The sequence below is a fragment of the Oceanobacillus aidingensis genome, assembly GCF_042654105.1.
Lineage (GTDB): Bacteria > Bacillota > Bacilli > Bacillales > Amphibacillaceae > Oceanobacillus > Oceanobacillus oncorhynchi.
This window is the reverse complement of sequence record NZ_JBHSFT010000018.1, coordinates 1-57,671: the sequence shown is the minus strand read 5'-3', so window position 1 is coordinate 57,671 and position 57,671 is coordinate 1. Positions and strand designations below refer to the sequence as shown.

Below are 57,671 nucleotides of genomic sequence, written 5' to 3'. Positions count from 1 at the left end.
ATTTTGACAGGGAGCCGAACCATTTTAGCGGATGATCCCAAGCTATTACCAAATGTAATCACTGATTTTCCGCCGGTTCGCATTATTTTAGACCGGAGAGGACAAGCACTGGATTTTGAAAAGTACCAGATTTATCAAGAAGCTGTTCCAGTCTGGGTGTTTACAAAAAACGATTCCATCGCGAATACGCCGGAGCATGTCCGGTTAATACCAGACCAGTACTGGACCATCCCAAAAGTAGTTGATTACCTGCAGAAAGAAGGGATTCAATCGGTTTATGTGGAAGGCGGAAGCAAAATTCATGATGCATTCCTGGCAGAAAATAAATTTGAAGAAGTGATTACGTACATCTCGCCTAAGCTGATTGGCGGCAATGGAGTGCCCGCTTTTTACAGTGATAGAAAGGTTTCGTCAGTAATGCCTTTAGCTTTACAGAGTGTGGAAGCCGTTGGTGAAGATATACGAATCGTAAGCAGGAGGGGGAAGAAGGATGTTTACAGGGTTGATTCAGGAAGTAGGGACAGTCAAGAAAATCAGAAAAGCAAGCCGGCATATTGAATTGACATGCACGGCCTCCAGCGAACTTCTGCAGGATTATCAAATTGGAGACAGTATGGCAATCAATGGAGTGTGCTTAACTGCCATCGAAGTGACCGATTCAGATTTTACCGTAGACATTATGCCGGAAACATTTCATAAAACAACATTCTCTGATGTGCATGTACATGCGGCGGTGAATCTGGAACGGGCGATGCCTGCGAACGGACGCTTAGAGGGGCATATTGTTTCAGGTCATGCAGATATCACCGCACGATTGATTAAAAAAGTAAAAAAGGAGAATTCCATTGTTCTCACGTTCTATTATCCACCGGAAATACAAGGAGAAATCGTGGCCCAAGGTTCGGTTGCGGTTAATGGGACAAGCTTGACTGTGTCAGCTGTCACACCAGGATCATTTAGTATTTCACTCATTCCTTATTCGATGAATCACACCAATCTGGGACAGTTAAAACAAGGTGAATTCGTGAATATAGAGACGGATATACTTGGAAAATATATCAAAGCCATGATAGGCACAGAAAAGAATCAAATGTTAAGTAAATACGCTGGAGAATAGAGGGGAAATAAAGATGATAAACCATATCGAAGCTGCAGTTACTGCATTGAAACAAGGACGGCTGATTATAGTTGCAGATGATGAGGACAGGGAAGCAGAGGGCGATTTAGTTGGGCTTTCCAGCAAAGCAACTGCGGAAACAATCAATTTTATGACAAAGCATGCCCGGGGATTAATTTGTGCGCCAGTTTCCGAAAACATTGCCAAGAACTTAAATTTATGGGAAATGACCAGTGAAAATACAGACGAGTATCAAACAGCATTTACTATCAGCGTGGACCATAAAGAAACAACCACAGGGATATCTGCATTTGAACGGGCAAAGACAATTCAGGAATTGGCAAATAGAAGTAGCCAAGCGGCTGATTTCAACAGACCAGGTCATATTTTTCCGTTAATAGCAAAGAATGGCGGAGTACTGGAACGCAGGGGACATACAGAGGCTGCGGTTGATTTAGCAAAACTGGCAGGAGACTGCGAAGCAGCCTATATTTGCGAGATTTTAAAGGAAGACGGAGACATGGCACGACTGCAGGATTTAAGACAGCTTGCGACAGAATGGAATATGCCGCTGGTTACCATCGAAGAGCTTGCAGATTATTTGGCTTATTCCAGTATCCACGCAAATGCTAAAGTGAAGCTTCCGACCAAGCATGGAGACTTTGACTTGTCCCTTTATCAGGACAAAGATGGCAAAGACCAGCTCGTCTTATCGATGGGAGAAATCAAGGATATCGATGAGCCTATCTTAGTCAGAGTACATTCGGAATGCTTAACCGGAGATATTTTTGGTTCCCATCGCTGTGATTGCGGGGAACAGCTGGAGAGAGCCATGCAAATGATTGCCGATGCAGGGCGTGGCGCCATTCTATATCTAAGGCAGGAAGGAAGAGGAATTGGACTGCTCAATAAATTAAAGACGTATGAATTACAGGAGCAGGGAGCAGATACCTATGAAGCGAATGTTTCTCTCGGCTTTCTTCCGGATGAGCGCCATTATGATATCGCCGCATGGCTGTTGAAAAAGGAAGGAATATCAAAAATCCGTTTGCTGACGAATAATCCGGATAAAGTAAGTGAATTACAGCAATACGGTATTGAGGTGGCTCAAAGGGTACCATTAGAAACAACTGTTTATCATGAAAATAAACACTATTTAAAAATAAAAAAAGATAAATTTCATCACCTATTATCTGTAGAAGGAGAATGATTATGACTGTATATGAAGGAATGTTCCAAGGAGAGCAATTGAAAGTAGCAATCACGGTTTCAAGATTTAATGAGCTGATCACTTCTAAATTATTGGAAGGTGCCAAGGACATTTTGAAAAGGCACGGGGTAAACGAAGAGGATATCGATATCTTCTGGGTACCGGGTGCGTTTGAGCTTCCGTATGTGACAAAGCAGGTAGAAAAGACAAAAAAGTACGATGGAATTATTACACTGGGAGCAGTTATTCGCGGCGCAACCACACATTATGAACTTGTCAGTAATGAAGCAGCCAAAGGTATCGCGCAAATCGGCTTGAACGCAGAAATTCCAGTAATGTTTGGTGTGCTGACAACAGAAACGATTGAGCAGGCATTGGAGAGAGCTGGTACAAAAGCAGGGAATAAGGGTGGAGAAGCTGCGTTAGGTTTATTGGAAATGGTTTCGTTGAATAAACGGATTCATGCTTAATGTACATGAAAGGAAGGTTATCCATATCAAGGGTAGCCTTCTTTTAATACGAAAAAATATCTTTAATTAAATATATTTTTGTTGCATTATTATCACTTGAGTAGTAAAATGAAGATATAGAAAGGATATGAGGCGAATGAAAAAGAATACCCTTGGTTCCTTGATTTGGCTTCGGATTGTCCGCTTCATGCATCAGAGCAATCTGCTGTCCAATGACTTTCTAAAGCAATTTGATATTACCGTAGCCCAATTTGATGTATTAAACCAGATTTGGTCCTATCAGCCTCTCACGCAGAGTGAACTTGCTGCCCGGGTGACCGTGTCAGAGGGAGGTATTTCACGAATGCTTGCCCGCCTGGAGCAGGATGGATATATCAAGCGTAAGCAGGATTGGAAAACGAAATGGATAAGTTTGACGTCAAAGGGAGAAACCAAGATAGATGAAGTTTTTGAACATCAGCTGGCTTTTCAAACTTCTGTGATCGATGACTGTTTAACAGAAGAAGAGCAGCGGACATTATATATGCTGATGTCGAAGCTGCAGAAGCATACAGAAAGCAAATTAAAAAAATAATACGTCTATTATTTTTTTTATTATAACTTGACTAGTAAACTGATAAAGGAGGAATCGGTTATGTATACCATTCCAGGACACCATCATATTTCGATGGTTACAAAAAATGCAAATGAAAATAATCGTTTTTATCGTGATGTATTAGGTTTACGTCGTGTGAAAATGACAGTGAACCAAGATGATCCTTCCATGTATCACTTATTTTATGGGGATAAAACAGGCAGTCCAGGCACGGAGTTAACCTTTTTCGAAATCCCGATGGTTGGACACACACATCGGGGGACGAATGCTATTACTCGGATTGGTCTCTTAGTTCCATCGGAAGAGAGTCTGCGTTATTGGGAAGAACGCTTTGATACGTACAATGTTTTACACGGCGGGATAACAACCTATGCCAATCGAACTGCAATGAAATTCGAAGACCCGGAAGGACTGCAGATGGTATTGCTTGTTGCCAATGGAGAAAAAGCAGACCATTGGGAAACCTGGGAAAAATCAGAAGTACCTGCTGAACATCAAATCCAAGGTATGGGATCCGTGGAGATAACCGTAAAAAGAATGGATAAGCTGGCGTCCACATTGACAGATATGTTTGGTTATACAGAGGTCAGCCGCAGCGAGCGGGAAGCTATTTTTCAATCTGTTCCGGGCCAGGCTTTTGGAGAAATCGTTGTGAAATATTTAGACGGTCCTGCGGAAAGACCAGGTCGCGGCAGCGTTCATCATGTAGCGATTCGTGTAAAAAGCCATGAAGAGCTTCAATATTGGGAAGAACAAGTCAAGGAACGCGGATTCCGTTCATCGGGCATCGTGGACCGTTTTTACTTTAAAAGCTTATATTTCCGCGAATCCAATGGTATTTTATTTGAAATCGCGACAGATGGTCCAGGATTCACTGTTGATGGGGATGTGGAGCATTTGGGGGAAAAACTTGATTTACCGCCATTCTTAGAAGAAAAGCGTGCTGAAATTGAAGCAAATCTAGCTCCGATTGAATAGAAAAAAACAGCAAAGAAGGAAGGTTTCATACGGAACCTTCCTTCTTTGGCTATCCATCATTTAGCAATCGGAATAAGCTCTGTTAAATGATTGATTTCATATGTAGGCTCCATTCCTGTCAAGTTTCCCTTATGGTCGGGATTAAACCAGCATGTATCAATTCCATAGTTTATACCGCCCTGCATATCAGAGGTTAAGGAATCTCCGACCATTAATGCGTTTGCTTTATCGGTGAGTCCAAGCTTGGAAAAAGCATAATCAAATATGCGATAATCCGGTTTTTGAAAACCTGTTTCCTCTGAAATAATTACCGCTTCAAACGTGTTATGAAGCGGTGAGTTTCCAATCTTAGGTAATTGCACATGCTTAAACCCGTTCGTGATAATCGCGGAACGCTGTTCAGGAAGCGAATCAAATAAGATGTCAGCACCATCCACCAGGTATATTTCTTTGCTTAAATTTTCAAGGTAAGCATGGTTAAATGCTGTTCCATCCAAAGAAAGACCATGCTTTTCAAATAATCTTCTAAAGCGTTCTGTCCCTAATTTTGTTATCGACAGCTTTCCTTGCTCCAATTCGCCCCAGAGCACATTGCTGATTTCCCGGTAGCTGCTCCGATAGTCTATAAGTCCATTCGGCAATCCAAAGGCTTCAAATGTTTTTTGTAAAGCCCCTTTCTCTGATTTGCCAAAGTCAAATAATGTATCATCCAAATCAAAAAATATTACATCGTATTTCATTGCTTTGTTCCTCTCCCTTTTAAGCATCTTACTTGTTCATTATAGCAATTATGGAGAAAAGTTACAGAGTTTGGCGAGAACAGGAGCGGAAATTAAAAATAAACAAAAACAGCCGAGCCGGTGGTTACCCCTAAAAGTTAGAGTTGTGTTATGCAGCTGATTGGCTGGATTGAGTTCGGTATTCGACTGGACTCAGCCCAGCCAATTTCTCTTTTGCTCGTTCATGATTATACCAGTAGATATATTCTTCAATCTGTTTTTTAATTCTTCATAACTTACCAATTCTTCTCCATGGTACATTTCTTGCTTTAAAATACCGAAGAAATTCTCCATCGAAGCGTTATCTGCACAGGTTGCTTTGCGTGACATGCTTTGGAATACTTTATTTTCTTTTAAAGTCTTCACCCATTGGTTGTGTTGATAATGCCAGCCTTGATCGGAATGAAGCGTGGTACGGCAGGTTGCCCGATTCTTTAGGATCTCCATCGTTTCTTTTAAAGGTTCCATGACAAGATCTAACGTTGGTCACTTCTTGATTTCATACGCAATAATTTCTCCGTTGTAAAGGTCAAGAATCGGATTTAAATATAATTTCTCTTCTCCAAGACATTTGAATTCTGTAATATCTGTTACTAGTTTTTGAAGAGGAATAGGTGTGTCAAAACAGCGGGATATTCGATTTTTCGTCACTTTACCAACCTTTCCCTTATAGGAATTATATTTGCGGGATTTCCGCATAAATTTCACACATTTTAAACCTAATTCTCGCATAATGCGATACACTTTTTTATGATTAATTTCATGCCCTAATTTCTTTAATTCTTTCGTGATACGTTTATAACCATAGCGTTCATGAAACTTTTTAAACAGGAATGTAATGCGTTCTTTTATTGCTGTATCCGTGTCTTCTCTGCCAAAATGCTTTACGTGATAATGGTAGGTTGCTTCAGGAATACCTACAACACAAAGTATATCTTTTAATCGGAATCCTTCTTCTTTGAGTTCGAATGCCACCTTTGCTTGTGCTTTTCGTAGAAGGCATTCGGATCCTCCCGAAAAGCTCTCAACTTTTTTAGGTATGCATTTTCTAGTCGCAATAATTCATTCTCACGTTCTAATTCTTCTTCGCGTGTTAACTTCTTTTCTTCCTTTTTCTTCTGTTTATTCGGTTTTTTAGACATAGAAGGTCGCCCTTTTGGTCTTGGTTTCAGGCCTTCTATTCCTTGTTCACGCAATGCTTTCATCCAGCGTACAATTAAGGAATGGTTGTTCAAATGAAATCGAACAGCAGTTTCTTGATAAGAAGCACCTGTTTCTAACATAAATTGTACCGCATCTAATTTAAATTGAACAGAATACTCCTCCTTCGTCTTTCTTCGTTTCAATCCACCCATTCCCTGTGATTTATAGGAGCTTACCCAATTTTTTATTGGACTAGGGCTAGACATATTATATTTTTTTGCCAACGATATATATCCAAGGTTCCCATACAAATACTCAGTGACCAATTTTATTTTAAATTCTTCATTATATTTGGCCATAAAAACACCCCCAAAAATTAGATTTTTCTACTCTAACTTTCGGGGGTCGGTACCGCCTCTTACATGTTAAAAGGAAGCACGGCCGTTTTTAAAAAATTTTTCACTGAGTTTATCGCAGTAATGGGCTCTGTTTGGATTGCCCCTGCAGAACACAGGTCCTCAAGACGTCTGAGACAACGTTTTTCGATAGGACGATTCCTCGCTCCATCGAAAATGTTTATGCGTCAAAAAATGCCCGCTAAAGGAAATTTCCCTTCATTTAAAAGGCTGTAATGCCAAAAAATGGCCGGTCTATACATATTCGTGATATTCGTTGGGATCCTGTCCTTCTACACGGCCGTCTTCCCCTTTATCCAACGAATCAATTGTTTTCATATCCTCAGGAGATAATTCAAAGTTGGTGCTATTGATATTATCTTTTTGATGCATTGGATTGCTTGATTTTGGAATAGTAAATACGCCAGCCTGATAGTTCCAATTCACAATAATTTGTGCCGGAGTTTTATCGTATCTATCCGCAATTTCTTTTATTGTGGCATTTTCCAGCACGTCATTCAGATAACCCCGGCCAAAAGGACTCCAGGCTTCCGTAAGAATGCCCCGTTTTTCATTTTCTTCAACCATGCGGTTATTATGAAAATACGGATGACGTTCTACCTGATTTGTAGCAGGCGTCACACCTGTTTCTTCGATAATGTTATCTAAATGTTCGGGTTCAAAGTTAGAAACACCGATGGTTCTGATTAATCCTTGTTTCTGAGCATCGACTAAAGCCTTCCAAGCGTCTACATATTTGCCGTCTTTAGGGTTAGGCCAATGAATTAAATACTTGTCAAAATATTCTAGTCCCATGCGGCGTAAAGATTCCTGAATAAAGATAAATGCCTTATCGTATTCATGGTGCGAGCCGGGCAATTTCGCACTGATTAAAATTTCTTCTCTTGGGAGTGCAGATCGACGCACGGCTTCCCCGACAATACCTTCATTGTTATAGTTTGTAGAAGTATCGATTAAACGGTATCCCAGGTTCAAGGCGTTTAAAATTTCAAATGTACCCTGATTCCCGTCAATACCAATCGTGCCTAGTCCTACGAAGGGAAGTACGGAACCATCATTTAGAATAAAACCGTTATGACTAACAGTCACAATCTCATCTCCTTTACAAACTTTGTAATGTAAGCTGAGAATGATAGATGTCTGCCATTATGAAAACAACAAGCTGCCTTCAGCAACAGAGCTTCCGGTCAATCATCAAACTCAGGTCACATTACCCGTATTTCATGTTTACATCTCTTGCTAGGATGTCCATAATTACTATACCCAATTTAAAAAAATCCTACACTAATTCGGTACAGATTGTTGGAATGAGGAGATCTTCGTAATCAATCATTATTGTCACTTAGCAAAAATAACAGCCTTCAGTTTTTCCGGATCATCTGACTTAATAGCGACCTTGGAATATTCCTTTTGAATCCCCATAAATAAAGTTGCTTTAACTGGATTTTTCATTTTTAAAATCATATCTGGATAAACCTGCTCAAAATCCTTTGCGATAAAATCAATGGTATCCTTTTCTAATTTACTTTTCAAAACAACAGGATCCTCTACTATGCTCTCAATATCCTGAAAATTAATTTTGACCCGTTTTAATATTCCGAATGATACATAGAGAGCCTTTTCATCTGTATATATTGGATTCAGGCGGATGGATTGAATACTCGCTATCAAAAAAATCACCGAATAGATATTGAGAATCAATAAAATTATAGAAATAACAATAGACTTTTCGTGAAGCCACCAATGAATAGCGAGCGTTTCCACAATAATTGCATGAATCATCATAATCTGAAAGGCGATAAAGTTTGATTTTTTATGGAGTGTTATCCCGTTTGGCGGTGTCTTTTTCCAAGTGAAAAGCGCATAGTAAAAAACCAAAAACTCCGAGCAAATCACATGGATAATCGGGTTATTCTTTACATAATGGTCCACTGCTTTTGGGAATGAAAAAATAACTGGCAATGCGCTTGTTTTCACTTTTTGTATGATGTTAGGAAGGTATCGGAAAAAAGCGATAACAAATAAAAGCTCAAAAAGCACCAATGCTGCTTCTGCACCTATCCCGACCCAAGTAATTGTTGCATAAGGGCCTAACAAGTGAGAGGGAATAAGAAGTCTTGCTATTATACAGCCTGCTGCTGCGAATAAAACAGCTGTCTTGATAGAGAATTTCTTTCTATACAGCATGAAAAATAGTGGCCCGATAATAACTAAATCAATTAACGAGCCTAAAACAACCGGATTAGTCTCCGGCGGTAAAACCTCAGCTCCGACCGCTGTTTGATACAGCATATAATTACTGACCAAAATGAGACTGAGTATCAGCAGCCACAGATACTTACCTTTTTGAATCACATTCATCAACTACACCTCTTCTACAATGGTATTTAAATGGCTAAGTATTCGATCTAAATGTTGCAAATCCTCTAAAGGAAGCTGCCCATAAACATGATAATTGATGTCATCGTTAAGCTCTTGCAGTTTATCAAAATACAATTCTGCCTTCGGTGCCAAATTTAAAATGATTTCACGACGGTTCTCTTTATTAATATGACGCGTGATATATTCCTTCGCTTCCAATTTATTCAGCAGCTGGCTAACGGCGCTCATAGAAGTGTTTAAATGCTGGGATAAATCTTTGGTGGAAGCAATTCCGTTTTGAATCAATTCTAATAGTAACACTTGTTTTGCGGTAAGCTGGTTATCGAGTTCATGCTCATATCTGCTGGCGAGTTGGATATTCAGCTGATTTTGTGAAGCATTGATTTTTTGAATAAGATTTATTTTTGAGTCCACTATAAAACACCTCGCTTTATAATTAAGTTATCTTAACTATAAAGCAATTTAAATAAAAAGTATTTTTAATTTAAGGGCTCATGTGTAATGAAAATAATTTTGAAATTTCATGTAATATATTCTATACTTTGTTAAGTGACTAAATGTGTAGAATACTAATTAGATTAATATATATGTTAGAAATGCTTCACAAAGATATTGGAGGAATAGAAATGATTTTTGGTGTGTTAAAGGATAATAAAATAGGAGAATACCGTGTGGTGTTAACTCCTGTTGAGGCGGCTGCCATTAAAGAAGATGGACATACCGTTTTAGTTCAAAAGGATGCTGGTTTTTCAGCCGGCTTTACGAATGAACAGTATGAGCAAGAAGGTGCGGAGATGGTAGATACAATAGAAGAAATGTACAAGCGCTGTGATTTTCTTGCCAAAGTAAAAGAAATAGAAGAAAGTGAGTATGGATTATTAAGAGAAAACCAGATTGTTTATACATGTATTCATCCGGCGGCGCATCCGGAGCAAGTACAGGCTATTCTCGACAGCAAGAGTGTTGCGTTTACTGCAGAGGATTCCCATCGTTTTGGCTCCGTCAATTGTGAAGCAGCTGGAAAGCAGGGTGCGTTGATGGGGTTAAATGCGATGCTGACAATCAATGGCGGAAAAGGAAAATTTGTCAGCGGTCTAGCTGGCGCTCCCGGCATGAAGGTACTTATCCTGGGAGGCGGACTAGTTGGAAGGTCTTCCCTGCAGGTTCTGCAATCTTTAGGCGCCTGGTGTACAGTGATGGATGTAAATTACGGGGTACTTAGAGATATCGGCAGGACATATAACGAAAAGGTAAATACGCAGCTATCCACAAAGCAGAATATTAAAAAACTGCTCCCAGAAATTGATATGGTGATTAACTGTGTGAAGTGGCCGAAAGAAAATAAAGATTATTTAATTGACCGGGAGATGCTTCACTTAATGGAAAAGGGTTCTGTTATTGTAGATATTAGTAATGATGAAGATGGTGCCATTGAATCCTTCCGCGAAACAACACATGAAGATCCGATGTATGTTGAAAATGGTGTGGTGCATTATTGTGTAAGTAATATTCCGGGAGCGATTGCGAATTCTACCTCAGTAGCTTATGCAGCTTCCGTGCTTCCGCATATTCGTTCTATTTTAAACCATGGCGTGAAGGAGGCCTGCATTCGTGACGGCTTTTTGAGAAGAAGCTTAACAGCCTATAAAGGCTACTTAACACATGAAGAAACAAGTGCTATTCAAAATCGGCCATGGGCACGTCCGGAAGATGTACTCCAGCTGCAGGAGGAAGAAATAGACTTTGCGCCGCCGGCAACGCGGACAAGATCAACTAACTTTTTAAAGATTTAATACAACCAAGAAAAGGGGAGACTAGATGACGATAAACACATTATTAGTAGATTTTGCGTGTGCAAGTATTCTTATTTTATTAGGAATGTTTCTGCGCGCAAAATTGAAATTTATTCAACGAAGTTTTATTCCTGCAAGTTTGCTGGCGGGATTTCTGGGTCTGGCATTGGGACCCAGTTTTTTAAATATTTTGCCGCTTTCCGAACATATTGGTTCTTATGCGGGCGTTATTACGATATTAGTATTTGCGGCAGTAGGGATTAATGGTTTTTCCTTTTCACCGGGCAATATGAAAAAGGATCTTAACCGGATGGGCGCCTATGCGATTTATAAGATTTTGGGGATTGCTCTGCAAATCGTTATCCCAATTGTTTTTGCCATTATCGTTATTTCAAAATTTATTCCAGAGATCAATTACGGGTTTGGATTACTATTAGCAGCCGGGTTCTATGGAGGTCATGGAACAGCTGCAGCAATCGGAACAACCTTTGAGAACCTAGGCTGGGAAAATGCAACGGATTTAGGCATGACAGCGGCCACCGGCGGGATGCTTATTGGTATTTTGGGCGGGCTCATTTTTATCAAATGGGCAACACGAAAAGGCTATACGCAATATGTAAAGGATTTCTCTGAAATTTCGGAGGATTTAAAAACAGGATTAGTAAAGCCTGAAAACCGCACCTCGATGGGGAAGGATACCGTATCGCCTATCGCACTTGACCCATTGGCTTTTCATGTCGCGTTATTGGTGGTTCCTGCCGGATTAGGATATTTATTAAATAACTATATTGCAGAGACCTGGAATTTAGAATTTCCGACATTTACGATTGCATTTATTATTGCGTTATTGATGTATCTTGTTTTGGGAAGAGGTAAAAAAGGGATTTATAAATATGTAGACAGTAAAATAGTAGATAGAATCGGAAGCTCTGCAACAGATTATCTTGTATTTTTTGGCGTGGCATCGATTCAGCTTCCGGTTGTGAGAGAGTACTGGCTGCCGTTGACGTTACTAATGCTTTCAGGACTGGTTGTCGTTGTATTGACCCTCGTCGTAATCGGGCCTGGTATGAACTACGAAAGCTGGTTTGAACGATCTATCTTTGTATATGGCTATTCCACCGGTGTTTTTGCTATTGGGCTAACACTGCTACGAGTTATTGATCCAAACAATAAGTCAAAAACATTAACTGATACTGCGATCGTTGGACCGTTAAATACGCCGTTGGAGCTATTTGCCTGGTCGGCGGGTCCGATTATGCTGATGACCGGACAGCATTGGACGTTTGTTGGTATTTATGTAGCTATTTCGATAGCATGTTTTGTTATTGCGAGGATATTTAAATGGTGGTATTGGAAGATTCCGTTGGGAGAAAGGCCGGCTGTTCCTTTGGATAGGGAGGAATGATGTGTTCTGAAATAGAGTAATAAGAGAAGAAGACTGGCTTCGTGAAAGATTCCGGTCTTCTTCTTTAATTGCTTATACCTATTTTATTTCGTGTTAAAAAATAAAATTTAAAAGCAATTCTGCTAAATAAACATTTATCATAATGGTGCTCTCAACTTTTCTTATGAGACAGCACGCTGCTAATTGAAATAATGTAATTTCTAACCTAGTTTCCTAGGGATAAAATGGGAAGAAAATAGGGAGCAATAACATGGAAACAATGATGCCGACTAAAATCATTGGAGAGCCAGCCTTAACGTAATCCATGAATTTATAGCCGCCTACACTGTAAACCATTGTATTTGCAGGCATGCCAATTGGCGTAGCAAATGCTAAAGAGCCTCCGATTACTGTTGCCATCAGTACAGCTCTTGGATCTGCTCCAATAGAAGTTGCAATGGATAAACTTATCGGTACTAATAGAGCAGTGGTTGCTGTGTTGGACATGAAATTTGTCATCACAGCAGAGAGTGCTAAAATCACAAATAATAATAAATAAGGTGATGGTGTATCTCCCAAAAAGTCTACAATAGAATGTGCAATTAATGCTCCCGCTCCGGTAACATCAATAGCTTTTGCCATTGCTAAAGAACCGACAAATAAAAGGATGGTATTCATATCAATCGATTTCATTGCGTCTTTTTCTGAGATAACTCTTGTTGCTACTAAAATTAATGCCCCAGTCCAAGCGGAAACATGCAGCGGTACACCTATGACATCTTCGAGAATCATCGCCGCTACAGTTAATATTAGAACAATAAGAGATAAATATTGTTTCCATTTGGGAACATTTGAATAATCTATTTGTTGATTGAAAATGGAGTCTTCATTCAATGCTTGTTCTTTATTATTTGGTAAAAATCGGTATCCGAAAAAACAAAAATATAAGATACCAATAATTAATATAGGTAATCCAACTTTTGCATACTCAAAAAAACCAAAAGATAAACCTATATCTTGTAAAGCTGATTGGGCAATCATATTCCCTGGGGCGCCAATCAGACTCAAATTTCCTCCCATCGCCGCTGCGAAAATTAGAGGGAGAAGTAATCTGGATCTGGAAAACCCGGATTTAGCTGCTATGCCAATGATAACAGGTATGAATACAGCTGCTGTGCCTGTGTTTGATAATAGACCTGACATAAGGCCAGTAATTACCATGATAACGGCAATTAACATCCGCTCCGTTTTTGCAAATTTGGTTATGATACTCCCAAAGTTTTGTGCCATACCTGTCTCAAAAAATGCTCCACCAACAATAAACATGGCGATAAATAATAAGACATTCGTATTGACGAACCCNTAATAGATAAAGGGATTTTTTCCCAAGCGAACATTATGATAGCAAATATTAAAAATAGTAACGTAATTATTTCAGGACTCATTTTATTCCCCCTAAAGTTATAACGTTTAAAAGCTAAAACACAAAGACTGCTAAACTACTTTTTTGGCCATGATAGAAAAGTGGCTATTTGCTGTGATATATAGCTTATATTATTCTGAACTTGTGACCTCTCCATTGCTTGTTCTAGTGTTTGAACGCCGGGAATAACGGATAAGCAAACGTTGATACCGCTTTCGTAAAAACGTGTTAATAAAGAACTGTCGATACTGCCGGCGATAGCAATTACGGGTTTATTTAAGCTGCGTGCGTAATTTGCAATACTAATAGGAGCTTTACCTGACAATGTTTGAGAATCTAATTTTCCTTCCCCTGTAATAACAACATCCACTTGATGAATGACTTCTTTTACTTGAAGCGTTTCCATAAACCAGTCAGCACCATCAAATATTTGAGCATCAAGTGCTAAGCATGCAGCACCTAAACCACCTGCTGCACCTGCCCCTGGAGTATCTTGATACTTTTCTAAAATAGGGGTAATGGTACATAAGCGCTGTATTTGTTCCTCGATTTCAACAGCGTCTTCTGGTGTGATTCCTTTTTGCGAGCCGAAAATAAATGTAGCGCCATTCTGACCAAAAAGCGGATTTTGCACATCTGTTATAACAGATAATGTAATATTTTTAATCGCTGTAAAGCATGTTGAAAAATCTATATGTGTAATGTCTTTTAAAGCAGCAGCTCCCAAAGGAACAGGTTGATCAGATTCGTCTGTAATTGTTACGCCAAGGGCTTGAAGCATCCCTATTCCCAAATCATTTGTAGCACTTCCGCCAAGCGTAATGACCACATTATCTGCCCCATGGTTTATTGCATGCATAATCGCTTCGCCTACACCATATGTAGTCGTATGCAACGGATTCCTTTTATTTTCAGGAATCATTGGCAAGCCACAAATTTGAGCAATTTCAATTACCGCCGTGCCATTATTCATCAGAGCATAATAGCTTTGTATTTTTTCTCCCAGACTGCCAATAACCATACAATCTATTTTTTTCGCAACACCCGAATCAATCAATGCATCAATTGTTCCTTCACCACCATCAGCTAAAGGTTTTTGAATAACTTCTAAATTTTTAATCTCTAATTCTTTAGCTATAATGCCATTAATTTCTGAAGAACTGATACTTCCTTTAAATGAGTCTACAGCAGCTAATATCTTCATTTGTCTCCTCCTTATGAAAAAGTAAGGTACTCAGATAAGCCTATCTCAGTACCTTTTATCATTGCACTTTAAAAGAGCATAAAGAACTTTCAGGAATAAAGTATAAGCGCGCGGTTTTGGTAGGGCTGGTAATCGCGGTACCAGTCCCAACTAAGGAAATCCGCGCCTTTCAGGTTTGCCTTGCCAAGTTTTCTTTAAATATTAGAAAAATGTGAAAATAAAGGGTGCGTTAAAGTGTTAGATTTTTGATAATTGCATTTGTAATTTCTTCTGTATTACTAGTTCCCCCAATATCACGAGTGATAATACCTTGTGCAGTTGTTCGGCGGATAGCCTCATGTACTTTATTGGCTTCTTCCTGCAGTCCGAGGTCTTCTAGCATTAATGCAGCACTGGCAATCGTGCCAATTGGATTTGCGACTCCTTTACCAGCAATGTCTGGAGCAGATCCATGGACAGATTCGAACATACTAGGAAACCGCTTGTCGATTTGTAAATTAGCGCTAGAAGCAATACCAAGGCTGCCAGCAAGGGCGCTTCCTAAATCAGATAAAATATCAGCAAATAAGTTAGATGCAACCACTACCTCTAAATCATCTGGATTAAGTACAAATTGGGCAGCCATAGCATCTACTAACCATTGGTCTGTTTCTACGTCTGGATATTCTTTGCTGACACGTTCAAATACTTCATCCCATAAAACCATTCCGTATTGTTGTGCATTACTTTTTGTAACACTAGTTACCTTCTTTCTTTTTCGAGTACGTGCAAGGTCAAACGCAAAACGGATAATACGTTCACAGCCATGTTCTGTAAAAATAGAAGATTGAATGGCTACTTCTCTTTCATCTGGACGAGCGCTAAAGTTTCTTCCGCCAATTCCAGAGTATTCTCCTTCTGAATTTTCACGTACCAATATCCAATTTAAGCTTTCTGGATCTGGATGAGCGATACGATGATTGATACCAGGAAGAAACTCCACAGGTCTGATATTTGCCCACTGATCTAGCCCTTGGCAAATTGCTATACGAAGTCCCCATAAGCTGACATGGTCGGGTACGCGAGGATCACCCACAGCTCCGAAATAAATGGCATCATAATCTTTCAAAGTTTCTACACCATTTTTTGGAATCATACTTCCGTGCTCTAAGTAATAATCACTTCCCCAATTGAAGTAATCGCTTTCAAATTTAAATTTACCGTCTGATTGTTCCTCCAAGTAAGTTAATACTTTCATACCGGCTGCAATTACTTCTTTTCCGATACCGTCTCCTGGAATTACTGCAAGTTTAAACGCTTTTGTCATAACGCTTCCTCCCTTTATTAAGTTATTTATATCTTAAACAACGTATACGTTAAAGTCAATATTTATTTTATTTATTTATTTTTTGTTCATTAAACCCTTTTAATGTATTCATTAAAAAACTAGCAGATAAGATTTTAAGATCTTGTCTGCTAGTTTTCCTTGCGTAGAACATTTAAAATTTCGGTATGAGATCTGTTTCGATGCTCTTGCATAACATACTTTGCAGCTTGCTTATTTTTAGCAATCATACAGGCGATGATAGCTTTGTGTTCTTGAATGGATTGTTTTGGTAAGGGCCTTTCGTGAATCGTAAAGAGTCTTGCTCGATGACACTGATCATCAAATGTTTCATAAGTATTTGATAAACGATGATTATCAGCTAAATCTAAAATTTGGCGGTGGAATAAATCATCCAGCTTGGACCATCGTTCTAAATCTTCATTTCCTAATGCCTCTAGTTGTTCATCAATCATGTTTTGCAGTTGTTGAATATCTTTATCTGAGGCGTTCTGAGTAGCTGCTTCTGCGGCAATTCCATCAAGTGCCACGATAACACTATAAATTTCTTTTAAATCTTCTGGACGTATCGGTTCTACAACAAACCCTTTACGAGGAACTAAACGAATTAAACCTTCCGTTTCCAGGCGTACAAATGCTTCTCTTACGGGTGTTCTGCTCATTTCTAGAAATGCTGTTATTTCACGTTCTAAAAACATACTTCCTGGCGATAAAATTAGTTCGCGAACGGCAGATTTAAGTATCAAATAAGCTTGTTGAGGTAACTTATAATCTTCAATGTGATCAATGTTTTCTTTTATTTTATGTAATGGAAAATCCATAAAAAACCGCTCCTTCTTAAATATCTGATAAAATAAATGGCAGTTGCATTTGTGAAGCATAGATGTTTTTCGTGATCTATTCATATTATACTAAAGATGTTGAAATAAACAGAAGTAAGAGTATATTCTCGGAATTTCCTTTAATGTTTTATTGATTTCTCATAAGCTTAATTATGTGGAGAAATAACTAACAGATTAAGTCTGGTGCTCATATTAAAAAGAAAACTGGCACCTTCGCCAAATAAAATGTGAAAGTGTCAGCTATTTCTTTTTTAAATAAATTATTTCTTCTTTCGCAAATTCCTTTTCTCTTCCCGGCTAAGTCCGACAGTTAACTGTTCAAATAAAGTATCCCATTGATTCTGAAATGATTTATAAATAAGCGGATATTTTTTCTTCAACTGCAGAATTCCTGCCGCATAGCTTTGGTTGTCATTTTCCAGTTGCTGTTTCTGGTAGACAGGTAATTCATTCATTACCGCAATCATTTTTGCAGCAGATACTTTGCCGGTGTAGAACCATTCATATGCTTTGTAGTAAAGCAGCGCATGAGCATGCATATCACGAGACAATCTGCTGATTTCTTTTTGCAAACGTGCCTGCTTTTTGGTTTCATTATGTGCTTTTTTTATGTCACTATTATTCCGGGTAATAGCATCTGCTAAACCGATGTAAATCTCAGCCTCTTGAAATAGTGCTGCTTTATGAAAATACATATATTGCTCCATCAGTTCATCCTGCAGCTCTTTTACATCATCCGTTTCCGAAACATGCTTTAGATGCTTTTTAAATTTGGAGATGATTTTAGATAGCATAGACCAATTTTCTGTCGTAATGATAATATTAATCCAGGATAGATAGAATGCGGTAGTTGTTTTGGTATCCTCATCTTCTGCTGGTTGAGATTGTTCCATGACTTGCATGGATTTATCATACTGATTTATCTGAGTGTGAAGATGTGCAAGCGCTGGGGCAAACATGGATGTTTGCTCTGGGAACCTCTCCAATAAATCCTCGTAGGTTTCGATAGCCTTGTCAGGATAGCCATTATCTTGGTAGATATCAGCCTTTAACGTATAGATGACCTGCAACTCTTCGTTGCTTGTCGTCAGCGGGATGATTTCTGAAAATATCTTTTCCATCTCATCAACATCGTCATTAAAACTAGCTAGTTTTAATAGCTTAAATTTAATTTCGCCGCTATCTGGTACGAGCTGATTTAATTTTTTATAGATTTTAAAGGCTTTTTGGTTATCTCCACTGTCCATGGCTTTTTTTGCATCAGCAATTAATTGTTCTGCTTCATCAAGCGGTCTGACTTCTCCTGCTTTTGTATTTTCTTCGGGTGTATGCTGTTGGTCAGCCTTCCCGGTTGAAGCAGCGTCTGTTTTTTTCTTGCCGTGTTTACGATTATTATCGTAAGCTGCTCTTTTCTCAGGATCTCTTAAAACCTCAAAAGCTTCCTGTACTTTGGCATAGCCTTCTGGGTCTGTTTCCTGCGGATGTTTTTCCAAAGCCTGCAGATATTTTTCTTCGATTCTTGCTTGACCAATATTAGCAGTGGTGCCAAGAATCTTATAATAGCTTTCATTCTTTATTTTACTCATAGTGATAACTCCTCATTATTTACGGTCGAAAAAGGATAAAGTTTCTGGCTCTATCCTTGTCGTTATATAGACTAATAAAATCCTTCTATTCATGATAGAAGGAGCTTGTTGTTTTATTTAAATAGGCGGAACATAATAATAATGCCAGCCTGAATCTTGTTATATTCCGTTTTTTATTGTAGCTTTTCTTTTCGAATCTCGCAAGGAAAGGGCGAAATTAAGAGGCAGGAATAAATAGAAATACAAAAGCTGGAAAGTTTCTTTAATCTCATGAAGATGCCCTTGACTGCAGGATGCCGGGTTTCTGCAAGGTTTGAGTACCTTATTTAAAAATGGTATATTTAAGTAAGCATTTAAATAAAACAAAAAGCGGAAAGTGGCTGAACAAGTCACTTTTTAATAGTTAAAGAAAGTAAGGAAGTACATATGCACACAGCTGGTGTAACATCGTTAAAAACAAACGGGACATTCTTCCCCCCATTAATTCAGAAAAATAATTATAAAACCGAAGAAATACAGGTGATGCAGAACACTGTTTCAAAGCTATTGGACACTTCTACCACATCAAAAAAGCCGGGCATGCTTTTAGGACATATCCAATCAGGGAAAACACGCTCCTTTCTCGGATCGATGGGGCTAGGCTTTGATAATGGCTTTGAAGTGGTGATTATTCTGACCAAAAATTCGAATGCCCTTGTCAAACAAACCTTTGAAAGGGTGGAGAGTGAATTTACGGGGTGTATTGAAGAAGATGAATTAGCTATTTACGATATTATGAAAATACCCGTAAAGCTGCGTAAATTTGAATTGAAGAAAAAGCTTGTGATTGTTCTGAAAAAAGAAAAGAAAAATATGCAGCGTTTAGAAAGACTGCTATTTGACATGTACCCGGTTTTGACTGCTAGGAAAATGTTATTTATTGATGATGAAGCAGATTTTGCTTCTGTCGCGTATGACAATGTCAAAGATAAAAATATAATTGATCTCAAAGTGATTGCCGGACAAATTGATCAGATTCGCGCTCGATTAGAGAATGCTGCTTATCTGCAGGTAACGGCGACTCCATATTCCTTATATCTTCAGCCTGATGATATGAATATTCATGAGCATAAAACCTTTCAGCCGAAGCGGCCGGCTTTTACCGAATTAGTGCCGGTGCATGATAAATATGTCGGCGGGGAAATGTATTTCGAAAAATCCAATGAAGAAGGGCACATGGCGAGTTGCCTCTACCATGAAATTCAAGAGGAAGAGCTTGAAATCTTAAGGAAAAGTGATAAACGTAAGGTAAAGGTGAACCATCTGCTTAACGGGGAACGGTATGAAGGAATTCGCAGTGCGCTGATTCATTTTATTGTCGGCAGTAAAATCCGCAATATACAACAGCAAAAAGAAGGAGAGCGCCTTGAAAAGTATGCTTTTATCATGCATACCATCACCACAAAGGCGGCGCATCAGTGGCAGGAAGAGGTTATGCTGCATCTGGAGGAGCAGCTCCGCGAAGCAATGGAGAAAGAAGACCCTATCTTTGATCAGTTAATTCGTACGGCTTACCAGGATTTTGCGCGCTCACAAAGGAAGGATATGTATTTTCCTGCCTTTGATGAAGTGCTTTCTAACGTCCGAGATGCTTTGATAGAGGAAGAGCTGTTAATTGAAATTGTAAACTCAGAGCAGGATGTCGATCATTTATTAGATAAATCAGGAGAGCTAAAATTGCGGACGCCGCTTAACTTCTTTATCGGCGGGCAAATCCTTGACCGGGGGATTACAATAAAAAATTTAATTGGCTTCTATTATGGAAGAAATCCGCAAAAATTCCAGCAGGACACGGTCTTACAGCATTCGCGAATGTATGGAGCACGTCCGCTTGCTGACATGGCAGTTACCCGCTTTTATACGACCAGACGAATTTATGATGTTATGGAGCAGATGCATGAATTTGATACAGAGCTGCGCCGGGCTTTTGAATCTGGAGCAAACAGCGGTGAAGTTACTTTTATTCAAAAGGATAGCGATAATACGATATTGCCATGCAATCCAAATAAAATTCTATTATCAAGCGTACAGATGTTAAAGCCGGGAAAACGGATGCTGCCATCTGGTTTTCAAACGATTGCGAAAAGCTACCTGGAGAGGGAAATGAAAAAGATAGCTAAGCATGTGGCGACAATGAAGCAGACAGCAAAAGCAATACATCCCAAAGATGACCGCTGCTTTTTGGTTGAAAAGGAAAAAGTCCAAGAGCTATTAGAAATGATTTATCAAACCTACGTATTCAAAGAGGGCTACGAGTGGGATTTAGAAACGTATGGTGCTGTGATGAATTATTTATCCGAGGACACGGACACGAATCGAAAAGGGCATGTCTGGGTCGTTTTGCGTCAGAACCGTAATATGGCGCGTATTCGAAAAAGCACTGGCAGGTTTGAAGATGCACCAGATACCAAACAGGATGAACTGAAAATAGCACGAAACTTAGCGCGAATTATTCCATCACTGATCTTGATAAGACAAAATGGTGCAGAGGAGCAGGGGTGGCGCGGTGGAGCTTTTTATTGGCCGGTGCTGGTTACACCGGAGGAGACGAAAACAACGGTGTTTGCCGGGAGAGGGGTTAAGGAGAGGTAAAAAGAAGGGAAAAAATAGCAAGGTGAGTATATTTTATGTTTAGTAGATTGGGTATAAAATATCCTGTGCTGTTCAAAATATAAAACAGCACAGGCAATATTTTAATAACAATCCCAATTAAAGAGTACTTTACTAAAATCTTTATTTTTCAAATCCTCTTCAGAGATAAAAAAATTCCCGACACCGGAATCTCCCCATACAATCTTATCTCCGGAACTATCCATTTGCAGCAGCAATATATCTGCATCTTGATAATCTCCATAGGCACGCGGGTCTTCCTGTGTAAAGAAGGGGTAGCCGCCAAGTTTATGACCTGTCCCATTAAATAGCTGGAAGAATGCTTCCTCTAGCTTTTCATCATGGTTTATTTCATCGAAAATAGCTGCATACATTTCATCACTGCGATAATCGCCTCCTGTGAGAGCTTCCAAGTCTGTCTCAAAAGCTAATCCCATTTCCTGCTCGACAGGGAAAAATAGCTCATCATCTGGCAGTGTTACAAATGAAAAGTCTTGGATTAATTGGGATTCATCTTGAATTACTTTTTCATGATAGATTACTCGAAACCCAGATTGATTTTGTCCATCATCAAAATCTACTCCCAGCAAATCATCATTGCCATCAATATAAAATTGCAAAATCCCTTTATGGGGAAAATGCGGTAAATGAACAGGAACTTCTTCAAAATTAATTTGCGTCAATAGTTTTAGAGGAATTCCCTCTTCATTTTCAGGGTACTCCATTGAAGCAGGGAAATAAGGGTCACCTGCAAACTTGCTTTCGAATAAAGATGTTTTCCGCTCTGTAGTAGAAACCTTTACAACTGGTATCAGCGTATCTTGAATGATAGAGCGGTATTGCTCGAATGCTTCAGGTAATTGTAATGATGTTTTGTTTGGCATAATAAACCTCCTGAAATTCAGTTTATTCTGTATAGTAGTTACTATAGCAAATGAGGATAATCAAAGAAAATATGAAAGCAAATAATTCATATATTGAAGGTACTTAGGGTTGTAGTAGAGGAACTTGTTGATGAGTGAAATATATTACTGGGGATTTCAGTGATTAGAGTAGAATATATTGGCATATTTTTAGAGAGATTATAGATCATTTTAAAAGGTAACTGCAATTATCATGCATATCCAAAAAGAAGTTAACCGTCCTGTATCTTCCGAATATCAGGAAAGCTAACTTCGTAAATCAGATATTTTTTCTTTAATCAGCCGTCTACTACATTATAAACAGTATGTATGTCACTTTATTTGTAATACACAAAATTATCGTTAAGCATTTACCGATATATATATAGCATAGTGAATTTTATCGGGATCTTTCCCAAATCGTTCTTCATTTTAGAGACAAATTAGAGCAGGGAAAGTAAATCAAGTAATTCCTAATTTATTAATGTAAGAAATCATCGCCCAAAATGATATATTTACTACCTTTTTAACCCATCCAAGATAGTAGATGTGAATTTATTCATTTCCTCCACGATATCAAATTGTTCTCCGAAAATAATCCAATCATAGATAGTGCCTCGCATACACCTCGTAATTAATACAGATACTTCTTCCGTCGTTAATCCTTTCTTAAATTCTTTATTCTTAATTCCTTCCTGAACAAAAGAGTTAATTACTTGATAAAGATTCCTGTTTGGGTCAGATAAATAATGATTTTTGTTAATGGTTAGCGACATTGCATTCATGTATACAGTTCTGATTAAATCTTTCCCTAACTCGTCACGTAAATAAATCATTTGAGCTTCAAAAAATATAAGAATTTTTTCACTTGCTTTAATGTCATTTGATATTCCTTTCTGAAATTCGGAATAGAAATTATCAATATCTTTAAATTTTTCATTGAAAATATCATATTTACTATTGAAATGCACATAAAAAGCCCCTTTAGATACATTACAGGTTTTTACAATTTCATCCACCGTTACATTATCAAACCCTTTTTTATCAAAAAGTTCTAGCCCAGTTTCCAAGAGTGCTTTTTTGGTCTCTAGGGCTTTTAGCTTTCTTGCTGTTATATGTGTCATAATATAGCCCCCTTTCATTTAGAATAGCATAATATTTTTGAAATGTAGAATCAATCTTTTGAAAAGTCTTGACTATTTTTAATTTTACATTTATTATGTTGTTAATGCATTTCGGTGACCGCGGTATTTGACTTTAGTATGTGAAATATAAATATAGAAGAAGAATGGAGGTTTAACAATTATCAAACAGTAAAATGACAGCGTTTCCATTCGTGAAAATTATTTGAAGGAGGGGTTTGATGGACACAAAGAAAGTTGGTTTTATTGGGTTAGGGAATATGGGTTATCCAATGGCAAGCAATTTACTAAAAGCGGGTTATACCGTTTATGGAGTAGATGTAAACAAAATGAATGAAAAGAGGTTCGCTGAAATTGGTGGAAATATTGGATTCACATCCGCCACACTGCCAAGTGAAGTAAATCTTATATTTACTAGCTTGCCAACGCCACCCATTGTAGAAAGTGTTTATTTAGGTAACGAGGGCCTTGTAGAGAATGGAAAAACATCATTAACATTGGTTGACCTAAGCACAGTTTCTCCAGAATTAAATAAAACGATTGCAAAAGCTGCCTTACAAAACGGGACTCAATACTTAGGCGCACCAGTAAGTGGAAGTGTAACTGGCGCAGAAGCAGCCAGCTTAAGTGTGATGGTTGGAGGTAACAAAGAAACATATGATTTCGCATTACCATACCTAAAAGCAATCGGCAAAAACATCTTTCATGTAGGAGAAGACCATGGAGTGGGAACTGTTGTTAAATTAATTAATAATTTAATGGCTGGTATTCATACACAGGCCGTTGCAGAAGCTCTATCTATCGCAGATGCAGCAGGGTTAGATCATAATATCGTTTATGAAATCGTAAATGTAAGCTCAGGACAAAGTGATGTATTTAGACGAAACTATAAAAATTTTATAGCTAAAGATGAGTATTATAAAGGAGCATTCACTACGGAGCTACTATTAAAAGATTTAAGGCTGGCAAATTATGTTTCCAATTCATTTAAAACAAAATTGCCTTTAGGTGAAGCGTTAGTAGACTACTTTGAATCTAATATAAAAGGTTACGAAGATAAAGATATGTCGACAGCATATCTCATGTTAACAGAACAAAAGGTTGAACCTGCTAAGTAGTTTTTAATAATTAATAAGATACTATTGATTTTATGAAAAAATACTAAATGGGAGGAATTGACGATATGGCTACGGTAACGTTAGATACAGTAACACATTATATCAATGGAGAGAAAGTGAAAGGACAGAATGATAAGTTTGGTTATGTATACACCCCGTCAACTGGTCAGAAAATAGCTGCTGTTCCTTATGCTTCCGATGAAGAAGTAGATGAGACGATACAATTAGCCAAAAAGGCTGCGGCAAAATGGGCAAAAGTTTCTGTGGGTAAAAGAGTTGAAGTTCTTTTTAAGTTCCGTCAATTATTAGTTGAAAATACAGAGGAATTAGCACAGTTAATAGGGAAAGAAAACGGAAAAACAATTTCTGATGCAAAAGGAGAGATAAGCAGGGGGATAGAGTCAGTTGACCTGGCAATTGGAGCGCCGCAAATACTTAAAGGGGAATATTCTGTTAATGTTGGCGGGGAAATAAATGCTTATTCCATGAAACAGCCGCTTGGCGTTGTAACATGTATTTCTCCTTTTAATTTCCCAGTTATGGTACCGCTTGCAATGAGCGTGATGGCGGTAGCAGTAGGAAATGCAATGATATTAAAACCATCCGAAAAAGTTCCATACTCTGCTATATTACTCTCGGAGCTATGGGAAAAGGCTGGTTTACCTGCTGGTGTTTGGAATGTTGTAAATGGGGATAAAAATACGGTCAATGCCATTATTACACATCAAGATATTCAGGCGATAAGCTTTGTAGGGTCTACAAAAGTAGCTGAATTTATTTATGAAACAGGTACGAAGCACCATAAACGTGTCAATGCTTTTGGCGGTGGGAAAAACCATATGGTTATTATGCCAGATGCCGATATTGATAAAGCAGTCGATTCCTTTCTAGGTGCTGCTTACGGTTCAGCATCGCAACGCTGTATGGCCATATCCGTAGCGATGCCAGTAGGGCGAAAGACGGCAGAAGTATTTACAGGGAAGCTAAAAGAAAAAGTGGAGAAGCTGAAAGCTGGATCTTATGATGATGAGACAGCTGACTTTGGTGCAGTAATAAGCGCCGAAGCAAAACAAAGCATTTTAAGTGCTATTGATGAAGCAGTAAAAGAAGGAGCTAATATTGTTGTAGATGGAAGGAACCCTGATGTGGAGAACAAGGAAGGATTTTATCTCGATGCTACGTTATTAGATAATGTTACTTCTGATATGAATATATACAAAGAAGAAGTATTTGGTCCGGTACGTACAATCACTGCAGTCGATTCAATTGATGAAGCCATACAGTTAATCAATAATCATCAATATGGTAATGGTGTGACCGTATTCACCAATAGTGGCCGTGATGCCCGTGAATTTACTCAAGAAATTGAAGTGGGAATGGTTGGCGTAAATGTACCGATTCCAATTCCTGTAGGTTATCATAATTTTGGAGGGTGGAAAGATTCACGATTTGGGGAAGGGCAAATGTTTGGTCCAGATACTGCTCGATTCTTCACTAAAACTAAAACGGTCTCCGAAAGATGGTTTGACCAATCCGCCTCGGATGAAACTAATTTTGATTTTCCTAGCAGTTAATTGAAGGGGCCATTAAAACTGGCCCCTAATCTTTTTAACAAGAAAGCACAGAGTCTCTAATCTGTATTAAGTTTCCTGACAGATAGATTAGTACTTTCATCAACTTTATACGAACAGTAAAATGTAAACCCTTACAAAAGGATGGGGATCAAATGGTAGGGATATTATTAGGCTTAGTCTTGTTAATTGTTCTAGCCTATCGCGGGTGGTCAATTATCTGGATTGCACCGATTTGTGCTGGAGTTGTGGCGGTATTTGGTGGGCTGGATTTGCTTGATGCATATACAAATACATATATGCAAGGGTTTGTCGACTTTACGAAGAATTGGTTTCCTGTGTTTATGTTAGGTGCAATCTTCGGTAAGTTAATGGAATTTAGTGGCATGGCCCAGTCGGTGGCGGAAGGTATAATTAAAGTTTTTGGTGAAAAGCAAGCAATTATTGGTGTAATTATGGCTTCAGCAGTTTTGGCATATGGTGGTATTAGTGTGTTCGTTGTTGTGTTTGCTGTCTATCCACTTGCGGTAAGTATGTTTAGGCAAGCAGATATTCCTAGAAAGCTGATGCCAGCTACAATTATAACTGGGATGATGACATTTGCTATGACGGCACTTCCCGGGACGCCGCAAATTCAGAATTTGATTCCAACTGCTTATTTTAATACAACAGCGGCAGCTGCACCTGTTATGGGACTTGCTGCTTCATTAGTTATGGGCGGAGTCGCTTATTTCTATTTAAAGAAAAGAGAAAAGAATTTAAAAAAGGCTGGCTACGGATTCCATGAATTAGAAAAAGATTCTGAAGCAAAAGGAAAGTTAATTGATAAACCGCCACACATTCTTTTGTCTTTACTGCCTCTAGTGTCAGTAATCATTACGCTTAATATTTTATATTGGGATATTGTTGTTTGTTTATTAGTTGGTATCTTATTAATTATTTTATTCTCATTAAACCAAATTAAAGGTCTGATTCCTTCATTAAATCAAGGAGCTACGGATTCGGTAATGGCGATGATTAATACTTCAGCAGCGGTTGGGTTTGGAACGGTGGTAGGAGTAGTGCCGGGATTCCAAAAATTAAGTGATTATATCTTGGGGATTGAGGCAAATCCGCTTATTTCAATGGCTGTTGCATCCAATTTGATGTCTGGAGCGACTGGTTCAGCTTCTGGAGGCTTAGGTATTACGATGGAAGCTTTAGGTCAAAAATATAATGAAATCGCTGCGACATCTGGTATTGCACCAGAAGCATTTCACCGTATCGCATCCATCGCTTCAGGCGGTTTAGATGCGCTGCCACACAATGGAGCGGTAATAACGATATTGATTGTAACAGGACTAACACATAAAGAGTCATACAAAGATATTGCAGTAGTAGCAATTGTTTTCCCGATATTAGCGCTTATACCAGCTATTTTATTAGCAAGTGTGGGTATTTATTAATGTTTATAAATAGCTCAGCATGATGAAGAATAGTACTTGACTTTCAAGTAATTAATTCCGAATCCTGCATTTTGAACTATGGGTAATCTCTACTCTACCCATAATTCAAAATGCAGGATAAGTTTTTATCATCTTTCTTTATGAGCAAAGGCTGCTATGAGAGGGGACTTTAATTTCGCATTTTTGATATAAAGAAAATGGCAGCAATATATACCTATTCAAACCGAACCCCCTCAGAAATCTCCTCCACCTTATCCCATTGCAAAATTCGTATTTCATCCTTCTCTCGTTCTGCAATTTCTTGATCCGTCCATTGTTTCAAAATCCGGTTGATATGCCTTTTCGTGGTTCCAATTAAAGCAGCAGTTTCTTCCATATTATTTGTTAAAAGATAGGACGCTCTCGAATCTGAATCAGAAGCAATTGTACACAAAAAAGCAGCCAATCGGACATTTGTAGGGGATAGGGCATTTACTCTGGATGAAATAGTGCATGTCCGAAGTTTATAGGCCAGCTCTTTTAATAATATTTGCATAAAGACTGCATCATACTTTAACTCTTTTTCATATATCCATTTCGGAACAAAGACAAATGTACATGGTTCTGCGGCGATGCAATTTGATTGAATCAGACCGCCTTCCAGAATTTCAATATCTCCCATAACAGCAGGGGGCTGGCAATAACGGAGCAGCAGTTCCTTACCCGTGATTTCTTGACTGGAAACAAAGTATCTTCCGTTTATTAAAAAATAAAATCCGTCGATTTCTTCTCCGGCGGTTAATATGTATTCTTGTGATTTATACGTTCGAATGCGGATTTCCTTTCCCAGGTTATTTGAAATGGAATAATTGTAAATGACGGTAAATTGGTTTAATTCCATGTTATTTCCTCCTCGGGACATCTGTCCTTTCGTAATTTTTTATCCATAGTATACTTGAAAAAGAGGTGATTCACATGAATTTTGTTTTTGATATAGACGGAACGATTTGCTTTGATGGGAAAACAATTGATTCCTCCATTATACAAGCGCTGGAAGAAATAAAGGCAGCAGGGCATCAAGTGATTTTTGCGTCGGCAAGACCAATCCGTGATTTATTGCCAGTCTTGCCGAAATCTTTGCAGCAAGAAAAACTGGTTGGAGGGAATGGAGCATATACTTCAAACGGGAAGAAGATGGATGTTATCCATTTTCAAGATAGCCTGCTTACAAAACTGATTATGCTGGTAGAAGATCATCAAATAACTTATTTAGCAGATAGTGACTGGGATTATGCGTTTACTGGAGAGAAGACACATCCTATTTATAAGAATATTAATCAGTCTTCCGCACAGAACAGAGAGTTAAGAAGTCTGCCTAAGCTGTGCAAGCTGGTTTTGTTTCAGCCGCCGCAACGTGTGATAGATGAGCTCGCCGAATTGCCTGTAAATATAACCTATTATAAAGGGGAAAATGCGATAGATATCAGCCCGCTTGGAATTAATAAAGTAAGAGGATTACATAGCTTGCATGTTCAGGAGTTTATTGCATTTGGAAATGACAGTAATGATCAATGCTTGTTCGAAAATGCCTTGTACAGTGTCTGTGTTGGTGAACATGAAGTAGAACAATATGCATCTATATCGGTAGAGAAGGAAAAGGTAGCAGCAATGATAACCAAAGCATTGCATATGTATGGGAATCAAGAAATGCAAGGAGTATATATTTAACTAAGTCTCTGAACAAAGGGAGATGTCTAAATGCAAAATGAAAAATTTTCTATTTTTTTAACCATTGCAAAACAGCTTAATCAGAAAGAAATTACTCCTCTATTAATGGGGTCTGTAGGTTTAGAAATAGTTACAGGGAAGAACTGGGATACACAGGATCTGGATATACATGTTCCCGGTGATAAAAGAGGATGGGAGATTCCGCCAGAACAAGCTATCTATGATTGGGACGACATTATGAAGGCCATGCTATCTCTGGGATACAGCTTTGTTGATTTGCATGAGCATGAATTTGAAAAGGATGGGCTGGCTGTCGGATTCGGTATTATGGACACATTGCCGGACTTTGCGGGGATATCGCTTGAGGAATTAGAACTCCATCAGCAGGGAGATGCGACGTATTATCTTTTAACATCTGAGCAATATTTGAAAGTATATGAGGCTTCCTTTAAGGACAGCTATCGTGCGAACAAAAATAACCAGAAAGATAAAAAGAAAATCGCTTATCTGCGCGACTTGATTTGAAGAGGATTGCTGTTTCTATTAAAATATAGCTCTATCCCTAGCTATATTTTAGGGCCACAAAAAATAAACCCTCGCATGCTTTAGCGGGCGTTTGAGGGATTATTTCAATAACTCAGCGCTACTCATTATGATGAAGCAGTCTATTGTAAAAACCGTTCGGTGTGAATGCACCGGGCGATTTTTAATAGTATATTCATTTATATTTTAAGAATACACTATAAATATAAAAATGGAAAGATTAGGAGATGTGTATCTTTCAACTCTTTTACATACATTTATGAACGTTCTGTTCATAATAGCCCTTCCTCTTCCTATAAAGTTAACTATATTGTGTCAGTTATCATGCGAATATAGGAAAAAGCATCGCCGTCCCGTATAATACAAGACAAGAAACCCTATTTGGAGTGTGAATTTCATGGAGAAGAAAATAATCCTGGTCTTGTTTGGATTGTTGGTTTTATTAACTGCCTGCAGTAGTGAAGAGGACAATCAGGAAGGAAATGCATTGGACGAAACCGTAGATATCAAGGAATTAGTCCATCATTATAGTACAGAAGAAATTGTTGACGAGAATGCATCCATTACTTCCGAGCAGCTGATTGTAACAAATGATGAGGGAGAGGAGGAAGCAGTATATGATTTGCCGGAGGATGAATTTTTTGTTTCGATAGCTCCCTTTGAACAGCAGACGCATCCCTGTGAAATTCATAGTCTAACAGGATGTCAGGGAGAAATGGTTCAAGAAGAATTTGAGGTTTACATTGAAAATGCAGCGGGCGATGTGATTATAGATGAAACCATACAAACCGGAGAGAATGGCTTTATTGATTTATGGCTTCCTCGGGATGAAACTTATACGGTTGAAATCAAACAGGATGGAAAAGAAGTAACATCAGAAATCAGTACATTTCAGGATGATTTCACCTGTATCACAACGATGCAATTAATATAAGTTATTGAGATGAAGGCTGTCTGGAGTATCCAGGCAGCCTGTTTTGATGACAAGGCAAAATGAGTTTGCGGGCTATTCCACTTTGTTTTTTGTTTTTAAATAATGTTTTTGACAATAGCTGATGACAAAGCTGCGAAATGCGCTGGTTGCTGGGGACAGGTAATCGTTTTTCCTGGCAGCCATATAGATAAAGCGGTGATAAACAGGTTTTTTTATGTTAATGACTTTAACCGGAAAATGAGAAAGCGCCCCTATATTCGGGATCACGGCAATCCCATAATTGGCTGCGACCAGCCCGGCCATGGCATTATCTTCTTCCACTTCACAAATAATTTCAGGAGTTAAATTTACTTTATGAAATAATTCATCAACGATGGGACGCAGCCCGCTGTTTTGGTTGAAATAAACATAGGGGTAGCTGGCTGTCTCCTCTAAGTCAATGCTTTCTCTGTCTGCTAAAGGGTGATTTTCCGAAACAATTAATACAAGCTCCTGCTCTGCAACGGGTGTAAATTCAATGTCAGGTTCATTATATTTCATCGAACAGAAGGCAATATCGTACATATTTTCTTTTAGATTTTGAATTATATTTTTGGTGGTTCCCTGATAAAAAGAAAAAGAGATATTTTTATAGGCGCCTTGTTCAGAAAAGTTCTTAATTATTTCTGGAATGAAATAAGGTCCAAGCGTATAAATAAACGCCAGATCAATGACTCCGTGTGACGGACTGGTCAGTTCACGCAGTTTTTTTTCTCCTCTTTCCAGTTCAGCCAGTGACCTTTCTGCATACTCAAGAAAAAAGTGTCCATATTTTGTTAATCTAATATTTCTGCCCTGCTTTTCAAATAGATAGACTCCAAGATGCTTTTCCAGCTCAGTAATGGCGTAACTTAATGTCGGCTGAGAAATGGAAAGTTTATTCGCTGTGTTGGTAAGGTGTTCACTGTGCGCCAGTTCTCTGAAATATTGAAGATGTTTTAAATTCATTTTTATACCTCCATTCGCTTCGGAGCGTCCTGTATATTTATTATGCTATGATTCATAGATAAAATCTATTGATTTGTTGAAAAAACCTATTAGATTTATGAATCAGTATCAAATATAATAAAGGTGTAAAGGAAATTAAGGAATAAAAAGCAGCTTCAAATTTTTTTAAAACTAATTGTGAAATATTTCACGAAATAATAAAGTGGAGGTATTATAATGAGTGTATATGAACATATTTTCCAACCGTTAACTGTCAGAAGGATGACGATACCCAACCGAATCATTATGCCGCCTATGGGAACAAATTTCGCCGAAGTAGACGGATCGATGAATGATGAGCATATAATGTATTACGAGCAGAGAGCAAAGGGAGGGACTGGATTAATTATAGTCGAAAATGCTTGTGTATCTTTTCCAATGGGATCGAACGGAACAACACAGCTTCGTATTGACCATGACCAATTTATTCCCAGGTTATATAAATTAACAGAAAAGCTGCATAAACACGGGACACAAGCAGCTATTCAAATCAATCATGCAGGAGCATCTGCTGTGCCGGAAAGAATTGGACATCAGCCGGTATCTGCTTCCAATGTTCCTTCGAAAGCGGGAGGGGCTGTTCCAAGACCGTTGGAAAAAGAAGAAATCCTTGAAATTGTTGAAGACTATGGTAAATCAGCTAAACGTGTGGTTGCTGCCGGATTTGATGCAATTGAAATCCATGCCGGACATTCCTATCTTCTGAATCAATTCTTATCACCAATCTATAATAAACGGACCGATGAATTTGGAGGAAGCTATGAAAATAGAGCACGATTCCCGCGGATGGTCATCGACCGTATTCGTCAGGAGGTCGGTCCGCATTTTCCAATCAGTCTCCGGGTAAGTGCCGATGAATTTGTAGAGGGCGGCAATACATTAGAAGATATCCTGCATATCCTGGAATATTTAGATGATGAAGTAGATATCTTTAACGTATCAGCTGCAGTAAATGATACCATCCAATATCAAATCGACGAAATGAATTTAGCGGATGGCTGGCGTTCTTATATGGCAAAAGCAGTGCGGGAAAAATTCCATAAAACGACGATTACAACAGGAAATGTCCGTCAGCCGCTGACAGCAGAAAAAATTCTGGCAGAAGGCGATGCAGATTTAATTGGAATGGGACGCGGCTTGATTGCAGATCCGAACTGGGTCAATAAAGTAAGAGATAGCCAGGAAGATATGCTTCGAAAATGTATTTCATGTAATATCGGCTGTGCCGGTCATCGTATCGCTCTGAACCGTCCAATAAGATGTACGGTGAACTCGGATTTATTTGGCGGCGATGCGTATAAGGATAGAAAAGTGAAGAAGGACGTAACGGTTGTTGTGATTGGCGGCGGAACAACGGGGCTGGAAGCAGCATGTACAGCAGCGGAAGTGGGATGTAAGACATTTCTTATCGAAGAAAAAGCAGAACTAGGCGGTTTAGCCAGAGAGATTTCGAAGCTTCCTGATAAGAAGCGGATTTTAGATTTTCCTGTATATCTGGAAAAAAGAGCAGAGCAATTAGATAATTTGACAATTTTAACAAATTCAAGAGCAACCATTGCGTTAGTGGAAAGCCTAAACCCCGATATTATTGTTAATGCTACAGGGTCTAAGCCGTTGTTGCCGCCGATTGAAGGTCTCCATGATCGTATTGATAAGGAAAACAGCAGTATTTATTCTATTGCTAAACTGCTTCAGCAGATTGATGAATTTGAAGCGCAGTATTTAGAAGGAAAGAAAATCGCTGTAGTAGGCGGCGGTGCTGTCGGTCTGGATGTGGTAGAATTCTTCAGCAAACGTGGCAGCGATGTCAGCATGATAGAAATGATGCCGGCAGTTGGCGCAGGCTTAGACCATATTACAAAAATTTCAATGATGACCATGCTGAAGGATTATGAGGTCGATGTTCGAACCGAAACAGCATTGACGAAAGTAGAAGACAATTCTTTCCAAATCAAACATCAAGACGAAGAAGAACAAATGGCATTTGATTATGGATTTATCTGTCTGGGAATGCGTCCTGAAAATAAAGAAGTTCCAGAATTACAGCAATATTTCCAGGCAAACCATGTGGAAGTCGTAAATATCGGAGACAGCTGGGGCGCCAGAAAAATTATGGACGGCACACGTGAAGGAAGAAATATTCTTACAACATTAGAGAAAATAGGTGCCTTTGAAGAACCAGAGAAGAAAGAAGCGATTCCTTTTTAAAGGATTCCTAATTATTCATCCCAAGGAGGAGAAAAAATGATCAAAGCCGTGGAAGTAAAAAATATTCGTATCGGTGAAGGGATGCCAAAGATTTGCATCCCGATGGTTGGCAAAACGGTTGACCAGTTGATAGAAGAAGCAGATTTTCTAAAAAGCCTGGAATGTGATGTAGTCGAATGGCGTGTTGATTTTTTTGAACAGGTTGAGGATATCGAAAAAGTAAAAGAAGCCCTTACGGAGATACGCAAGGTGCTTCCGGAGATGCCTCTGATATTTACTTTCCGCAGCTTCAATGAAGGAGGAGAAAAAGAGGTTTCTGTTAATTATTATTTACAACTGAACCGTGAAATATCCGCAACAGGGCAGGTTGATATCGTTGATGTCGAACTTTTCAATCAACCCGAAGATGTAAAACAAATCATCGAAACCGCGCATGAACATGGTGTATTTGTTATCATATCAAACCATGATTTTAACAAGACGCCAGATAAGAAAGAAATCATAACCAGACTTTGCCGGGCTCAAGAGCTGGACGGCGATTTACCGAAGATTGCTGTTATGCCGGAAACAACGGCAGACGTACTGACATTATTGGATGCTACGAGAGAAATGAAGGAGAAATTTGCTGACAGGCCGATTATTACAATGTCGATGGCAGGAAAGGGCGTTATTAGCCGTCTCGCTGGGGAAGTATTTGGCTCTGCATTAACATTTGGTGCGGCAAATAAAGCATCAGCGCCCGGACAGGTTGCAGCGGCGGAATTAAAACAGACGTTGCATCTGCTGCATCAGAGTTTATAAAATAAAAACCCAGTTAACCAGGATAAGATGCTTCCTAATAAAAAAATGGGATTATTGCAGTTATTCATGTGAAATATTTCACAAATGTAGTGGGGCATTAGAGTGTAGTGTATAGGTAAAATAGAAAAAATCAATGGTATGTTATCAAAAATTCAGGAGGGAATTAACATGACAGATCAAGGCAGAATCGACGGAAGAACAAAATTGATTGGACTGACAGCAACACCTATTGGACATTCTTTATCTCCGGCAATGCATAATATGTCATTTCGGGAACTGGGACTAAATTATGTCTATATGGCATTTGAGGTAGATAACAAGCAGCTGGAGGATGTTGTCACCGGGTTCCGGGCCTTAAACCTGCGTGGATTTAATGTTTCCATGCCGAACAAAACAAAAATACTTCCATTACTGGATGAATTAACAGATGGAGCGCGTTTTGCTGGTGCTGTGAATACCGTATTAAATGATAATGGCAAATTAATAGGTTATAACACAGATGGGATCGGCTATTTTCGCAGCTTGAAAGAAAATCATATCGATGTAAAAGGAAAGAAAATCACCCTTTTGGGAGCCGGTGGGGCGGCAACGGCAATTGCTATCCAGGCAGCTCTGGAAGGAGTAAAAGAAATTTCCATTTTTAATCGAGACGATGAATATTTTAACCGGGCGGAAAATAATACGGTGATTATCAATGAAAAAATGGAAGGGGACTGTATAGCAAATGTGTATCGGTTAGAAGATAAAAAAACGTTGAAAGAAGAAATTGCAGCAAGCGATATTTTAACAAATGCAACAGGTGTTGGAATGAAACCGCTTGAAGGGCAAGCCTTAGTTCCCGACCCTTCTTGGCTGCGTCCGGAATTGATTGTTTCCGATGTGGTCTATATCCCTAGAAAAACAAAGCTGTTGGAGATGGCAGAGACCGTTGGCTGCCAGGCAATCAATGGTCTTGGGATGATGCTTTGGCAGGGCGCTGCCGCATTCGAATTGTGGACAGGTCAGGAAATGCCAGTGGAATATGTGAAAAATCAGATGTTTTGATTACGCTGTACTGATTTGGAAGGGTAAGTCATCGAAATGCCGTATTAATCCTATTCTGTGAGAGGAGAGCGTAAACCAATGTTGTCAGGTTAATGAATTTTCTTAAATATGATGTTTGTTACAACTAGATAGCAAAAAACTATTTAGCGTAGTGTTTTTCGCAGCAGTCACACTAACCTGAAAACATTGGAGCGTAAACTCCCACAGAATGATGAATCATTTTATATCCAGTAGAAAATAAAAAGTCCTTCAAATGAGAGGAGAAAAAAATCATGAATACGAAAAGATATTATCCAGCTGCATTGGCACTCTATATTACTTTTATTATCCATGGTATTGGAGTATCTATTCTGGCACAATATAAAGATGAGCTGGCAGAGCTGTGGGGAGCAGCAACCTTGCCCAATGGCGCGTTGGATGTAAGTATCGTTTTTACCGTTATTGCTGCATTAGGGCTGGGGCGTCTGATTACGCTGCCAATCTCAGGACCTGTTTCCGATAAATTTGGCAGAAGAGTTTCCAGTCTGATTGGTGTCGGTTTATATGTATTATTCTTTGTTGGAATCATTTTTGCTCCGAATTTCTATGTTGCTTTTGTCTTTGCCTTATTAGGAGGAGCTGCCAATTCCTTTTTGGATACCGGGGTTATTCCATCCCTTATGGAGATTTTCGGTAAAAAGGGCAGTATAGCGAATATGTTCACTAAGTTCTCTATATCTATCGGACAGTTTGCATTACCTTTTATGATAGGGTTTGTGGCTGCCAGCCAAATGTCATTCCAAACCGTTTTTTACTTTGTAGCGATTCTGCTCGCTATAGACGGTGTGTTGCTGGCTTTTGTGCCATTACCGCCAAATAGCAGTACCCAAAAGACTGATAAGAACCAGAAGAAAGAAAAAATGAAATTCACAGCGACAAGCGTGGTCATTATTCTTATTGCATTTACATGTACTTCTACATTCCAGCTCTGGCTGAATGCCAACCAGGAATTAGGAACATTATATGGTATGGAAAATCCAAGCACCATTCAGTCCTATTATGCCATCGGATCTATTGTTGCTGTATTATTAACGGCTGTTTTCATCAATAAAAAATGGCTCAAACCAGTTCAAGTGCTTATTTTATATCCAGCGATATCAGCGGTTATGCTGCTTATTATTTACTTTATAGAAACGCCGGCTATTTTACTGATTGGCGGGTTTATTCTCGGATTCGCTGCAGCTGGCGGAGTATTACAGTTAGTAACATCCACAGCAAATGAACTGTTTCCAAAGCATAAAGGAAAAATCACGTCCATTGTTATGATTTCATCCAGTCTGGCTAACTATATTATTTTAAGTGCAGCTGGTGTGATTACAAGAGTTGGCGGTGTAGACGGACCAAAATATGTTTTATTGTTTAACTTTGCCATAACAGCTATAGGTGTGTTGCTTGCAATTTACGTTAATAAAAGATATAAGAAAGAGAATGAAGGTATGGTAGAAGCCGCGTAAAGCGTGTTACAGTGATTTAAGCACGGTTCTATTTCAAATCGAATGGAATGGCATAGGAAGCACCATACAGTGGGAGAGGGCAGTCTCTCCCGTTGGTAAAATGACAGACCCCCAGGGTTGTTCCAGAGGGGATAATTACTTTGATGGTGAATGAATGGATACTAGCTGAAAAAGGTGATGCAAAATGAAAGAGAAGAAAAAATTCCATTACGCTTGGGTGGTCTTAATTGTCTGCTGTATGATCAATTTTGCCGGCTTAGGTACAATTTTCAACACATCGGGTATATTCTTTCCTTCTGTTACAAAGGAATTGGGGATTGGCACAGGAGATATGTCTTTATACATGACTTTTCTATGCTTGGCAATGTTTGTGGCTTCTCCTTTAGTGGCAAAATTATTACCTAAAATCGATGTCCGCATTACATTATCTGTTGCCTTTGTGGTAGCTCTTTCGGCTATTGCTGCCATGTCGTTATATACAGAAATATGGCAATGGTACCTTTCTGGTATCGTTATCGGATTTGTCGGAGCATTTATTTTTTATATTCCTATTCCGGTTATTGTTCAAAATTGGTTTCACAAAAAAACGGGAATGGCTTTGGGAATCATCGGTGCTTTTACAGGTATTGGAGGAGCAATTATGAATCCGGTGATTGCTTCTTTCATCGACAGCTTTGGCTGGAGAACTGCATATGTGATCACCGCGATTATTATCGGAGTGATTGTCCTGCCTTTCACCATTTTTGTTTTACGCTTTAAACCGGAGGATAAAGGGTACAAACCATATGGCTATGCAGAAACCTTAGAAGATCAAGAAACCTTTAAAAAAGAAAATGAAAAGGGCGTACCTGTGAAAGTTGCGATAACGAGTTTAGCTTTTTTCTGTGTAATTATCATTGCTTCATTTTCCGGGTTGATCAGCGGATTAAACCAGCTGTTAACCTCCTACGGTGATACTGTCGGATTAACCACTACAGCCGCTGCCACATTAGTTTCGGCTTCGATGATATCGAACCTGCTTACCAAATTTCTCTTTGGAGCAGCCAGTGATAAATTTGGTGTGAAAATGACGTTGATTGTCAGTGTGCTGTTGATTGCATTTGGCTTCAGTCTATTTTTCATATCTCATGGAACCTATGCTACCGTGTTTACTGCTTCCCTTCTGTACGGTATTCATGCATCGGTTATTATCGTCGGGCTGCCATTGATTACAAAAGAATTATTTGGAAAGAAACATTTTGTTGAAATTTTCTCTTATGTAACGATGGGACAGGCGTTAGTAAAGTCTTTCGGATTTGCGGTCTTCGGTTATATGTATGACCTTTCCAACAGCTATGAACCAGCTTTCATGTTAGGAATCATTATCTGTGTGCTGATGGCTGTGTTGACAGTCGGGGCGTTTCGGAGCAGGAGAAAAATGGAGATTGTTATGAAGAAAGAGATTGGGGAAAGTATGCAGTGAAATGCTTTTCTAAAAATCACGTACAAGGATATTAGTGTAATTATAAAAACAGTATATTGAGCGGAGTTTGTCTGCTTTCTCTCAGGAGACTGAGATTCCTTGTAAGCAGGCTTTTAGACGGTGGGAAAATAGCATCGAAAAAAGAAGTTTTCACCGTGGAACTGACAGTATGTTGCAATCATCTTTAATTTGTAATTAAATTCCTTCCAGCTTTCATAATTGACTCACCTTGTACATACGCTAAAGCAAGGAGGATGATAAGATGGATAAAACTGATGAGCCAATGAAAAGAATGGCTAATTTGCGATTATCACATGCGGGATTTGCTCAGTATTATAAGGAATTATTAAGCAGAAATCATCATCTTTTTAAGGGAAGCCGAAAAAATAAATCTCACCAGCATTTTTTTCAGAAGGTTCATCGGGCGAATTATTTTGATATTACATAGAATTTGCTTGATGCAAATATAAAACGAAAATTCATTTTTTCGTGATAGATCAGCTTCAACATTGTTCTAACCGTTTGGTATACTTAGATATCAAGCGGTTTTTTATGATGGTTAAGAACGGTTTTAATCTACATTTGAAAACAGGAAATGCGTTTGCGTTATCGATAAAGGGTAAATACGTAACGATAAAGACATCTTCTCTTTTTATCGTGCGGGAAACAATGCTACAATAATATAATGTCATACATTCTGCTGAAGCGGAATGTAATTTTGAATAGAGATGAGGCAGCTGGTAAAAAAAATTGCTGTCTGTGATCGATAAAAAAGACAATTTTACATGTTTGATATAGAGCAGCAGGAGGAGAAATCATGGTACGGACGAAACAGGACGTAGAACGGTTAGAAGCGGAGCTGAACCGGATATACGACAGCATCGATATGAACTCGGAGGAGTTATTTAACAATCGAATCAAAGGAATATGGCAGAGGCTGAAAACAAGCTCAGGAAATGAACAATTAAAGACGATGCCTTTAGATACAATGTTAACAGTGAATAAAGAGCTCCCTGTAAACACTTTGAAGCATAATGGGCTGAAAACAATGAAAGATATAGCGGATAAACCAGCTCAGGACCTGGCGCAGCTGGATGGAATGGATGAAAAAACGGCAGAGCACATTTATCAGGCAGTTTCTAAAATAAAAGAAGCAGTATATAAACAGGCAACGCCGCGTGTGAATCCGGATGATATTTCTGATGAAGATGTTCATTTGCTGGAATCGATTTATAAAAAATGGCATTTGTTAAACATTCTTGAAGAGATGCAGGAGAAATTTCAGGAGTATTATGATGAAACGATATCTGATATTGAAATGGCCAAGAAACAGAAAGGATTTTTTGGCGGTTTATTTCAGCCGAAAGAGGAGAAGGAAAAAATACGGTCTGCTTTTGCCAATCTAAATAAAAACAAGCATCAAAAGGAATTAAAACAGATAAAGAAAAGATTAGATTATATGCTTGATTTTGAAGTGAGTAAAGAAGAGCTCAAAAAGCATTTTGAAAGAGAAAATGCCTTTTACTATACAGAAATTGAAAAAGCAACGGACTTTGACTCGAAGAATATTTCCGAAAGTCTGCCAGAAGAAGTGGTAGGAGCAGTAAATAACCATCCGCTTGATACGAATGGACTGCATATTACCTTAAGAAATTATCAAATTTTTGGTGCGAAGTATGCTTTGCTTTATAAAAAGACGCTGCTGGGGGATGAGATGGGCTTAGGAAAGACGGTTCAAGCGCTTGCTATTCTCAATCATCTCAGGCAAAACCATCAGGGACATGCTGTCATTGTTTGTCCACTAAGCGTAATCGCCCACTGGAAAAGAGAGATGGAACAGCGGTCTGCTTTACAGGCATTTATCTTTCACGGCAGCAATCGTGAAGAACAATTTCAGGCCTGGCAAGAAGGTACGGGTATTTTAATAACCACTTTTGAATTGGCGGGAACTCTGCCATTGGAAGGCAGTCATCATTTTGATGCGTTGGTTGTTGATGAGGCGCATTATGTGAAGAATCCGAATACAAAGCGCTCGCAAAATGTTTATCATTTGGCAGACGAAGCGGAGTATGTCTTATTTATGAGCGGAACTCCACTCGAGAACACGGTAGAGGAAATGATGCAATTGGTCTCTGTCCTGCAGCCGGGAATTGCGGATGACTTATCAGAAGAGATGCTGTTGCGTAATCCGCAAGCATTCCGTGAAGCCATTGCTCCAGTTTATTTAAGGAGGAATCGGAAGGACGTATTACATGAGCTTCCGGATTTGGAGATTATTCCAGAATGGGTTCCGTTTGGTGAAGAAGAGAAGAAGTTCTATCAGCAGGCAGTGAAAGAGGAACAGGTTATGGCCATGCGCCGTGCAGGCTGGCAGGGCGAATCTCAGAGTAAGTCACCGAAGCTTGAGAAGCTGCTTGAAATCTGTGAAAATGCAAAAGAAAACGGTCATAAAGTGCTGGTATTTTCTTATTTTAAAGATGTTATCCAGACAATCAGCAGTAATTTAGAAAAAGAGGCACATCGCGTCATTACTGGGGATGTTTCCAATCATAAAAGACAGGAAATCATTGATGCCTTTACAGCGGATGAAGCTGGTTCCGTTCTGGTCAGCCAGATTACTGCCGGCGGTGTCGGGGTGAATATTCAGGCTGCCAATGTGGTTGTTTTATGCGAACCGCAATGGAAGCCGACAATGGAAGAACAGGCGATCAGCCGTGCTTATCGAATGGGACAATCTCGAAACGTTGTCGTTTATCGCTTATTAACGGAAGAGAGTATTGATGTGGCAATGCTTGACGTATTAGGAGAGAAAGCGAATCTTTTTAACCTGTTTGTAAAAGAATCTGACACAGCATCACGCATTTTAGATGAGCAGGAGCAGGAAGAGGAAGAAGCTTCTATTCAGAAAAAAGTATTGAAGCTGGAGAAAGAGCGGTTTATGGAGACTGTGCGTTAAAAGACTTTTTGAATTGCATACACGGAAGAATTATCATATTTCTTATGTGATGTATTATGGAGCATGTTTCACCTGCAAGAAAGCCGGGAAAACCTTCTATAACGAAAAAGGAGGATGCCATGACATCATTTAAAGAAAGAGCCAGATATGCACGTTTTAAAAAGGTTCTGGGAGCTATTCTTGTCATGCCTATCATTGCTGTACTTGGATTTTTAGATGTCATTTCGGTATCCAATGCAGTTTCATGGTTGGCCTTAGCAGCTTTTATTGTGAGTTTAATTGTATTTTTCGTTTCATTTAAAGGAAAGAAGCCGCAAGTTCAAGGGGAGAATAATGAAAAAGATTAGTTTAGCAGTTCTTATAAGGGAGAGGAGAGCATGGTCTGTGACGATGCTCTTTTCTTATAGGGAAGTAGTATTAGTTTTTTCGAAGCAGGAATGAAAAAACTATAATTGTTTTATTTCAGAATAATTGCTAAAATAAATATAATTTAAAAGAAAGGAAGTGCTCTATTGTTTACAGTCCCCGTTATACTAGAAGAAAAAGCAGATTACATGAAACATGATCGGCTGACGAAAAAGCTGATACAAGAGTTTTTCGAGGAATTTATCGAAGGCTTCTTCCCCGACCTTCATCCCTACATTGATTTCTCCAACGTCACATTTCTTGAACAGGAAGTCTACCTGGATTATCTTGAAGGCTCCAAAAAGGAAATTGACGTGCTCGTCGAAGTAAAGTTGCATCACGAGGATAAAATTCTCCATATCCACACCGAAGCACAATCCACCCATGAGGCAGATTTCCCCGAAAGAATGTTTCTCTACTTCAGTTATCTTTACGCTAAACACCGCAAACCAATTCAACCTATCGCCGTTTTGAGTTATAATAGGAAACAAGAAGAACCCACGAAATTCAAAGTCGATACACCTACCCAAGAAGTACTTCAATTTAACTTTTTACAATTACAATTAAGAAAGAAAAACTGGAAAGAATATATTCAATCAGACAACCCGGCCGCAGCCGCATTGCTTAGTCAGATGGGCTATGAAGAACATGAGCGTGTCCAAGTAAAGTTGGAATTTCTGCGTATGATTACCCGGATGAAAATCAATCCGGCGCAAATGGAGTTTCTTTATGGTTATTTCGAAACTTATTTAAAACTAAATAAAGAGGAGGAAGAACAGATGATGGAGAAAATGGAAAACTTGCCGGAAGAGGAAAAAGAAATAGTCATGCAGCTGCCGAATTCTTATTTTGAGAGAGGAAAGCAAGAAGGAATAGAAGAAGGGATAAAAAAGCGGAACCAGGAATTAGCTTTGAAACTGATAGCAAGAGATATGTCAATCAGTGACATTGCAGAGATCACAGACTTAAGTGAAGCAGAAATTAAAAGGCTTGCTAGTGAGTAAATAAAATAGATTATCTGTTTCTATAAACAAACAAAGTGAGCTGGCTTCATTGTAAATTGGCTCACTTTGTTTATATGAAGCAAAACTTATTTAAAACTAAATAAAGAGGAGTAAGCGCAAATGATGGAGAAAATGGAAAACTTGCCGGTAAATGATGTTGTGGGAAAAGTAATTTTATATCAGTAGCCTAAAAGGGAGCGGTTATGAAACCTGCCCCTTGTCATGTGGAAGTTACGATTGAATCCAAATAAACATATAGAAGAAAACATAAATTAGTAAAAGAATGCTAACAAATAGAATCGTTTGCCACCTGGCAAAAAGAAAAGCAGCGCTCGTGTCACCAAAGGGAGTTTGTTTCCAAATAGAAAATAAAGCATCTCCGAAAATATATACAGCATTGAAAAATAAAAAAGATGCTCGCTGCCAGGCTGAAAAAAATAACTGTTTGAAAAATAAAACCCGCCATTATGTATAAAAAAGACCATTTACCCTGCGGATCATATTTTAAATAGCTCTCTATATAATTTCCGTCTTTGTCATTCGGCCCCACCCATTGCTCATCTTTCCCTTTCAACGCAACATGAAGGGGTATTCAAAAGTTTTATCTGGATATTGTCTTTATGGATTTCTACAATAAAACGGCCGGCAAGGTAATGCCCCAGCTCATGAAACCATACATGTAAGAGAAGGAGAAGGTATCCAAAGATAAGTCAAGATACTACCTGCATGAATTTACGAACCTCCCATTATTCCAGGTTATAAAACCATCTCCTAATCTAGAATCTGTAAAACTGTAGTTAAGGAAGTTGGGCAGAATTTAGTAATAGAAAGTTGCTTTACTCGCATTTTATTGTTTACATATGAATCCATAATTGAATTACACTCATCCCAACCCCTAAAGCTAAAGGAACCATTCTTGTTAAATTCAACCCGGTTAAGGTGACGGTTGCTTTTTCTAAAGGATCTTTGGCAGGGGAAGCTAAATAATGGATAAATCGCTGCCAGGCTGTTTGTTTTTGCCTGCGTTTCTGCTCAGGGACGATTACCTGAAATCGGTCCAGCTCTTCCTTTAGTTTATCTTCTTCATTAAATTCATCTTTCAGCATGAAAATCCTCCTCCAGGTTGTTTTTTAATGTATTCATTGCCGTATGTAGCCTCGATTTAACGGTACCTATCGGAATATCTAATATCGATGCAATTTCATTTTGCGGCAGGTCTTCATAATAAACCAGTAAAATAATCGCCCGCTGCTTATCAGGCAAGTCGGCAATGGCCTGCTGAACCCATAATTTTTCATCCATGCTTATCGAGTGATTAGACTGTGGTGCTAAAAAAGGCAGCAGAGAGCGCCATTTCTTTCTTCGATTTAATTTATTTATTAGTAAGCGGTAAGCAATTTGAAATAAATAAGCTTTGACTGTTCCTTTCGCAGGATTGAATGCCTGCTTTTTCTTCTGCAGGATTTCAAACGTATCATGAACAATATCGATACTGAGCTGTTCTTCTTGCGTGTAACGGTAGAGAAAACAGTAAAGCGGTTCGTACAGGCGTTCATATAATTGTGTGAAGCCTGCTTTGTCCCCATTTTTGTAAATTTCCATCCACTCTTCGTTACGCTTCATCTTCTTTATCCCCTAGGTGGGCTTTGATGGATTTTAATGTCATCGAAATACGGGAAACAAAATAACTCACAATAACAATAACCCAAGTTTGCGTTTGATTGGATAGAAATTGCACCCATGCATTTTCAACGGTTTTTCCAGCTGCAATGAAGAAAAATAAGGCTTGTGCACAGAGAATGACATAAATGGCAAGGCATAACGTGACTGTATCAAACACGTTCCACCTTAAATAAATCGTTGTTTTTTTATAATTTATTTTTCCATTTTCTTTAACAACATATTTATGATTAAATGATCTGATGATAGCAGGAATCAATATTGATAATACCCCTGCCACAATTAAAGAAATAATATATCCTTTCCCCATAATTCCCTTCCTATCTATTATATATTTTCTTTGATCAAATTCCGAGTATGACATGATGGCCAGCCAAATAAACGGACATGGATAAGGTTTGAACTATATCTCGTCAATAAGAGTTACTGTACAGGCATTATATCAAAGAAGTAAAAACATTGGATTTTATATTTTATTTTACAAGTTTCTTTTTTTCAGCATGTTTCTGATTAAATTTTTGTATATGCTTATTGTTTTTAGCGGTAAATGCAAACATGATATTAATGAATACAGAGTATAAGCTTCCTAAAAAGAATCTCCAATCATTTGTGATGAAAGAAATGATTGCGAAGAAAATAAGTACACCAGTTGTAATATAAATGGTTCGTTTTTGATATGCATTGATTTTCATTCCCTCCCCCTTGTTTACTGACTATACAAACAAACAAAGCAAAAAGTTCATAAAAAATAAAAGAAATATCATAAACTCTGTTAGGATAAAGAGAATAAATTAAATTTTTCAAAAAGAGAGGATTATTGAAGAAGATGAATAAAATAATTTACATCATCCGGCATTGTGAAGCAACAGGTCAAGCTCCTGATGCCTCCTTGACGGAAAAAGGAAAAGAGCAGGCGAAGAAGCTGGCTGTATTCCTTTCCGGCAAAAAAGTTGATCGTATCATTTCCAGCCCGTTTCTACGCGCGATACTAACGGTAGAGCCTTTTGCTGAAAAGAACAATTTAAAAATAGAGACAGATAGCCGTTTGAAAGAGAGGGTGCTCAGTACGGTTTCAATGCCAGATTGGATGGATAAACTTGAAGCAACGTATACGGATTTCGATTTAAAATATGAAGGCGGCGAAAGCAGTAAGGAAGCAACCAGGAGAATAATGCATGTAGTGAATGATTTGCGAGAAAGCGATGCGAAGAGCAGCATAATGGTGGCCCATGGAGGAATCATCTCTCTGCTTTTGCATTATTACGATAAAAGTACGGGATTTGAGGCGTGGAGAAAACTTAGTAATCCCGATATTTATAAGCTGCAGATTTCAGAAGATCATCACCAGCTTGAGCGGATATGGTTAGAAGCGTAAAGAACGAAAGATATGCAATTAATTATCCAATAATCAGTTTAACAGGTCATGAATCGCCGAAAAACGTATTTAAAAATGCAGCAACTGTCATTCAACTGGCGGTTGCTGCATTTTTAAATACTTGCTGATAAACTTCGTATTTCCTTTTTCATTCACTTCAAAAATTAGTCATCCCACCAGCTTGTTTCCATATCAATCAGCCAATGATTTTTTAATGTCAAAGCACGTTCAATAGCTGCGATGCCCCCGGCGATGAGAAGTGTCGTATTTAGCCAAGAAGGAAGAATGATTGGCGAATCAAAGGAACCAAACCGCTCTGCAATAAAGGGAATCTCCGAAATAAGCGAAGCCAGCTGCGGAAGTCCTAGTATTAAAGAAACCAGCAGAATAAAAATGGCAAACTTTCCGATAATGGCGCTGATTTCAGGGAATTTGGCATCGAAACGCATGCGCAGCCCTTCCGCTGAACGGCGATCTGGGGAGAGTACAAACTCGCGTTCATCTTCCGTAATATAATGAATTCGTTTTAAACCATATGTCGTTGCTGCAGCTTCAATAACCCCTCCAGGAACCGGAAAGACAGCTGGAGTAGAGGCTTTTGCATGGTGCTTTCCATCACGGTATAAATCGATGGACTCATTTTCATCAAAGTAATTAATATGGACTGCATAAGTATGCTTTTCTTTATCATCTTCATGAAGGTTTATATAAAAAAGGGAACGATAAAATATTTCATAAAAACGAAAGGGTTTTAACGCATGTCCATCCCCACTCTTTACTTTTTTTGCTGCTCTTTCTCTGCGCTTGCTTTTAAAACGAAACATGCTATCCTGCCTCCGAATCGTGTTCTTTTAATAGATAATACGAGAAAAGGGGGAAAAGGTTTCTTATAATTTACACATTAGTACGGTAAACCCTCTGTAAACTTCCGGGTGAATAAAGTTTCGGTGTAGAACCACCTGTTTAAAAAATTAGAAAGAACAGAGCTGCGGATTTTTGTATGAAAAAGTGCTTCCTTGCTCATAACTAAAAGATAAGATAAGAGAAAGGATGCGGACAATGGATTTCATCAATCAGATAGAAGATTTGAAACAGAAGAATAAAGATTTGCAAATGAAGTCCGTCATTATTAAAGGTATTCCTTACGATGTGGTTGGGTTTGAAAGTTTGGTGGATTTTTCGGCTACGTGGGAAATGGTGGAGACATTAGTTCGGCACGAAGAAGAAAAATCATCAGAGCCAAACAGCCTTCATTCTAAAGAAACACCTTGGAAGAAAATGGAATTTAATAAACAAATTAAAACACTCTATGAAGGAAAAGTAATTATTTGGAATCGTGAGAAAGAAATGTCATTAATTATTGATCCTGTTTCACAACCTCTATACAGAAGTATTGAAGTTCCTGTCAATGAAACCACTATTTACGGGGCAAAGGATGCATTTACAGAGAATAGTCAACAAAATATAGGGCTGTTGCGAAGTAAATATCAATCAAAAGATGTGGAAGTAATCACAACACAGCATGGAAAAAGAAACCGCCGCTTTTCTTTTCTTATTTTAAAAGGGACGACAGAGGAACACATGGTAGAGATGATTAAAAAGAAAATCGAGGATTATCCAAATGAAATCAAACAAGTCAAAGACATTCATGTTGCATTTGGTTTTTCTAAATTTTCATTAATTACCAGAGTAAATTCTACAGAGCTACCTGAAAACGCCATGGAATACATAGAGCAGGGGAAGATTGTATTCTTTATGGATGGTTATCCGTTTGCACTGGTATTGTTTAATACGGTTTTTGATGTGTTCAAGCAGCCAAGTGACAGTAACTATCTGAGTGCATTTGTGTATTCTTTATATCTTCTGCGTATTGTTGGAATTATGATTGCTGTATTGCTGCCCGGCTTATATGTCGCGCTGATTACAATAAATCCGGAAATGTTAAAAGTCCAGCTGGCCTTGTCGATAACGGAGAGCCGTCAATTTGTGCCTTATCCTGCCTTTATTGAGATCATCATTATGCTTCTTTTGATTGAATTGATTACGGAAGCTGCCGTTCGGCTGCCTCTCTCGATATCCAATACGATTGGAGTAGTAGGCGGTATTATTTTGGGACAGGCGATTGTGGAAGCCAGCCTTGTGAGTGGGGTATTGATTATTATCATTGCTGCGACGACAATTGCAAATGGAATTATCGTTAACTTTGAAAATGGGATTACGCTGCGCTTGATGAAATATATTATTGTCGTTTTCTCCGCTATGTTTGGAATTCTGGGACATGTCATCGGTCTGCTGGTTTTATGCTCCTATATTGCCCGAATCACGAGTTTTGGAGTTCCATATGTCCGATGGAAAAAGGAAGGGATTCAAAGTGAAAATCAATAATTTATTGATTATAATCTTTTTTTTAGTCACAAATATCGGAGTGATGTTTCTGCTGTATCCTAGCCTTATCCTGGATACAGTAGATAATGGACATTGGCTAATTGTTCTTATACATGGATTTTCACATATCGCTCTTTTTGGTCTGCTGTTATTTGGTGTATCCAAGTTAAAGGAACCTAATATTTTAAAAAATTTGCCCAAAAAACGTTGGGCTGTATCCCTTACTTTACTTGTGCCCATCAGCCTTTTTATTATTGGAACAGTGATTGTTGCCATCCGTACTTATGCAGAGTTTACTACAGTATTATTCTTGAATCAGACACCCATGTTTTATGTGATGGTCATCTTCATTACAACGGCTGGTTATATTGGTCTTGGTTCGATGGAAAGTATCTTCCGGACAACCTTTTTAATAGCAGCTACTTCTTCTTATGTCATTGTCGTTATTTTTATATTATCTTTTTTCAATGCGGAATGGTATAACTTCTTTCCAGCAAAGGTAAGTAACTTCGATTTCTTATTGGAGATGCCTTTTATCACAGGTTTTTTAATATTATCTCCCACCTTTTTATTTATTGCTTTTTTACCAAAAGGAAAAAAATTCAATTATAAAACGGTTTTCTGGTTTTCGTTGTTTTTGATTCCATTTATATTTATGGCTGCATACTCGCCAATGCTGGTATTTGGAAATGAAATAGCACGAAATTTCACCTTTCCATATATCGAAATGTTAGCTACGGTTGATATTGACTGGTCTATCTTTGAAACTCTGACAAGTCTCTTTGGGTTGAGTCTTCTTATCTACGCAACGTTATTTTTAGGAATGCTTCTGCATATTTTGCGGATGTTATATCAAAATATCTTCCATACCAGCAAGCTTCATGCATCGATTGCAATGGTTATTATAGTTATCCTCATTACAGCTGTAGCAAATATGATTTCTACGTGGGAGCAAGTACAATCCCATATCATTTGGATTGTGCCGCTTCGTTTTTACACCTTCATCAGTCTGCTGATCTTCATTTTTTGGATAGGAAGAAGGGATAAACATGAAACGTAATTATTGGATAAAGATAATCATTTCTTTCGTATTGCTGGCTTTATTAAGCGGATGCTGGGATTCCAGAGACATTAATTACCGTTCCACGCCTATTTTAATGGGGGTAACAAAGGATGAAGATTTGTATCATGTGTATTTAATCATACCGGTCTCTGTGGTATCTGAGCAGAGGAATTTGGCGAAGGTGGACGGCAAAGGTGCTACGATTGTGGATGCTATTGAACAAATTAAGAAAAAAATTGAAACAACCATTGATTTAGAACATATTGGTTTTGTTGTGTTAGGTGAAGAGCTGGGAAGGGAGGGGATTGGAAAAATTATTAATACCTTCATGCGCATGAGAGATATGCCGGCAACACCAACTGTGGCATTTACTAAAGAAGATATGGATACCTATATTGATCAGATGATCAATACATTTCAAAAAGTAGGAGTACCTATATTTGGGTTTTTGGAAAAACAGACTGGTTGGGAAATTTATAGTCCAGAAGTCAGTTTATGGCAGGTGTACCGAGGTATTCATTCATATACCTCTGATATTGCAGTTCCCATCATCAGCTCAAATGAAAATTTGGAAATGGATTACTTTGGCGCATCGGTTCTAAAGAATGGAAAGATCGTTGAAACATTAGATGATTTGGAAGTGCTGCTGATGAATTTATTAAATAATGAAGAAAATGTTATTAAAACGTTTATAACAATTGATGAGACAACCGATGTAGAGCTTGTTGAAAGAGAGGTGGAGTACGATTACAAATACAATGACGATGAAATCGACTTGACCATCAAGCTGGAATTTGTGATGATTGTTGCTGAAGCAGAGGATCATTTAGACGATGAAGATATTCAGAAGAAATTTGAAGAGAAAGTGGAAAAGGATACACTTCAGCTCGTTAAAAAGCTGCAGGATAAACATGCAGATGTTCTTGGAATCAGTAACCGAATCAGGAAAAACTATACTCATAATGAACTGAAAAACTTTCTCAATGAAACGTATCCGAATATAAATGTAAAAGTAGAAGTAGAAGCGGTCATCGAGAATAACGGTAAAATCCGAAATTTAAATAATGATGATTTTGAAGACTGGGATAAACAAAAACAAGATTAGTTGGAGAAAAGGGCTCCAGGTATCGTAAATATGGTATCTGGAGTTTTAGTACATTTTGTGATTTATTCCCTCGTTGACGATGATTTTTGTCTGGCTTTATCGGCGATTCTGCGTGAAAAAGAGGTTTGTAAATGAGATTAAATACTGCAGAAAGAAATGTGGAAAAGCTGGTAGATAAGCAAAGTTGATTACATGTTGGGCTCTAGCAGGCTTATTAAAGTAATTCTTGGGAACATATGATAAAATCAATGTATATCAATTTTGGAGGGATAGCTATGTTTGGGAAGCTTTTTAAAAAGAAAGAAAAACAGGAAATTGAATTATTCGCCCCAGTTGACGGGGAAGTAATTCCTTTGGAAGAAGTACCTGATCCGGTATTTGCTGAAAAAATGATGGGGGACGGAATTGCGATTAAACCATCTAACGGTAAAGTCGTATCACCTGTTGACGGAGATATTGTACAAGCGTTCCCGACAAAGCATGCTGTAGGGATTAAAGCTGACAATGGTGCGGAAATTCTAATTCATATTGGATTAGAAACGGTTGCCTTGGATGGAGAAGGATTTACCATCCATGTAAAAGAGGGAGATAAAGTGAAAAAAGGCGATGCACTTGTTGATGTGGATTTAGATGTGGTAAGTGAAAAAGCTGCAGATACGGTCACGCCAATGCTTGTTACTAATATGAGTGATATTGAAGCATTAAATAAACAAGATGTGAAGCAAGTACGTGCGAGTGAAGACGTTGTGATTACTGTTAAGTAATGTGGTAAGGTATTAAATTGGTGATTTTCCGCTTTATGGCGGGAAATCATTTTTTTATTTAAAAATTTCGTAGGGTACAGGCATGAATAACATTGCTTCTGTATGAAGTATTCAAAGGGAACATTTAAAATAATAAATGCATAGGCTGCACAGTAGGGAATTTACCTAAAATGATTCCATTTATAAGTGAGGTGGCTAATATGTCTAATCCATATAACCCAAATCAGCATATGAATTTTTATAATCAACAACAACCTCCACATTATCAGCAACAGCCGAATATGGGACAGCATTCAATGGAGCAGCAGGTGCTGTCTGCGATGTCTCCAGTAATTAACCACGGGATGCGGGAAGCGCAACATCTCGGTTATCTGCATGCATTAAGAGAGGCTGTAGCAATTGCATATTTGATGGGGCAGGGACAGGATTTTCATTCAGCGTGGCAAATGGTAGAGTCTTGGTGGAGACCGCAAACTCCGCAACAGCCTGGGACTTTTTATTAAATAATACAATAAATCAAGATAAAAATGCCGATTTCCAATCGGTGTTTTTTATTGGATTTGTAATCGTATGACGCCTTGCTGCACAAGCACACAGGCTTGTTCTGTAGAAGAAGCTGGAAAAAGCTCCGAAGAATGAAATTTTCTATGTAGGGGCTAATATTAAACTGATTAAAGTATAATATTAGCTAAAAGGAACAGATACGTAGCTTTTTAAAAATATATCGATCGGCATTAGATAATCGGATAATACTGTTCATACACAGGATGAATAAAATATGGCGGTCTGGGCCCAATTTTCGGTAGTTGAAATAGACGATTAGCAGCTGTATATAATACTTCCACTTTTTCATCGGAATGGTTTACTAATAATAACGTTACCTCTGGATTGTAATCGTATTGCTGCATCACAATTTCCTCCTTGTTTTCCTTCTTTCTCATACCTTATTCCATTTCCTCTAATATCGGAACCATGTCTTTTTTTCACTACATTCGCCCAAGTGTCATAAAGTAACCTATCCAATGATTTGCAAGGAGGATGAGGATGACACAGGATAAATCAAATAAACCAACAGATCCAACCTATCCGATGTACCCAAACTACGGGAAAATAACGCAATATGAAGAGGTCGCATTGACTGTACCAGAACAACGCCAATATCGCCAGCCGGGGCTGGAAAAATGGATGTTCCCCAGGCCGATTATTGAAAATAAGAATGAAAAAGGCAGCAATAAGCTTGTTGGCAAAGTTGCGCTAATCACAGGAGGAGACAGCGGGATGGGAGCAGCGGCTGCCATTGCTTTTGCTAAAGAAGGTGCCGATGTTGCTATTTCTTATCTTGACGAGCATGAGGATGCAAATCGGACAAAAAATCGAATTGAGGAGCTCGGACAGCGCTGTTTATTATTGCCGGGGGATGTCCGAGAAAAAAGACAGTGTGTGCATATTGTGCAGAAAACGGTTGAAACATTTGGTAAATTGGATGTTCTCTGTAATCATGTTGGAATCCAATTTCAGCAATTAAGCCTGCTGGATATTACGGATGAACAATTTGATGATACGTTTAAAGTAAATGTATATTCTCATTTTTATGTGACACGTGCTGCACTTCCGCATTTGAAAGCAGTCCATTATCAACACAGCTTCTGTCGTGGCATATGAAGGATACAAGCAATTGATGAACTATACAGCTACAAAAGGAGCTATCGTCAGCTTCTCCAGAGCATTGGCAAATAATTTAGTCGGTCAGGGAATCCGGGTAAATGCAATCGCTCCAGGACGGATATGGACACCGCTAATTCCATCCAGCTTCTCTGCAGATGAAGTGACATTGGCAGGAAACCCGATGCAGCGTCAGGGCCAGCCATTTGAGGTAGCGCCAACATTTGTTTATCTGGCTTCAGATGATTCCCGTTTTGTGACGGGGCAGACATTGCATGTAAATGGGGGACAATGGACGACATCTTAACAGAGACGATGGGAGAACTATTTTCTTCAAGTATGTAAGGGTTTGAAAAATTGCTATAAAGATAAACCATTTTCAAAACATATTATTAAAAAATACGATAGTTCCAATGAAAAACGTAAAATAAAATTAACTCAAACGTTTGTTTAACAGTCTGTTCCTGTTACAAATATTATCAGCCCAGGCCGCTTTTGCATATAGTATTAACGACTAATTTGAGGGAGGCTTTTTCATTGTCACAATATCTTCATTCAATAGAATTATGGTGTAAAGAGATGGAGCAAACATATCGGGAAGCAAGTGAATCTCTTCAAGAGGATGTCCGTAGAGATGCATTAGCTGAATGGGAAAAGGAATTCAATCAATTTCAAAAGGAGCTTACAAATCATCATGCTATAGAAGAACAGGAGGCTTACAACCAAGCGAATCATTTGTACACAAAATTTAACCAGTATATAGAACAGCACACGGAGGCAGTGCGAGCTGAAGGAAATCGTGAGAGAGTAGTTCCAATTGGAGGTCATAGGCTTCCGCCGCTTCCATACAGCTATGATGCTTTAGAGCCTTATATCGACCGCCGGATTATGGAATTGCATCATGATAAGCATCATCAGAGCTATGTGGACGGTTTAAATAAAGCGGAATTGGAAATGCAGCAGGCGCGTTGGGATAATAATTATGACCTGATTAAGCATTGGGAAAGAGAAGCAGCGTTTAACGGTGCAGGACATTATCTGCACACGATATTTTGGAAGGTGATGAGCCCGGATGGGGGCGGGGAGCCTGCGGGAGATTTACTGCATGAAATCGAGCAATCCTTTGGCAGCTATGATCAGTTTAAAGCACATTTTACAGAAGCAGCAAATCATGTAGAGGGGGGCGGCTGGGCTATTTTAGTATGGTCTCCGCGGGCAAGACGTCTGGAGATTCTTCAGGCGGAAAAGCATCAAAATTTAAGTCAATGGGATGTGGTACCTCTTCTCGTCCTTGATGTGTGGGAGCATGCCTATTATCTGCAATATGAGAATGTGAAAGAGGATTACGTAGATAATTGGTGGAATATTGTCAATTGGACGGAAGTGGAGAACCGATTTAATAAGGCAAAACAATTGAAATGGCAGCCTTTTTAATAGGCGTTATAAAATGTTTAAATTTAAGCAAATACCAAATTTTCTTTTAAAATGAAAGTTTTAGCACTCATTTTGAAGGGAAATCCTCCTGTAGATGTAAAAATGAGGGAGGACAAAAGTTGTATGAAGAAGCATTATATTTGGGCAGTCATGGTATCTTTTTTACTAATATTAGCGGCATGTAATGATACAGGGGAAAATGACGCAGAAGACAATGGCAATGGAACAGATACACCAGAAGTTGATCAAACAGAAGAGGGAGAGGTAAATGAGGAAGAAGAGCTTCTGGAGGGAGCCCTAGATGCTTTGTCTGGAATTGATCAGCGTTATGAAGAAGCAACGATTACCATGGAGATGTCCTTAGATGAGGAGCTGGAGGAAGAACTGGGAGGAGAAGAGAACGCTGAAACAGAATCTTCTACTACGATGCATATGTACTCATGGCAAATGAATAATGAAGATGGAACGGTCAGTGAACGTACGGAAATAGAGACAGATGGCAGCCCAGTAGAATATAGCGCCTCTGATGATAGTGAAACTTCCATCAATTATACAGAGGGTGATGATACGGCATACGAAATCGAAATGTTAGATGTGGAAGCAAATCCAGCAGAAATCCAAATGGAAGAAGATCAGATTCGCGAGATGATGGATACGCACAACATTACCTATGAAGGTGAGACTGCTGTTAATGAATATGATGCGCATCACTTCGTATTCACAGATGGAGAGGAGGAAATCGACTATTATTTTGATACCGAAACCTTTGTCATCGTCCAGATGGAGATGAGCTCAAATGATGGTGAGGTTACAACAAGTATGGAATTAGAGGATTATGCACTAGACTTTGATTACGATGAAGGTTTTTTCCAGTTAGAGGACGTATTGGATGATGAGATCAAGGTTGAACAGGTAGCCCCTGATGAACATATGGAAGAGCAATTGGAAGACGAAGAGACGGAGGATAATGAAGCATAAGATGTGTGATTTGCTTCTATATATTAACAAGGAAAAAACGGCTTCGTTGCAAAGGAGTCGTTTTTTTTGGTGCGAAAAAAATTATTTCATCTTCCGGAGCATTAAAGGAATAGTTTGTTGGGTTAAAGTAAAAAGAATAAATTAATGAATAAAATAGAATCGGGAATTAAGTGATTGAACCTATTTCCATTCTCTTGTGAACTGGCAAAAGATAAAATAATAAGGGGACGAGGTTATCGTAAACCTATTGTTGAGAATTATATTGTTTTCTACTTGATTAAGAACAAAAATGTATTGATTATGCGCGTTTTATTTGGCGCTCAGAAATACGATGATTTAGTAAAATGATTTTAATTAATCATAGAAAATAAAGGCTGATACAAGTCATTTTTTTCTTGGTTTGGTATCAGCCTTTTCTGGCATACAGATAGTTACTGTCGTGCATCTTTTCGCTATTCCTCCAAAGCAGCTTGAATATATCTATACAACACACTGTCCAAGCCAAAATGCAAAGCAGGCTGTGGGTTTTTAGCGTAAAACTTTTCGGCGCTCTCTATCAAGTCCTTATTTCCTCCTGAAAAAGTATCCATCAATTCTTGCCATTCCTCTGCCAAGCTCTGAACGGATGGATCCTGTGGAGATACGCCATCTTCATGCTTGTCTTTTAACGCTCCAAGCAGTTCTTTAAAGCGTTTTTCCCCTTGTTTGTATGCTTTTTTTCCTGTATGAAGATAGTGTTCTCTCATTTTATCAAGCTGTTTATTTGTAAAATAGTCGGAACGATTTAATCGAATCAATTCAAAAAGGGAGGTCAGCTCTTGGAAAGAAATAGTTTCCATCTTAGCTGCTTCCTGTTTGGTATATTCTAACTGGCTCAGCAGTTTTTCCTGAACAGCTAATTCTGCTTTGACCCGGCTAATTTGTTGATCGAGTGTATCTAATAGGTTCTCGTTGTGTGTTTGGATAATCTCCTTTATTTCCTCCAATGGTAAATACATTCTTTTCAACACGAGAATTTGCAGCAGCATCTGCATATCCTCGCTGGTGTAGCGCCGATGTCCCGCCTCTGTATAGAGAGAAGGCGAAAATAACCCGATTTGATCATAGTACCTTAGTGTACGGATGGAAAGTCCTGTCAGCGCTGCTAATTGCCCGGTTGACCAGTAATCTGGCATGTGCTCACCTCGTTTGTAAAATAGTTTGTATTTCAGAAGGGTGAAATACATAGCTTCTGCCGCAAATATGGCATGTTGTATCAATAGAAGTGCTTGCTTCCACGGCTTTTTGTAATTCTTCTGCAGATAGGGAATACAGAAAGCCATAAAACATTTCCTTCGAGCAGGAACAGGAAAATTGGATTGGCTTATGTTCCAACACTTTAGAACGATAAAAGCGCTGGTTCAACGCCTTTTCTATCTCGGCGTCATTCATGTTAAGCAGCAAAGAAGCAAGGTTTTCTGCTTCGAATTGCTCCCGTACAAAATCCAATGCACCTTCCTCAGCTCCAGGCAAGGCCTGCGCATAGATTCCATAACTTTTAAGAAGACAGCTATTCCTGTCCAATTCAATATTTGTTTGTATCATGGTATCTGTCTGCTCACTTTGTTTAAAATAATAGGCAAAATCATCGTCCATATTTTGATAAGGCATATCTGTAACCCCAGTGAATTGGCTCATTTCCAATCCTTTCATCATTCGTATGGAAGCTTTTGTCCCGATAAGGTCCTGGAGTGAGTGGTTTGAATTCTGTTGTCGGGATGCTTTTAAAAGTGCTTGGCTGACGTAGCCGCGTACATTTCCTCCTGCATCTGTATCTGCATATATTTTATGATTCTTGTTCGTTAATGTAATAACCAAGCTGATTCGCTGATTATCCTTCAGTGCTGCGGAAAGAAGGCTCAGAATGGAAACCGCTTTAGCTAAAGCAAAACAGCAGGTCTTATCCTTTATTGTACTTAACTCCATGATTTCCTGTAGCATTTTTGTGTTATCCGTAAAGTATAAACGGATACTTTTATCTAAAATAAGGGTTTTTATAATTGTATTTATCATGTGATCCGCTCCTCCCTCAATATACTTTCATTTTCTTAAAATATCGCTGTTTTTCTCTAATTTTCATTGATTAATATTAAAAACATTAGGTAAGTCAAGGAATATACCTCCATT

The 57,671-nt window shown here is 38.6% G+C and carries 56 protein-coding genes and 2 pseudogenes (1 of these 58 running past the window's edge); 34 read left to right on the top strand and 24 right to left on the bottom strand.

Features of this window, described 5'->3' with window-relative positions; genetic code table 11:
* The 6 genes from ribD to ACFO3P_RS12070 form a co-directional block, all read left to right on the top strand.
* Positions 1 to 558, top strand: partial view of a bifunctional diaminohydroxyphosphoribosylaminopyrimidine deaminase/5-amino-6-(5-phosphoribosylamino)uracil reductase RibD gene (gene ribD / locus ACFO3P_RS12095; RefSeq protein WP_193062558.1) — the 3' end only. 570 nt of this gene lie to the left of the window's left edge; the window shows 558 of its 1,128 coding nt (coding positions 571–1,128); the start codon falls outside the window, past its left edge; it ends in the stop codon at positions 556 to 558.
* Positions 491 to 1,117 (top strand): riboflavin synthase, encoded by a 627-nt coding sequence (locus ACFO3P_RS12090; protein ID WP_193062560.1) that lies wholly within the window; start codon positions 491 to 493, stop codon positions 1,115 to 1,117. The genes ribD and ACFO3P_RS12090 overlap by 68 nt, the downstream gene beginning before the upstream one ends.
* Before the next feature lie 13 nt (positions 1,118 to 1,130).
* Positions 1,131 to 2,327, top strand: coding sequence for a 3,4-dihydroxy-2-butanone-4-phosphate synthase (ribB, locus tag ACFO3P_RS12085; RefSeq protein WP_289584677.1), 1,197 nt, complete (start codon positions 1,131 to 1,133; stop codon positions 2,325 to 2,327).
* Positions 2,328 to 2,329: 2 nt separating this feature from the next.
* Positions 2,330 to 2,797, top strand: a complete 468-nt coding sequence (gene ribH / locus ACFO3P_RS12080) for a 6,7-dimethyl-8-ribityllumazine synthase (protein ID WP_193062564.1) — start codon at positions 2,330 to 2,332, stop codon at positions 2,795 to 2,797.
* A gap of 136 nt (positions 2,798 to 2,933) precedes the next feature.
* Positions 2,934 to 3,371 carry a MarR family winged helix-turn-helix transcriptional regulator gene (locus ACFO3P_RS12075; protein ID WP_193062565.1) on the top strand — a complete coding sequence of 146 codons (438 nt, stop codon included), beginning with the start codon at positions 2,934 to 2,936 and terminating at the stop codon, positions 3,369 to 3,371.
* A gap of 60 nt (positions 3,372 to 3,431) precedes the next feature.
* Complete coding sequence (locus ACFO3P_RS12070) at positions 3,432 to 4,370, top strand: ring-cleaving dioxygenase (RefSeq protein WP_289584678.1); 939 nt, start codon at positions 3,432 to 3,434, stop codon at positions 4,368 to 4,370.
* 56 nt (positions 4,371 to 4,426) lie between these two features.
* On the opposite strand, the gene ACFO3P_RS12065 is transcribed toward ACFO3P_RS12070, so the two are convergent.
* The 7 genes and pseudogenes from ACFO3P_RS12065 to ACFO3P_RS12035 form a co-directional block, all read right to left on the bottom strand.
* A complete protein-coding gene (locus ACFO3P_RS12065) occupies positions 4,427 to 5,110 on the bottom strand; it encodes a YjjG family noncanonical pyrimidine nucleotidase (RefSeq protein ID WP_042531264.1) in 684 nt (227 codons plus the stop codon).
* A gap of 148 nt (positions 5,111 to 5,258) precedes the next feature.
* A pseudogene (locus ACFO3P_RS12060) lies at positions 5,259 to 5,410 on the bottom strand (IS3 family transposase).
* A 225-nt stretch (positions 5,411 to 5,635) separates the two neighbouring features.
* Positions 5,636 to 6,124: an IS3 family transposase gene (locus tag ACFO3P_RS12055; RefSeq protein WP_193062573.1), complete on the bottom strand. Its 489-nt coding sequence runs from the start codon at positions 6,122 to 6,124 to the stop codon at positions 5,636 to 5,638.
* The gene (locus ACFO3P_RS12050) at positions 6,088 to 6,651 is read right to left on the bottom strand and encodes a helix-turn-helix domain-containing protein (RefSeq protein WP_193062575.1); all 564 of its coding nucleotides are present in this window, start codon (positions 6,649 to 6,651) and stop codon (positions 6,088 to 6,090) included. Before ACFO3P_RS12050 ends, ACFO3P_RS12055 begins: the two co-directional genes overlap by 37 nt.
* 291 nt (positions 6,652 to 6,942) lie before the next feature.
* Positions 6,943 to 7,797 (bottom strand): aldo/keto reductase, encoded by an 855-nt coding sequence (locus ACFO3P_RS12045; protein WP_193062577.1) that lies wholly within the window; start codon positions 7,795 to 7,797, stop codon positions 6,943 to 6,945.
* A 249-nt stretch (positions 7,798 to 8,046) separates the two neighbouring features.
* On the bottom strand, positions 8,047 to 9,069 hold the full coding sequence (locus ACFO3P_RS12040; RefSeq protein WP_193062579.1) for a beta-carotene 15,15'-monooxygenase: 1,023 nt from the start codon (positions 9,067 to 9,069) through the stop codon (positions 8,047 to 8,049).
* Positions 9,070 to 9,072: 3 nt separating this feature from the next.
* On the bottom strand, positions 9,073 to 9,504 hold the full coding sequence (locus ACFO3P_RS12035; RefSeq protein ID WP_193062581.1) for a MarR family winged helix-turn-helix transcriptional regulator: 432 nt from the start codon (positions 9,502 to 9,504) through the stop codon (positions 9,073 to 9,075).
* A 212-nt stretch (positions 9,505 to 9,716) separates the two neighbouring features.
* Between ACFO3P_RS12035 and ACFO3P_RS12030 the strand changes: the two genes are divergently transcribed.
* Together ACFO3P_RS12030 and ACFO3P_RS12025 are read left to right on the top strand one after the other, a co-directional pair.
* A complete protein-coding gene (locus ACFO3P_RS12030; RefSeq protein WP_193062583.1) occupies positions 9,717 to 10,883 on the top strand; it encodes an alanine dehydrogenase in 1,167 nt (388 codons plus the stop codon).
* 25 nt (positions 10,884 to 10,908) lie between these two features.
* Positions 10,909 to 12,291 (top strand): sodium/glutamate symporter, encoded by a 1,383-nt coding sequence (locus ACFO3P_RS12025; protein ID WP_042531272.1) that lies wholly within the window; start codon positions 10,909 to 10,911, stop codon positions 12,289 to 12,291.
* Positions 12,292 to 12,504: 213 nt separating this feature from the next.
* Here the strand turns inward: ACFO3P_RS12025 and ACFO3P_RS12020 are convergent, their stop codons facing one another.
* From ACFO3P_RS12020 to ACFO3P_RS12000, 5 genes are all read right to left on the bottom strand, one after another.
* Entirely contained in the window at positions 12,505 to 13,596 is a 1,092-nt protein-coding gene (locus ACFO3P_RS12020) for an SLC13 family permease (protein ID WP_379542436.1), read from the bottom strand.
* 173 nt (positions 13,597 to 13,769) lie between these two features.
* On the bottom strand, positions 13,770 to 14,897 hold the full coding sequence (locus tag ACFO3P_RS12015) for a glycerate kinase (RefSeq protein WP_193062587.1): 1,128 nt from the start codon (positions 14,895 to 14,897) through the stop codon (positions 13,770 to 13,772).
* Between the two features lie 229 nt (positions 14,898 to 15,126).
* On the bottom strand, positions 15,127 to 16,203 hold the full coding sequence (locus ACFO3P_RS12010) for a tartrate dehydrogenase (RefSeq protein ID WP_193062588.1): 1,077 nt from the start codon (positions 16,201 to 16,203) through the stop codon (positions 15,127 to 15,129).
* A 149-nt stretch (positions 16,204 to 16,352) separates the two neighbouring features.
* Positions 16,353 to 17,042, bottom strand: coding sequence for a GntR family transcriptional regulator (locus ACFO3P_RS12005; protein ID WP_193062590.1), 690 nt, complete (start codon positions 17,040 to 17,042; stop codon positions 16,353 to 16,355).
* Positions 17,043 to 17,323: 281 nt separating this feature from the next.
* Positions 17,324 to 18,649, bottom strand: coding sequence for a tetratricopeptide repeat protein (locus ACFO3P_RS12000; RefSeq protein ID WP_289584680.1), 1,326 nt, complete (start codon positions 18,647 to 18,649; stop codon positions 17,324 to 17,326).
* A 426-nt stretch (positions 18,650 to 19,075) separates the two neighbouring features.
* Between ACFO3P_RS12000 and ACFO3P_RS11995 the strand changes: the two genes are divergently transcribed.
* Positions 19,076 to 21,280 carry a Z1 domain-containing protein gene (locus tag ACFO3P_RS11995; protein ID WP_289584681.1) on the top strand — a complete coding sequence of 735 codons (2,205 nt, stop codon included), beginning with the start codon at positions 19,076 to 19,078 and terminating at the stop codon, positions 21,278 to 21,280.
* A gap of 101 nt (positions 21,281 to 21,381) precedes the next feature.
* Here ACFO3P_RS11995 and ACFO3P_RS11990 read toward each other — a convergent pair whose 3' ends face one another.
* Together ACFO3P_RS11990 and ACFO3P_RS11985 are read right to left on the bottom strand one after the other, a co-directional pair.
* Positions 21,382 to 22,182, bottom strand: a complete 801-nt coding sequence (locus tag ACFO3P_RS11990) for a YwqG family protein (protein WP_289584682.1) — start codon at positions 22,180 to 22,182, stop codon at positions 21,382 to 21,384.
* Between the two features lie 536 nt (positions 22,183 to 22,718).
* Positions 22,719 to 23,324 carry a TetR/AcrR family transcriptional regulator gene (locus ACFO3P_RS11985; RefSeq protein WP_289584684.1) on the bottom strand — a complete coding sequence of 202 codons (606 nt, stop codon included), beginning with the start codon at positions 23,322 to 23,324 and terminating at the stop codon, positions 22,719 to 22,721.
* A gap of 239 nt (positions 23,325 to 23,563) precedes the next feature.
* On the opposite strand from ACFO3P_RS11985, the gene ACFO3P_RS11980 reads away from it, so the two are divergent.
* The 3 genes from ACFO3P_RS11980 (at position 23,564) to ACFO3P_RS11970 (ending at position 27,476) form a co-directional block, all read left to right on the top strand.
* The gene (locus ACFO3P_RS11980; protein ID WP_042531287.1) at positions 23,564 to 24,460 is read left to right on the top strand and encodes an NAD(P)-dependent oxidoreductase; all 897 of its coding nucleotides are present in this window, start codon (positions 23,564 to 23,566) and stop codon (positions 24,458 to 24,460) included.
* Between the two features lie 65 nt (positions 24,461 to 24,525).
* Positions 24,526 to 26,034 carry a CoA-acylating methylmalonate-semialdehyde dehydrogenase gene (locus ACFO3P_RS11975; RefSeq protein WP_289584685.1) on the top strand — a complete coding sequence of 503 codons (1,509 nt, stop codon included), beginning with the start codon at positions 24,526 to 24,528 and terminating at the stop codon, positions 26,032 to 26,034.
* A 152-nt stretch (positions 26,035 to 26,186) separates the two neighbouring features.
* Positions 26,187 to 27,476, top strand: a complete 1,290-nt coding sequence (locus tag ACFO3P_RS11970; RefSeq protein ID WP_042531291.1) for a GntP family permease — start codon at positions 26,187 to 26,189, stop codon at positions 27,474 to 27,476.
* Between the two features lie 214 nt (positions 27,477 to 27,690).
* Here ACFO3P_RS11970 and ACFO3P_RS11965 read toward each other — a convergent pair whose 3' ends face one another.
* Positions 27,691 to 28,356, bottom strand: a complete 666-nt coding sequence (locus tag ACFO3P_RS11965; protein WP_193062601.1) for a Crp/Fnr family transcriptional regulator — start codon at positions 28,354 to 28,356, stop codon at positions 27,691 to 27,693.
* Between the two features lie 74 nt (positions 28,357 to 28,430).
* On the opposite strand from ACFO3P_RS11965, the gene ACFO3P_RS11960 reads away from it, so the two are divergent.
* The 3 genes from ACFO3P_RS11960 (at position 28,431) to ACFO3P_RS11950 (ending at position 30,660) form a co-directional block, all read left to right on the top strand.
* Complete coding sequence (locus tag ACFO3P_RS11960) at positions 28,431 to 29,183, top strand: HAD-IIB family hydrolase (RefSeq protein ID WP_289584686.1); 753 nt, start codon at positions 28,431 to 28,433, stop codon at positions 29,181 to 29,183.
* 30 nt (positions 29,184 to 29,213) lie between these two features.
* A complete protein-coding gene (locus ACFO3P_RS11955) occupies positions 29,214 to 29,708 on the top strand; it encodes a phosphoribosylanthranilate isomerase (protein WP_289584687.1) in 495 nt (164 codons plus the stop codon).
* Positions 29,709 to 30,123: 415 nt separating this feature from the next.
* Complete coding sequence (locus ACFO3P_RS11950; RefSeq protein ID WP_289584688.1) at positions 30,124 to 30,660, top strand: CueP family metal-binding protein; 537 nt, start codon at positions 30,124 to 30,126, stop codon at positions 30,658 to 30,660.
* A gap of 72 nt (positions 30,661 to 30,732) precedes the next feature.
* Here the strand turns inward: ACFO3P_RS11950 and ACFO3P_RS11945 are convergent, their stop codons facing one another.
* Positions 30,733 to 31,647 (bottom strand): LysR family transcriptional regulator, encoded by a 915-nt coding sequence (locus tag ACFO3P_RS11945; RefSeq protein ID WP_289584689.1) that lies wholly within the window; start codon positions 31,645 to 31,647, stop codon positions 30,733 to 30,735.
* Between the two features lie 216 nt (positions 31,648 to 31,863).
* On the opposite strand from ACFO3P_RS11945, the gene ACFO3P_RS11940 reads away from it, so the two are divergent.
* The 9 genes from ACFO3P_RS11940 to ACFO3P_RS11900 all read left to right on the top strand — a co-directional run bounded on the left by ACFO3P_RS11940 (position 31,864) and on the right by ACFO3P_RS11900 (position 43,059).
* Positions 31,864 to 33,894 (top strand): oxidoreductase, encoded by a 2,031-nt coding sequence (locus ACFO3P_RS11940; RefSeq protein WP_289584690.1) that lies wholly within the window; start codon positions 31,864 to 31,866, stop codon positions 33,892 to 33,894.
* 36 nt (positions 33,895 to 33,930) lie between these two features.
* On the top strand, positions 33,931 to 34,695 hold the full coding sequence (aroD, locus tag ACFO3P_RS11935; protein WP_193062607.1) for a type I 3-dehydroquinate dehydratase: 765 nt from the start codon (positions 33,931 to 33,933) through the stop codon (positions 34,693 to 34,695).
* Between the two features lie 168 nt (positions 34,696 to 34,863).
* A complete protein-coding gene (locus tag ACFO3P_RS11930) occupies positions 34,864 to 35,739 on the top strand; it encodes a shikimate dehydrogenase (protein WP_289584691.1) in 876 nt (291 codons plus the stop codon).
* A 272-nt stretch (positions 35,740 to 36,011) separates the two neighbouring features.
* Complete coding sequence (locus ACFO3P_RS11925; protein WP_212928571.1) at positions 36,012 to 37,232, top strand: MFS transporter; 1,221 nt, start codon at positions 36,012 to 36,014, stop codon at positions 37,230 to 37,232.
* Between the two features lie 184 nt (positions 37,233 to 37,416).
* Positions 37,417 to 38,694, top strand: a complete 1,278-nt coding sequence (locus tag ACFO3P_RS11920; RefSeq protein WP_212928570.1) for an MFS transporter — start codon at positions 37,417 to 37,419, stop codon at positions 38,692 to 38,694.
* A gap of 262 nt (positions 38,695 to 38,956) precedes the next feature.
* Complete coding sequence (locus ACFO3P_RS11915) at positions 38,957 to 39,142, top strand: hypothetical protein (RefSeq protein WP_042531312.1); 186 nt, start codon at positions 38,957 to 38,959, stop codon at positions 39,140 to 39,142.
* 369 nt (positions 39,143 to 39,511) lie between these two features.
* Complete coding sequence (locus ACFO3P_RS11910) at positions 39,512 to 41,650, top strand: DEAD/DEAH box helicase (protein WP_212928569.1); 2,139 nt, start codon at positions 39,512 to 39,514, stop codon at positions 41,648 to 41,650.
* Positions 41,651 to 41,769: 119 nt separating this feature from the next.
* The gene (locus ACFO3P_RS11905) at positions 41,770 to 41,997 is read left to right on the top strand and encodes a hypothetical protein (RefSeq protein WP_212928568.1); all 228 of its coding nucleotides are present in this window, start codon (positions 41,770 to 41,772) and stop codon (positions 41,995 to 41,997) included.
* Between the two features lie 165 nt (positions 41,998 to 42,162).
* A complete protein-coding gene (locus tag ACFO3P_RS11900; protein WP_052484954.1) occupies positions 42,163 to 43,059 on the top strand; it encodes an Rpn family recombination-promoting nuclease/putative transposase in 897 nt (298 codons plus the stop codon).
* Between the two features lie 854 nt (positions 43,060 to 43,913).
* Here the strand turns inward: ACFO3P_RS11900 and ACFO3P_RS11895 are convergent.
* From ACFO3P_RS11895 to ACFO3P_RS11880, 4 genes are all read right to left on the bottom strand, one after another.
* Entirely contained in the window at positions 43,914 to 44,165 is a 252-nt protein-coding gene (locus ACFO3P_RS11895; RefSeq protein ID WP_042531315.1) for a hypothetical protein, read from the bottom strand.
* On the bottom strand, positions 44,152 to 44,691 hold the full coding sequence (locus tag ACFO3P_RS11890; protein WP_379542435.1) for an RNA polymerase sigma factor: 540 nt from the start codon (positions 44,689 to 44,691) through the stop codon (positions 44,152 to 44,154). The genes ACFO3P_RS11895 and ACFO3P_RS11890 overlap by 14 nt, the downstream gene beginning before the upstream one ends.
* Complete coding sequence (locus ACFO3P_RS11885) at positions 44,672 to 45,049, bottom strand: group-specific protein (protein ID WP_193062614.1); 378 nt, start codon at positions 45,047 to 45,049, stop codon at positions 44,672 to 44,674. Before ACFO3P_RS11885 ends, ACFO3P_RS11890 begins: the two co-directional genes overlap by 20 nt.
* 163 nt (positions 45,050 to 45,212) lie before the next feature.
* The gene (locus tag ACFO3P_RS11880) at positions 45,213 to 45,431 is read right to left on the bottom strand and encodes a hypothetical protein (RefSeq protein ID WP_042531319.1); all 219 of its coding nucleotides are present in this window, start codon (positions 45,429 to 45,431) and stop codon (positions 45,213 to 45,215) included.
* 134 nt (positions 45,432 to 45,565) lie between these two features.
* On the opposite strand from ACFO3P_RS11880, the gene ACFO3P_RS11875 reads away from it, so the two are divergent.
* The gene (locus ACFO3P_RS11875) at positions 45,566 to 46,114 is read left to right on the top strand and encodes a histidine phosphatase family protein (RefSeq protein ID WP_042531321.1); all 549 of its coding nucleotides are present in this window, start codon (positions 45,566 to 45,568) and stop codon (positions 46,112 to 46,114) included.
* Between the two features lie 164 nt (positions 46,115 to 46,278).
* Here the strand turns inward: ACFO3P_RS11875 and ACFO3P_RS11870 are convergent, their stop codons facing one another.
* Positions 46,279 to 46,938, bottom strand: coding sequence for a hypothetical protein (locus ACFO3P_RS11870; protein ID WP_042531323.1), 660 nt, complete (start codon positions 46,936 to 46,938; stop codon positions 46,279 to 46,281).
* A gap of 235 nt (positions 46,939 to 47,173) precedes the next feature.
* Between ACFO3P_RS11870 and ACFO3P_RS11865 the strand changes: the two genes are divergently transcribed.
* The 5 genes from ACFO3P_RS11865 to ACFO3P_RS11845 all read left to right on the top strand — a co-directional run bounded on the left by ACFO3P_RS11865 (position 47,174) and on the right by ACFO3P_RS11845 (position 51,934).
* Entirely contained in the window at positions 47,174 to 48,499 is a 1,326-nt protein-coding gene (locus ACFO3P_RS11865; protein ID WP_289584694.1) for a spore germination protein, read from the top strand.
* Positions 48,486 to 49,559 (top strand): GerAB/ArcD/ProY family transporter, encoded by a 1,074-nt coding sequence (locus ACFO3P_RS11860; RefSeq protein ID WP_212928564.1) that lies wholly within the window; start codon positions 48,486 to 48,488, stop codon positions 49,557 to 49,559. Before ACFO3P_RS11865 ends, ACFO3P_RS11860 begins: the two co-directional genes overlap by 14 nt.
* Positions 49,549 to 50,667, top strand: a complete 1,119-nt coding sequence (locus ACFO3P_RS11855; protein ID WP_289584695.1) for a Ger(x)C family spore germination protein — start codon at positions 49,549 to 49,551, stop codon at positions 50,665 to 50,667. The genes ACFO3P_RS11860 and ACFO3P_RS11855 overlap by 11 nt, the downstream gene beginning before the upstream one ends.
* Positions 50,668 to 50,942: 275 nt before the next feature.
* Entirely contained in the window at positions 50,943 to 51,431 is a 489-nt protein-coding gene (locus ACFO3P_RS11850) for a PTS sugar transporter subunit IIA (RefSeq protein WP_289584696.1), read from the top strand.
* A 200-nt stretch (positions 51,432 to 51,631) separates the two neighbouring features.
* On the top strand, positions 51,632 to 51,934 hold the full coding sequence (locus ACFO3P_RS11845; RefSeq protein ID WP_289584697.1) for a hypothetical protein: 303 nt from the start codon (positions 51,632 to 51,634) through the stop codon (positions 51,932 to 51,934).
* A 231-nt stretch (positions 51,935 to 52,165) separates the two neighbouring features.
* On the opposite strand, the gene ACFO3P_RS11840 is transcribed toward ACFO3P_RS11845, so the two are convergent.
* Positions 52,166 to 52,339 (bottom strand): hypothetical protein, encoded by a 174-nt coding sequence (locus tag ACFO3P_RS11840; RefSeq protein ID WP_289584698.1) that lies wholly within the window; start codon positions 52,337 to 52,339, stop codon positions 52,166 to 52,168.
* Positions 52,340 to 52,475: 136 nt separating this feature from the next.
* Here ACFO3P_RS11840 and ACFO3P_RS11835 point away from each other — a divergent pair.
* From ACFO3P_RS11835 to ACFO3P_RS11820, 4 genes and pseudogenes are all read left to right on the top strand, one after another.
* Positions 52,476 to 53,400, top strand: a pseudogene (locus ACFO3P_RS11835) (SDR family oxidoreductase).
* Positions 53,401 to 53,672: 272 nt separating this feature from the next.
* A complete protein-coding gene (locus ACFO3P_RS11830) occupies positions 53,673 to 54,527 on the top strand; it encodes a superoxide dismutase (protein WP_379542434.1) in 855 nt (284 codons plus the stop codon).
* A 123-nt stretch (positions 54,528 to 54,650) separates the two neighbouring features.
* Positions 54,651 to 55,505, top strand: a complete 855-nt coding sequence (locus ACFO3P_RS11825) for a hypothetical protein (RefSeq protein ID WP_289584699.1) — start codon at positions 54,651 to 54,653, stop codon at positions 55,503 to 55,505.
* 174 nt (positions 55,506 to 55,679) lie between these two features.
* Positions 55,680 to 55,853: a type II toxin-antitoxin system RelE/ParE family toxin gene (locus tag ACFO3P_RS11820; protein WP_084612888.1), complete on the top strand. Its 174-nt coding sequence runs from the start codon at positions 55,680 to 55,682 to the stop codon at positions 55,851 to 55,853.
* 104 nt (positions 55,854 to 55,957) lie between these two features.
* Here ACFO3P_RS11820 and ACFO3P_RS11815 read toward each other — a convergent pair whose 3' ends face one another.
* Together ACFO3P_RS11815 and ACFO3P_RS11810 are read right to left on the bottom strand one after the other, a co-directional pair.
* Positions 55,958 to 56,680, bottom strand: coding sequence for a MerR family transcriptional regulator (locus ACFO3P_RS11815; protein ID WP_193062627.1), 723 nt, complete (start codon positions 56,678 to 56,680; stop codon positions 55,958 to 55,960).
* Positions 56,681 to 56,684: 4 nt separating this feature from the next.
* Entirely contained in the window at positions 56,685 to 57,557 is an 873-nt protein-coding gene (locus ACFO3P_RS11810; RefSeq protein ID WP_289584701.1) for an Hsp33 family molecular chaperone HslO, read from the bottom strand.
* Positions 57,558 to 57,671: the final 114 nt, after the last annotated feature.

What these genes read in the sequence shown, in the direction of transcription:
- ACFO3P_RS11905 (WP_212928568.1), top strand. Translation starts at nt 41,770, where the DNA reads ATGACATCATTTAAAGAAAGAGCCAGATATGCACGTTTTAAAAAGGTT.
- ACFO3P_RS11885 (WP_193062614.1), bottom strand. Translation starts at nt 45,049, where the DNA reads ATGGGGAAAGGATATATTATTTCTTTAATTGTGGCAGGGGTATTATCA.
- ACFO3P_RS11945 (WP_289584689.1), bottom strand. Translation starts at nt 31,647, where the DNA reads ATGAATTTAAAACATCTTCAATATTTCAGAGAACTGGCGCACAGTGAA.
- ACFO3P_RS11810 (WP_289584701.1), bottom strand. Translation starts at nt 57,557, where the DNA reads ATGATAAATACAATTATAAAAACCCTTATTTTAGATAAAAGTATCCGT.
- ACFO3P_RS12030 (WP_193062583.1), top strand. Translation starts at nt 9,717, where the DNA reads ATGATTTTTGGTGTGTTAAAGGATAATAAAATAGGAGAATACCGTGTG.
- ACFO3P_RS11830 (WP_379542434.1), top strand. Translation starts at nt 53,673, where the DNA reads ATGGAGCAAACATATCGGGAAGCAAGTGAATCTCTTCAAGAGGATGTC.
- ACFO3P_RS11895 (WP_042531315.1), bottom strand. Translation starts at nt 44,165, where the DNA reads ATGCTGAAAGATGAATTTAATGAAGAAGATAAACTAAAGGAAGAGCTG.
- ACFO3P_RS11980 (WP_042531287.1), top strand. Translation starts at nt 23,564, where the DNA reads ATGGACACAAAGAAAGTTGGTTTTATTGGGTTAGGGAATATGGGTTAT.
- ACFO3P_RS11850 (WP_289584696.1), top strand. Translation starts at nt 50,943, where the DNA reads ATGTTTGGGAAGCTTTTTAAAAAGAAAGAAAAACAGGAAATTGAATTA.
- ACFO3P_RS11940 (WP_289584690.1), top strand. Translation starts at nt 31,864, where the DNA reads ATGAGTGTATATGAACATATTTTCCAACCGTTAACTGTCAGAAGGATG.
- ACFO3P_RS12000 (WP_289584680.1), bottom strand. Translation starts at nt 18,649, where the DNA reads ATGAGTAAAATAAAGAATGAAAGCTATTATAAGATTCTTGGCACCACT.
- ACFO3P_RS12075 (WP_193062565.1), top strand. Translation starts at nt 2,934, where the DNA reads ATGAAAAAGAATACCCTTGGTTCCTTGATTTGGCTTCGGATTGTCCGC.
- ACFO3P_RS11875 (WP_042531321.1), top strand. Translation starts at nt 45,566, where the DNA reads ATGAATAAAATAATTTACATCATCCGGCATTGTGAAGCAACAGGTCAA.
- ACFO3P_RS12040 (WP_193062579.1), bottom strand. Translation starts at nt 9,069, where the DNA reads ATGAATGTGATTCAAAAAGGTAAGTATCTGTGGCTGCTGATACTCAGT.
- ACFO3P_RS12090 (WP_193062560.1), top strand. Translation starts at nt 491, where the DNA reads ATGTTTACAGGGTTGATTCAGGAAGTAGGGACAGTCAAGAAAATCAGA.
- ribH (WP_193062564.1), top strand. Translation starts at nt 2,330, where the DNA reads ATGACTGTATATGAAGGAATGTTCCAAGGAGAGCAATTGAAAGTAGCA.
- ACFO3P_RS11975 (WP_289584685.1), top strand. Translation starts at nt 24,526, where the DNA reads ATGGCTACGGTAACGTTAGATACAGTAACACATTATATCAATGGAGAG.
- ACFO3P_RS11865 (WP_289584694.1), top strand. Translation starts at nt 47,174, where the DNA reads ATGGATTTCATCAATCAGATAGAAGATTTGAAACAGAAGAATAAAGAT.
- ACFO3P_RS12065 (WP_042531264.1), bottom strand. Translation starts at nt 5,110, where the DNA reads ATGAAATACGATGTAATATTTTTTGATTTGGATGATACATTATTTGAC.
- ACFO3P_RS11995 (WP_289584681.1), top strand. Translation starts at nt 19,076, where the DNA reads ATGCACACAGCTGGTGTAACATCGTTAAAAACAAACGGGACATTCTTC.
- aroD (WP_193062607.1), top strand. Translation starts at nt 33,931, where the DNA reads ATGATCAAAGCCGTGGAAGTAAAAAATATTCGTATCGGTGAAGGGATG.
- ACFO3P_RS11960 (WP_289584686.1), top strand. Translation starts at nt 28,431, where the DNA reads ATGAATTTTGTTTTTGATATAGACGGAACGATTTGCTTTGATGGGAAA.
- ACFO3P_RS11925 (WP_212928571.1), top strand. Translation starts at nt 36,012, where the DNA reads ATGAATACGAAAAGATATTATCCAGCTGCATTGGCACTCTATATTACT.
- ACFO3P_RS12025 (WP_042531272.1), top strand. Translation starts at nt 10,909, where the DNA reads ATGACGATAAACACATTATTAGTAGATTTTGCGTGTGCAAGTATTCTT.
- ACFO3P_RS11950 (WP_289584688.1), top strand. Translation starts at nt 30,124, where the DNA reads ATGGAGAAGAAAATAATCCTGGTCTTGTTTGGATTGTTGGTTTTATTA.
- ACFO3P_RS11920 (WP_212928570.1), top strand. Translation starts at nt 37,417, where the DNA reads ATGAAAGAGAAGAAAAAATTCCATTACGCTTGGGTGGTCTTAATTGTC.
- ACFO3P_RS11990 (WP_289584682.1), bottom strand. Translation starts at nt 22,182, where the DNA reads ATGCCAAACAAAACATCATTACAATTACCTGAAGCATTCGAGCAATAC.
- ACFO3P_RS12050 (WP_193062575.1), bottom strand. Translation starts at nt 6,651, where the DNA reads ATGGCCAAATATAATGAAGAATTTAAAATAAAATTGGTCACTGAGTAT.
- ACFO3P_RS11845 (WP_289584697.1), top strand. Translation starts at nt 51,632, where the DNA reads ATGTCTAATCCATATAACCCAAATCAGCATATGAATTTTTATAATCAA.
- ACFO3P_RS11930 (WP_289584691.1), top strand. Translation starts at nt 34,864, where the DNA reads ATGACAGATCAAGGCAGAATCGACGGAAGAACAAAATTGATTGGACTG.
- ACFO3P_RS11955 (WP_289584687.1), top strand. Translation starts at nt 29,214, where the DNA reads ATGCAAAATGAAAAATTTTCTATTTTTTTAACCATTGCAAAACAGCTT.
- ACFO3P_RS11815 (WP_193062627.1), bottom strand. Translation starts at nt 56,680, where the DNA reads ATGCCAGATTACTGGTCAACCGGGCAATTAGCAGCGCTGACAGGACTT.
- ACFO3P_RS11870 (WP_042531323.1), bottom strand. Translation starts at nt 46,938, where the DNA reads ATGTTTCGTTTTAAAAGCAAGCGCAGAGAAAGAGCAGCAAAAAAAGTA.
- ACFO3P_RS11840 (WP_289584698.1), bottom strand. Translation starts at nt 52,339, where the DNA reads ATGCAGCAATACGATTACAATCCAGAGGTAACGTTATTATTAGTAAAC.
- ACFO3P_RS11985 (WP_289584684.1), bottom strand. Translation starts at nt 23,324, where the DNA reads ATGACACATATAACAGCAAGAAAGCTAAAAGCCCTAGAGACCAAAAAA.
- ACFO3P_RS12010 (WP_193062588.1), bottom strand. Translation starts at nt 16,203, where the DNA reads ATGACAAAAGCGTTTAAACTTGCAGTAATTCCAGGAGACGGTATCGGA.
- ACFO3P_RS11825 (WP_289584699.1), top strand. Translation starts at nt 54,651, where the DNA reads ATGAAGAAGCATTATATTTGGGCAGTCATGGTATCTTTTTTACTAATA.
- ACFO3P_RS12005 (WP_193062590.1), bottom strand. Translation starts at nt 17,042, where the DNA reads ATGGATTTTCCATTACATAAAATAAAAGAAAACATTGATCACATTGAA.
- ACFO3P_RS11970 (WP_042531291.1), top strand. Translation starts at nt 26,187, where the DNA reads ATGGTAGGGATATTATTAGGCTTAGTCTTGTTAATTGTTCTAGCCTAT.
- ACFO3P_RS12020 (WP_379542436.1), bottom strand. Translation starts at nt 13,596, where the DNA reads ATGTTTATTGTTGGTGGAGCATTTTTTGAGACAGGTATGGCACAAAAC.
- ACFO3P_RS11915 (WP_042531312.1), top strand. Translation starts at nt 38,957, where the DNA reads ATGGATAAAACTGATGAGCCAATGAAAAGAATGGCTAATTTGCGATTA.
- ACFO3P_RS12015 (WP_193062587.1), bottom strand. Translation starts at nt 14,897, where the DNA reads ATGAAGATATTAGCTGCTGTAGACTCATTTAAAGGAAGTATCAGTTCT.
- ACFO3P_RS11855 (WP_289584695.1), top strand. Translation starts at nt 49,549, where the DNA reads ATGAAACGTAATTATTGGATAAAGATAATCATTTCTTTCGTATTGCTG.
- ACFO3P_RS11965 (WP_193062601.1), bottom strand. Translation starts at nt 28,356, where the DNA reads ATGGAATTAAACCAATTTACCGTCATTTACAATTATTCCATTTCAAAT.
- ACFO3P_RS11910 (WP_212928569.1), top strand. Translation starts at nt 39,512, where the DNA reads ATGGTACGGACGAAACAGGACGTAGAACGGTTAGAAGCGGAGCTGAAC.
- ACFO3P_RS11880 (WP_042531319.1), bottom strand. Translation starts at nt 45,431, where the DNA reads ATGAAAATCAATGCATATCAAAAACGAACCATTTATATTACAACTGGT.
- ACFO3P_RS12070 (WP_289584678.1), top strand. Translation starts at nt 3,432, where the DNA reads ATGTATACCATTCCAGGACACCATCATATTTCGATGGTTACAAAAAAT.
- ribB (WP_289584677.1), top strand. Translation starts at nt 1,131, where the DNA reads ATGATAAACCATATCGAAGCTGCAGTTACTGCATTGAAACAAGGACGG.